A 55975-nucleotide genomic window follows, 5' to 3' on the forward strand; every position below is an offset into this window, starting at 1 on the left:
GTTGATCGCCACCGACTTGCCCGAGCCGGTGGTGCCGGCAACGAGCAGATGCGGCATACGCGCGAGGTCGGCGATGATCGGCTCGCCGCCGATGTTCTTGCCCAGGCACAGAGCCAGCTTGTGCTTGCTCTCGGCGAAATCGGCCGAGGCCAGGAGTTCGCGCAGGTAGACGGTCTCGCGGGTCTCGTTCGGCAATTCGATGCCGATGACGTTCCGGCCGGGCACGACCGCGACGCGGGCCGAGACCGCCGACATCGACCGGGCGATATCGTCGGACAGGCCGATCACGCGGCTGGACTTGGTGCCGGGGGCGGGCTCGAGCTCGTACAGGGTGACGACCGGGCCCGGCCGCACCGCCAGGATGTCGCCGCGCACGCCGAAATCCTGGACCGTCTGCTGCAGGTTGAGGGCGTTCTGCTCCAGCACGTCGGCATCGACCTCCTCGCTGCCGCCGGGGGCCGGCAGGGCGAGCAATTCCAGGGACGGCAGCTCGTAATCGGCGTTCTCGATGGACGCGATCTCTAGATGCCGGCCCGCCGGGATCAGGTGCGCCCGGGGCGAGACCATCGGCAGCGCAACCGGCGCGGCGGCGACCGGCTCGATCATGGTCGCGACGGGCGCGGCTTCGAGCTCAGCCTCGCCTTCGGCCTCGATCTCGGCCAAAGCCGGCTCGGGCTGCGCCGGCTCAGGCTGGGGCGCCAGCTTGCCCCGCAGCAGGACCGGACGCGGGGTCATCGGAATTACCACCCGCTCGACCTCGGCCTGCTCCGGGCCGGACACGGCCGGTGCCACCGGCACAGCCTCGGCCTGGACCGGAGGGAGCGCCGGTGCGGAACTCGGCTGCCCGGCGGCGCGGATCGCGGCCCGGGCCGCCATGGCGCTGAGCATCGGGGCGCGACGCGGAGCCTCGGCGGTCGGTGCCTCGGTGGTATGTGCTCCAGCCGTGGCGCTGCCCGGGCCGAAGACCAGCGACAGGCCTGCCGGCGCCGACGCCGCGGCGAAGGGCAGGAACGCGCTGCGGATCGCGGCGTCCGCGTCATCCCGCTGTACGGTCTCGGGCGCCTGCATCCGACCGTTGTCCTGCCCATCGGCGGGGCGCGGCGGCTGATCGAACCGCACGAGCCGGTCGAGCACGTAGACTGGCCGCGGCGGCTGCACGGCATCCGGGGTCATCGAGATGGCGGGCTCGATGGCGGCCGGCACCGGGGTGGCCTCGGCAGGCTGCGGCTCCAGGGCCGCCCAGGCTTCCACGGACGACCAATCGCCGCCGCCGAACCAGGGCTGGACCCCCGACCAGTCCGGCAGATCGGACCAGTCCCGAGCAGGGGCCTCGATAGCGGCCTCGATCTGCGGCAGGGCGGCCTCTTCGATGAAGGACGTCTGGGCGACCATGTCCTGGATAGCCGGCTCAAGAGCGATTGAAGCCACCGTCACCGGGGCGATCACGGCCGTCGACGCGGCCAGCTCGACGGCGGGCCGGGCCGGGCGGCGGTCCGGCGTCCGGAAGAAGCGGACGCCCGGCGGGGCGACGAAGGGCTGGCGCCAGAGCGGCACCACCTCGGCCTCGTGGGCGGGACCGGACAGGACGGAGGCGTCCAAGGCCTGCTCCGCCTGCGCGTCGGCGGTCCGGGCGCGCTCGGCCTGTTCATGCTCCGCCTGCTCGCGGGCGGTCCGCTCGGTCTCCTGAGCCAGGGCGGCGGCCTGCGCCTCTGCGCGGGCCCGCTCCAGGGCGACGCGCTCGGCCTCCAGGGCGCGCTGGCGGCGCTCCTGCAGCACCGAATCGGGCGTACGGGTGTAGCGCACGGCCGAGGCGGTCATGGCCGGATGCGGCGCGGGGACCGGGGCGTGCAAAGGGGCACCGTCCGGAGCATGTTCGGGCGCGATGGCGGCGGGCCGGCGGGGCTGACGCACCAGCACGCCCGGCGAGGAGGCGCTGCGGTCGATCCGGCTCTCGAACACCGGTGCCTCCGGCGCATCGAGGCGCGCCCGGTCGTCGAAGACCTCGTCGGGCCAGACATGCTCGGGCGTGGCAGCGCGCGGACGCATGGAACGCTCCGGCATGTCGCGCCCGACCATCGTGGCGGGCGTGGTCAGCCAGCTCGGCTCGGCCCGGCGCCCGGGGGCGCCGTGGGCCGGACGGGCGGGCAGCCCGGCGGGGGAGCCGGACAGGCGGCGGGTGAGGCTGGCGCGGAGCGCCATCAGCCGATGCGCCAGGGCTCCCAGGGAGAGACCCGAGCGGTCGCCGCCGCGCACCGGGCGGGCGGGATCACGGTGAGAGTACGGAGGCCGTCCCGATGCGCGCATGGGTTCTCGAACGATACTCGAAACAGGGATCCGCCGGTGCGCGGCGGCTGCTCCGAGTTAGGCCATTCGTCGTTAATGGAGGCTTGCCATGGGGCCATCTGGTGGAAACCATGTGGGCTGTCGGTGGGGCGGTGGGACGCTGCGGGACAGGATGCCCGTAAAGAGAGAAGCCCACCTCGAAGTGCTCAATCAGAAGCATTCCGCCTGACAAATATGACGCTTGACGTCATATTGCGTCCGGCACATTTAATCCATGGCCAAGGCGACCCCCTTCTTCAGCCGCCGGATCGTTTACGATGACGGCGTGATCCTTCAGATGAAAATCGTGGTGGTGCCGACGCCCGTACGCGGATCAGCGCACAGCCTGAAATATTCACTGTTCTACGGTCGTGCCGGTGAGCGTATCCTCGCCTACGACAACGAAGCGGGGAAGGGCGACCACGTCCATCGCGGCGACCTGCCGTCGAACTACATCGTCACCACAGTCGAGCAGCTGGTCGCGGATTTCCTCAGCGAGGTCCGCCTGCTTCGCGGAGGATCGCTATGAGCAAGGGCACCCTCATTCAGATCGGCGGTTCGGCCGAAGAGATCGGGGAGGCTTTCATCACGGCTTGGCACCGCGCCGAAGCGGGCGACCTCACGCCCGAACGGCCCGTACTCGTCTTTGAGAGCCTGAACGGCTTCAAGGCGGCCTTCTCGAACGCGCGGCTCGAGATCCTAGACGCGCTCGCGGATGCGCCGGCACCATCCATCACAGCCCTCGCCGGCCGCGTCGGGCGGCCCTACAGGCGCGTCTATGACGATGTCGCCGCGCTGGCATCGACCGGGGTCATACGCAAGACTGGGCGGCAGCTTACCTTGGCCGCAGCAGAGGCGACGGTGACGGTGAAATTCGGCGGAGCCAAAACGGGAAGCCGACGCGAAAAGCGGGCGGTCGAGCCCGTGAAATGAGGAGGCCATAGAGGGCATCCGAAGCCTCTCGGGCGTCCTCCACTGAATGCAGCCCCAAGATCGAGCCACATATGGGCTTGAGAGCCCCTCCGACGGACAGGTGCCCGTGACCCAGCCGCCTTCCCCCTCCCCCGCCGATCTCCGGGGCCTCGGACCGGCCACCTTCCGCTCCCTCTACCGCCACGGCTTCGCCCGGGTAGCGGCCTGCACGGGCCGCAGCCACCCGGCCGAGCCCGCGCGCAACGCCGACGCGGTGCTCGCCCTCGCGCAGACCTGCCACGATGCGGGTGCGGCACTGGCGGTCTTCACCGAACTCGGGCTGTCGGCCTACGCGATCGAGGATCTGCTGCTGCAGCAGACGCTGCTCGATGCCGTGGAGGAAGAAGCCGCCCGGGTGATCGCCGAATCGGCGGGCCTGCGGCCGCTGCTGCTCGTCGGCGCGCCGCTGCGCTGGCGCCACCGGATCTACAACTGCGCGCTCGCCATCCAGGGCGGCCGCCTGCTTGGCGTGATCCCCAAGACCTTCCTGCCGAACTACCGGGAGTTTTACGAGAAGCGCCATTTCGCGTCCGGCGCGGGGATCGTCGGCGAGACCATCCGGGTCGCGGGCATCGATGCGCCGTTCGGCACCGACCTGCTGTTCCTGGCCGAGGATCTGCCGGGCCTCGTGGTCGGGGTGGAGATCTGCGAGGACCTGTGGGTGCCCGAGCCCCCCGGCATGCGCGCGGCGCTGGCCGGCGCCACGGTGCTGGCGAACCTCTCGGGCAGCCCGATCACGGTCGGCCGGGCCGAGTCGCGCGCACTCCTGTCGCGGGCCGCGTCGATGCGGGGCGCCTGCGCGTATGTCTACGCCGCCGCCGGCCAGGGAGAATCGACCACCGACCTGTCGTGGGACGGCCAGACCAGCATCGACGAGCTGGGCGTGCGCCTCGCCGAGGGCCCGCGCTTCCCGCAGGAGCCGGTGGCCACGATGGCCGATATCGACCTCGACCTGATCGCCCAGGAGCGCCTCCAGGCCGGCAGCTTCGACGACGACGCGCGCCGCCACGCCCTCGCCTATCGCCGGATCCCGTTCCGGCTCGACCCGCCCGAGGCCGATCTCGGCCTGATCCGCCGGATCGAGCGCTTCCCCTTCGTGCCAGCCGACCCGTCGCGCCTCGCGCAGGATTGCTACGAAGCCTACAACATCCAGGTGGCCGGCCTCGCCCAGCGGCTTGAGGCCACCCGCACCCGCAAGGCCATCATCGGCGTCTCGGGCGGCCTCGATTCGACTCACGCGCTGATCGTGATCGCCAAGGCGTTCGACCGCTTGGGATACCCGCGCTCCGACATCATGGCCTACACGCTGCCGGGCTTCGCCACCTCGAACGCCACCAAGACCAACGCCCACGCGCTCATGAAGGCGCTCGGCTGCACGGCCGCCGAGATCGACATCCGCCCGGCCGCCAAGCAGATGCTCGCCGACATGAACCACCCCTTCGCCAGGGGCGAGGCGGTCTACGACGTGACTTTCGAGAACGTGCAGGCGGGGCTGCGCACCGATTACCTGTTCCGGTTGGCCAACAACGCGGGCGGTCTCGTGGTCGGCACCGGCGACCTCTCGGAACTGGCGCTCGGCTGGTGCACCTACGGCGTCGGCGACCAGATGAGCCACTATGCGGTCAATGCCGGCGTACCCAAGACCCTGATCCAGCATCTGATCCGCTGGGCGATCGGCAACGGCGAGGTCGGGCCCGAGGAGGCGCGCACGCTGCAGGCGGTCCTCGACACCGAGATCTCCCCCGAACTGGTGCCGATGGACCAGGACGACAGCCCGCAGAGCACGGAGGCCACGATCGGCCCCTACGCGCTGCAGGATTTCAACCTGTTCTACACGCTGCGCTACGGGTTCCGCCCCTCGAAGATCGCCTTCCTGGCGGTGCACGCCTGGGGCGACAAGGACCATGGCTTCTGGGCACCGGACTTCCCCGAAGCCAAGCGGGTCGCCTACGACCTTCCCGAGATCCGGCGCTGGCTCGGCGTGTTCCTGAACCGCTATTTCGGCTTCAGCCAGTTCAAGCGCTCGGCACTCCCGAACGGCCCGAAGGTCTCGGCCGGCGGTTCCCTGTCGCCCCGGGGCGACTGGCGCGCGCCCTCGGACGGCTCGGCGCGGATCTGGATCGACGAGCTGAACCGAAACGTCCCTGAAACTTGACCGTCACAAACTCGACCGATTGTGCCATTATGAGCACGGTCAAGCCAATTATTGCCAGTGCAGGCTCCTGCACAGGGAACAGGCGGCTTCGAGGGCGGCCAGGCGGAGGACTTCGAATGCGAAGCTACAACCTGTTCCAGCTCAAGGGCGAGGAGGGCCTCTGCTGCGCGGTGCCGGAGGCGAGCACGGTGCCGCCCTTCATCGGTGCCGGCCGGTGGGTTTTCGGCGGCAAGCTCTGTGACGGCAGCCGTCAGCCCCTCGACTTCGACGACCGGGCCGCCGACACCGCCGTGCGCTTCAACGGCTTCTATCTGTTCCAGACGGTGGACCGGCGCTTCACGGCGTGAGCGGGGACTCCGCACGCACTTTCCTCCCTGCCGGGATGTGAGACGCGCGGAACCGGCGGCTGCCGCACTGCTCCCGGACGAGAACCCGCATCCGCCCGCTCTCTATCGATATCCGGCTCTGAAATAGGTCCGGAGTCCGGTATCCCGACGAAGATTCCTTAAGAGCTGGCGTGCAGACTCTGTCGAATTGTCAGCCTTCCGGAGCCGCACGTATGTCGGAGCACCGCCGAGAGACGCGCCAGAGGGTCTTCCTCAAGGGGCGCATCGTCTTCAACAACGGGTCGTCCAGCTTCGACTGCCTCGTGCGCGACATGTCCTCGTCCGGCGCGCGCCTCGTCATGAGCGAGACCACGACGCTGCCGGAGGTGTTCGACCTCTACATCCCGCAGAAGGACCGCACCTACCGGGCGACCCTGCGCTGGCGGCGGGAGGACGGGATCGGCGTGACCTTCGAGGACGCCGCCCGGGCTGCGGCTGCTGCGGTGCCCGATCCGGTCGCGACCGATGCCTCCGTGACCCTGCTGCTGCGGCGCGTGAGCGAGCTGGAGACCGAGAACGCCGCCCTGCGCCGACTGCTCGCCAGCATGGCTCAAGGCGATTCGGCCAGCGCGGCCTGACCCTTAGCGCTGCGTTTCGAGCGCCGCGCGGATGCGCGCCGCGTGCTCGGCCAGGATCGTGTTGTCGGCCATGCCGCCCTCGTGGCGCTTCAGCGGCACGCCCTCCCGCCGCGGGATGACGTGGACGTGCAGGTGGAACATGGTCTGGCCGCCGGCCGGCTCGTTGAACTGGAACACCGTAAGCCCGTCCGCCTGGAACGCCGCCTTCACGCCGCGCGCGACGTGCTGGACGCTTGCCATCAGGGCCTCGAGCGATTTCGGGTCGGCATCGAGGAGGCCGCGGGCCGGCGCCTTGGGGATCACCAGGGTATGGCCCTCGCCCTGGGGCATCACGTCCATGAAGGCCAGCGTCTGCGCGTCCTCGTAGACGCGGTGGCAGGGGATCTCGCCGCGCAGGATCTTGGCGAAGATGTTGTCGGGGTCGTAGCGCGCGTCGGCCATGCCGCCTCCGGAAAACCTTGAGCGGCGACAGGTTGCACGGGCCGCCCAGCCGCGTCCACATGGGAACCGGCCGTGCACTGGAACGCTTGCACCGCCGCGGCTGGAGCGTGGCGGTGCCCGGTGGGCGGCGCGGATCGGGGTGCAGAGGTTTACCGGATGGCGCACGAGAGCACGGGGGCGATCTACGCGGCGGCGGGCGCCAATCTTGCCATCGCGGTGGCGAAGTTCGTCGGTGGGGCGCTGACCGGCTCGACCGCGATGCTCGCCGAGGGCGTGCATTCGGTGGTCGACACAGCCAATCAGGTGCTGCTGCTGGTGGGCATGAAGCGGTCCGAGCGGCCCGCCGACGACCGGCACCCGTTCGGCTACGGCCGCGAGATCTACTTCTACGCCTTCGTGGTCGCCCTGATGATCTTCCTCGGGGGTGGCGTCTTCGCGGTCTACGAGGGCATCGAGCGCGTTCGCCACCCCGAGCCGGACGTGGACGCCGAACTCTTCGGCTACAAGCTGCCCGGGATCTGGGTGAATGTCGGCATCCTGGGCTTCGCCATCGTGGCCGAGGGCACCTCGTTCTTCGTGGCGATGCGCCAGTTCTGGGCCGAGAAGGGCCAGCACTCGGCCGTGCGGGCGATCCGGCGCAGCAAGGATCCGACCCTGTTCACGGTTCTGGCCGAGGACACCGCGGCGCTGATCGGCCTGCTGATCGCCCTCACCGGGGTCGCCTTGAGCCATATCCTGGAAATGCCGAGCCTCGATGGCTGGGCCTCGGTGGGGATCGGCCTCGTGCTGATCGGGATGGCCGGCTTCCTGATGGTCGAGACCCATGGCCTGTTGATCGGCGAGGCCGCCGATCCCGAGGTCGTCGCTGCGATCTTCGAGCTGGCCCGCGCCGAGCCGGGCGTGCTCCACGTCAACGAGGTGCTAACTCAGCACCTCGGCCCCTCCGACATCCTAGTCAATCTCAGCATCGACATGGCCGATGACGTAAGCGCGGGCGATGTCGAGGGCCTCGTGACCCGCCTCGACCGGGCGCTGAAGCAGCGCAATCCGGACGTGACCCGGGTGTTCGTCGAGATCCAGCAGCAGGGGGATCACGGGGTGCGGCGGGCAGCGTGAGGGGGGGCTTCACGGCGGCACCCTTTCCTGGGCGCATGGAGCGAAAGCGGAATGCGACCCGGGAATCAGCATAGGAAGCGCCGCGCAAGCGGCACTGTTTGATGCCGTCAGACGCTTCGCGACGTCTCATGCTAGATCCCGGATCAGGTTCCGCTGCCGCTACACCTGTCCGGGAAAGGGGCGCCTGAACAGACCCGCCCCGAACCGCAGCCGAGGAAACCATGAAGCCAAGTGAGGCGCCTAGCGATCCGGCGACGATCAAGCAGGGGCGCCGGACCGCTACAGCGAGCGCGGACGCAGCGATTCCTCTTGCGGAGCGTGTGGCGGCAATCCGCCGAGCAGCCTTCGCGAAGGCCAAGCGGGCCCGCAGACATCTCTGACCCCCGAAGAACGCGATGCGCTCTGGGGGACATGACGCTCTTCAAGACCTCTATCAAACCTGGCTTCGTGTCGGCCGCCGCCTGAGCCAGTCTCCCCTCATTCACTCCGCCCCACCTGCTTCAGGCTCAGCGCCCAGACCCGCTCCTGCACGCCCTCGTCGCGGCTCTCGGACGAGGAGGCCTTGGGCTTCGAATGGGAGAAGTAGCGGCCTGTGACGCCATCGAGCTCGGGGGCGCTCGCTACGTGGAGCGAGGTCTGCGCGCCCTTCTCCGGCGTTGTCAGGAACGGCCGCATCAGCGACCACGCTGTACCGAACAGGCCGCCGGTGTTCCGGGCGAAGCCCGTATTGATCACCCCCGGATGCAGGGCATTGACCGTGATGCCTTCGCCGCGCAGCCGCCGGGCGAGGGCATAGGTGAACAGCACGTTGCCGAGCTTGGCCTGCGCGTAGGCCCGCATGGCCCCGTAGCGCCGTGCGCCCTCGATGTCGTCGAAATCGACATGCCCTCGGGTATGAGCCGCGGAGGCGACGTTGACGATCCGCGGCTTGCCGCCGGCCGCCGCGGACGCCTTGAGGGTGTCGAGCAGTTCGAGCGTCAGCAGCACGTAGCCCAGATGGTCGAGCGCCCAGGTGCGCTCGATCCCATCGACGGTCAGGGTGCGGTGGTCGAAGATCGCGCCGGCATTGTTCACCAGCACGTCGAGTCGGGGATCGGCGTCCCGCAGGGTCGCGGCGAGACGCCGGATCTCGGCCTGGGCCGAGAGATCGGCGATGTGCGGATCGACCACGGCGCCTGGCACCGCGGTGCGGATCTGGTCCGCGCTCGCTCGCGTCCGCGCGGCATCGCGCCCGACGATGGCGACCCGCGCGCCTAAGCGCGCGAGGCCCAAGGCCGTCTCGTAGCCGATCCCGTTGGTCGCCCCTGTGACGAGGCAGACCGTGCCGCGCATCACGCGCGCCTCAGAACACCGCCTGGCCGACCGCGAAGGCGATGACCACGATCACGATGGCGACCAGCAGGAACAGGCCGAACAGGATCCGGGCCAGCGAGCCCGCCCCCGAGGCGATGCCGGTGAAGCCGAGGCCGCCGGCAATCAGCGAGATCACGAAGCAGATGAGGGCCCATTTCAGGAGGGTCATGGCATCACTCCACACGCGCCCGACGACCGGGCTAGGTTTCGTTGCCTCAACCAATGCCAAGCGAGACCGTTCCGCGGTCCAGCCCCAGGCCGCTTATTTTCTTAAGGCCGGTCAGGCGGTCTGACTCACCGGCTGCGCCGGCACGTCGGCCCGCTCCAGCATGATCTCCGCGAGCGTGTGGTAGAGGCCGCCCCGGCAAACCGCCTTCGAGGCGGCGTCGGAGACCAATGCGGCCACCATCAGCGGGATCATCATGGCGTGGTTCTGGGTCATCTCGGTGACGATGACGAAGCTGGTGATCGGCGCCTGGAGCACGCCCGTCAAATAGGCCACCATGCCGATCAGCACGAGGGCGCCCACCGGCATATCGGGCAGCAGGCCGTGGACCGTGCCGCCGAGGCCGGCCCCGACCGCGAGCGACGGCGCGAACAACCCGCCCGGGATGCCGCTGATCGAGCTCAGCACGGTGGCGGCGAATTTCAACGGCGCGTAGGCCCAGCCGGCCGCGGCATCGCCGTGGAGGATATTCCGGGCCTCCTCGTAGCCGGTGCCGTAGGCCGTTCCGCCCGAGGCGAGGCCGCACAGGGCGACGCACAACCCGCAGGCGGCCGCGAACACCACCGGCCGAGCTCGGATCAGGCGGCCGGCGCGCCCCGGTAGCCCGCGGGCAAACAGGATCACGATCCGGCTGAACAACCCGCCCGCGAGCCCGCCGACGGCCGCGATCAGCAGCACGACCCAGCTCGCCGCGAACGGCAGCTCAGCCTGGGTGGTGCCGAAATAGGTGTAATTGCCCAGAAGCCACAGCGAGGTCAGGCCCGCCGCGACGATCCCGGCCACGATCAGGCCGGAGGAGCGTGCCTCGTAGGCCCGGCCCAATTCCTCGATCCCGAACACGATGCCGGCGAGCGGCGTATTGAAGGCCGCAGCGACGCCAGCCGCGCCCCCCGCCAGCAACAGGCCCGGCAGGCGGTCCGGCGTGAGTCGGCCGAAGGCCGCCATGATGGCGGCGCCGACCTGTACGGTCGGCCCCTCGCGGCCTGCCGAGGCGCCGCAGAACAGCCCGAGGAACAGCACCAGCACCTTGCCGAGGGCCACCCGTGGGGAGATCAGCGAGAACCGGAAGCGCGCATCCCGGGCGTGCCGGGCCGCGATCACCTGTGGGATGCCCGAGCCCTGCGAATTCGGGAACACCGTGCGGGCGAGCAGCGCCGCGAGCGCGAAGCCGGCGGGCGTCAGCACCAGCGCGATCAGCGGGGAGATCGCGATGAGCCGCCGGAATCCGTCCTGCGCGAGGTCTGCCCCTTTGGCCATCAGCACGGCAGCGAGGCCGACGCAGATGCCCCCGGCCAGGAACAGCATCCGGCCGCGCCAGAGCGGGTAGGCCTCCAGCGAGGCCGAGCGCAGGCGCATGATCGAGCGGCGGTAGCGGGAGCGCCGCGGGCGGGGGGATCCGGCCGTTTCCCGCACGTCGTCCCGTGTGTCCACCATGATCGAGTACTGCACCCGCGCCGCCGGAGCGGATGCTATACCGCACTTGATGTGGCGTGGCCCAGGTCAGTCAAGGCACGCCGGCCCCGGCATATCACCCGGGCTCGATTCGAAGGCCTTGATCGATGCGCCTGATCCGGGACCGGCCCCCTTTCAACCCTCTGCGGCGCAGAGTTTCTCTACCGCTTTCACGTACCCCTTCGCGTCGAACTTCTTCAGTGAGTTCTCGCTCTGGTAGCGGACGGTCCCGAAAACCTTGCGTCGCGCCCAGGGCCGGTCGTGCAGGCCGTAGACCCAGGCGACATTGGTGAAGGAGTTCGCGTCGCGCCCGTCGAGGAAGTAGCGGTTGTTGAGCCGAAGCGTGCGGGCGAACCCCTCCTCGGGCGAGGGGGACCAATCGAGGATCTTCTTGCCCCAGTACATCCGCAGCTGGTTGTGCATGTAGCCGGTCTCGCGCATCTCCCGCATCGCGGCGTTCCAGTAGAGGTCGTGGGTCTCGCCGGCCGCCAGTTCGGCCTCCGAATAGGCGTGCGGGCGTTCATCCTTCGCGTGCTCAGCGAGCGTCTTGCGCGCCCAGTCCGGCACGGCCTTCTCGTAGGAATCGTAGCCCTCCGTGTAGAAGACGTGGTTCATCGCGAGCTCGCGCCGGACGATCAGTTCCTCCAGATAAGCGCCGCGGTCGTCGTCGTCGCCGATCTTGGCTTCGCGCACCGCCAGGGCGATCTCGACGGGCGAGATCTGACCGAAATGCAGGTAGGGGCTCATGTGCGAGGCGGCGGCCGCCTCCGGCATGTTGCGGCCCGCGCCGTAGCCCGCGAAGCCGTCCGCCACGAACGCCTTCAGGCGCTTGCGGGCCTGCGTCTCGCCGCCGATGAAGCGCTTCACCGGCCCGACCACGCGATCGAGCGTCATGCCGGCGAGCACCGCCTCGGGGTCCGAGACGTCGATGGCACTCTTCAGCTTGAGCGTCTCGGCCGCGTGCTTGGGCTTGCGCGGCTTCAGCTCTTCGATGAACGGGTCCCAGAGCCGGTTCAGCTTCGGCCGCAGGGTCCGGGCGGCGTATTCATGCTTGTTCGAGGCTGTCTCGACCGGCACCACCACGTCGCCCTCGACCTGGACGATCCGGGTCTTCACCGCCTCGGTGATCTCCGCGTACCAGCCCTTCTGGATGGCGAGATAGCCCCGGTCGAGGACGAGGAGTGCCGCGTCCTTCGCGAGGTCGATGGCGACCTTTGCGGGCGAGGCCTTGCGCATGACGAAGCCGATCCCGCGCTTCTCCAGACCGGCCTTCGCATCCGCAAGACCCTGGAGCAGGAAGGCGTAATGCCGGGCGTTGGCCTCGGGAAAGCCGCTGGCGCCATCGAGCAGACCGAAGCAAGCGACCACCGGGAGGCCCAGGCGGTTCGCTTCCTCAATGGCCAGTTCAAGCGCCGGGTTGAACGAGGCCCGATTGGCCTGTTGCAGGAGATAGAGCACGTAAGCCCCGTCTTCGCGCGGCTCGACGTCGTTGAGAACCCGGATCCGCTCACTCTGGATCGCCATGCTCACCCTGATCCCCACTTCGCGTCATGCACCGAACACTGGCCCTGAAAGCTAGAGCGGATCGCGCCGTCGTCTCTCCGGGGCGTGAGCACGCCCGGCGATCGTCGAGCCCCGGGGAAGCAGTGGGGATGAACGACCCAAACCTGCATTGGGCCAGCGACTTACGCTGCAATCGACATAGGTTTTACGCGGGATCTCCGGGATCTACCCTCGGGAACGAGCCTGCGGCATTTTCAGCACAGGGGTCCGTGGACACGTGTGCCGTCGCACAAAAGGACAGCGGTGCTGTCCTGATGGTCTTGCAATTTTTAGCCACGGGCGCAGATTGTGCAGCGCGGGACAGCGATGGCGTCGCGGTCCTGCAGCCCTTCTTGGGCGTTTCCTCCCTAGACTTCGGGCCGCTCCTTCGGGAGTGGCCTTTTTTCTGTGCGGTGGTCCATGGGGGCCTGTCACAGAACCGTGTCTGTCCGACTGGATCCGGCCGGATCCTAACGTCATGCTGGCACCGAGCGCCGGAACAGGCGCGGGAGGACACGCCATGCGGATCTCTGCGAGGATCGTTGCCGCGCTGCCGGCGCTCGCCTGCCTGCTCGCCCTCGCGGGCCCGGCGGCGGCCACGGACCCGCCGCGGTTCCAGGTCGATCCCACTTGGCCGAAGCCGCTGCCGAACGATTGGATCCTGGGTCAGGCCGCGGGCGTCGCCGCCGACGCGCAGGACAACATCTGGGTGATCCAGCGACCGCGTACCCTCACCGACGACGAGAAGGCCGCGAGCCTCGATCCGCCCCGGACCAAATGCTGCAAGCCGGCCCCGCCGGTGCTGGAATTCGATCAGGCCGGCAACCTTCTACGGAGTTGGGGTGGCCCCGGGACTGGCTACGACTGGCCGGCCAACGAGCACGGCATCCAGATCGACGGCCAGGGTTTCGTCTGGATCGCCGGCAATGGCGATCAGGACGGGCAGCTTCTGAAGTTCACCCCCGAGGGCAAGTTCGTGCTGCAGATCGGCAAGTCCGGCCCGCAGACCGACAGCCGCGACACCAGCCGTCTCGGGAAGCCCGCCAACGTCGATTTCGATATGGCGGCCAACGAGGTCTACGTGGCGGACGGCTACTACAACCACCGCATCATCGTGTTCGACCGGGACACGGGGGCGTTCAAGCGGATGTGGGGCGCCTACGGCAAGCCGCCCACCGACGACAAGCTCGGCCCCTACGATCCGGCGGCCGCTCCGGCCCAGCAATTCGCCAACCCGGTCCACTGCGTGCGCATCGCCAAGGACGGGTTGGTCTATGTCTGTGACCGGACCAACGACCGGGTTCAGGTGTTCAGGAAGGACGGGAGCTTCGTGACGGAGTTCTTCGTGGAGAAGAACACCCGGGCCAACGGCTCGGTCTGGGAACTGGCGCTCTGGCCGGACGCGGACCAGACCTATCTCCTCAATGCCGACGGGGCCAACAACGAGGTCCGTACCCTGGAGCGCGCCACCGGCGCAGTGTTGGGTGCCTTCGGCCGCAACGGCCGCATGGCAGGCCAGTTTCACTGGATCCACAATCTCGCGGTCGATTCGCAGGGGAACGTCTTCACGACAGAGGTCGATACCGGCAAGCGGGCGCAGAAATTCGTCCCGGCGGGGGATGTCGGTCTGCCCAAACGCGTACCGTGACCCGTCGCTGAACATGATGGGGCATGCAGCTTCCCGCTTCTCGGGCCTGCCCGGTCGGGCAGGCTTGTGACGTCGCAGGATGCATCGGCCGATCGGACCGGGAGTTCTCGCGAACGATTCTCGCCTCCGAGGGCCAACGCCCTAGCTTTCCGCGTACGATCCGGCCAACCTAGTCCCGCTCGAGCGCTGGCTTTTGGCTCGTCCGATGCCGCTCATATGATCTCGGGCTGCTTCGAAGCGTGCCTCGGGGCTCCGCAAAGCGCGTCGGGTTTGCCCGTAGGCCGGACAGCCGAACCGCGACACAGGGAGAAGGACCAATATGATTCTCGTGAGCGTGATGTACCCGTCGGGCCCGAGCTTCGACATGGGCTATTACCTCGGCCATCACATGCCGCTGGTCCGGGAGCGCTGGTCCGCGCTGGGCCTGCACGACGCCAAGGTAGTCAAGGGCGCCGGGACGCCGGATGGCGGCACTGCGCCGATCCAGGTCATGGCTCTGCTGACCTTCGAATCGGTCGATGCGTTCCAGAAGGCCGTTGCCACCCATGGCACCGAAATCTTCGCCGATATCCCGAACTTCACCCAGGCGCAGGCCCAGGTTCAGATCAACGACTTTGCGGAGGGCCCGTGATCGATATCGTCAAGGCGGTGCAGGGGGCTGATCCCAGCCTCGGCACCTACGTCATCGTCCTGCGGAGCGACTCGCGAGCGCTCGACGGCTCGGAGAAGCTGTCGGCTGAGGCCCAGTCCTGGCTGGCCGCCAACGCCCCCGGCGGCCGTCTCGCGCGCGTGAAGATCCAGCTCGCGCCCTACCCGGGCGCAGGCCCGGCCGAGCGTGACGTCACCGTCATGGCCTTCGCGGAGGCACGGGAGCTCGCCGCTTTCGCGACACACTGGACCGGCGATCCGATGGAGGACGAATAAAGGCTCGGTTAACGGCGATGTTTCACGTGAAACATTTGTAAACCAGTTTACCCAAGTGGGCGTCGCACGCGGCCTCACCGACGAACGGGAACCGGCCCGTTCATGCCGGGCCAGTCGGAATAGCCGTTCGCACCTCCACCGTACCAATAGGCCTTCGGCGCCTCGGCCACGGGTGCGCCGGTGGCGAACCGCTCCACCAGATCGGGATTGGCGAGGTAGGGCCGGCCGAAGCTGAACAGGTCCGCTCGACCTTCGGCCAGTTCCTGCTCGGCGAGATCGAGGGTCAGCCCGTTATTGCCGATATAGGCGCCCTTGAAGCGGCGGCGTAGCGCCTGGAGATCGACGCCCTCCGACGCATCACGGGTCTGCTGCGTCACACCTTCGATCGCGTGGACGTAGAGAAGCCCGAACCCGTTGAGCGCGTCGAGATAGCTGCCGTAGGTGGCGTTCGGATCGGAATCGAGTGGGGTCTCGCCCGGCTGCGTCGTAGCGGGCGAGATCCGGATGCCGACGCGGCCGCCGCCGCCCCAGACCTCGGTCACGGCCTGGACCACCTCCAGGGGGAAGCGCAGACGGTTCTCGATCGAGCCGCCGTAGCGGTCGGTCCGCTGGTTGGTCGAATCGCGCACGAATTGTTCGAGCAGGTAGTTGTTGGCCGAGTGGATCTCGACGCCGTCGAACCCGGCCCGCTTGGCGTTCTCCGCGGCCCGGCGGTAATCCGCCACGATGCCGGGGATCTCGTCGGTCTCCAGGGCACGGGGCGTCACGTGGGGCTTCATCCCCTCGCGCGTAAAGGCGGTGCCCTCCGGCTTGATCGCCGAGGCCGAGACCGGAAGGTCCCCGCCGGGCTGTAGATCGGGATGCGAGATCCGGCCCGTGTGCCAGAGTTGAAGAAAGATCAGACCGTCATTGGCGTGGACAGTCCGGACAATCCGCGACCAGCTCTCCACCTGCGCGTCGGACCAGATCCCGGGGGTATAGGCGTAGCCCACGGCCTGGGACGAGATGTTGGTCGCCTCCGCGACGATAAGGCCGGCGCTCGACCGCTGACCATAATAATCGGCGGCGAATTCCGGCGGCACCCCGTCGTTGTTCGAGCGGCTGCGGGTGAGCGGCGCCATCACGACGCGGTTCTTGAGGCTCAGGCCACCGATCGTGACCGGCTGAAGGATCGGGCTGTTCGGCATGAGGGCTCGCAGAGGCTCTGACGATCGGGGGTGTGCGCCGGGCGTCGGGTGCGCGTGTCACGGTCCGACGCGGAACCGGAGCGCCCCGTCGAGCCGATAACCCCCGACGGTTGGGTCGAGGTTCCACGCAGGCCCAAGCTCAGTTCCTTCGCCGCAGGGTCGGCGGCCAGGAACTTGGCCGTACCGCGCAGGGCTTACCCGGAGAGACGGCCGCACCCGGCCTCACCCCACCGACATCTGGAGACGCGCGTTATGAAGGCACTGTGCTGGCACGGCCGAAACGACATCCGGTGCGACACAGTCCCCGACCCGAAAATCGAGGATTCCCGCGACGTGATCATCAAGGTGACGAGCTGCGCGATCTGCGGCTCGGATCTTCACCTGATGGACGGGCTGATGCCCACCATGGAGAGCGGCGACGTGCTCGGCCACGAGTTCATGGGCGAGGTCGTCGAGGTCGGTCAGGGCTTCACCAAGTTCAAGAAGGGCGATCGGATCATCGTGCCCTTCAACATCAATTGCGGTGCCTGTCGGCAGTGCAAGCTCGGCAACTACTCGGTGTGTGAGCGCTCGAACCGCAACGCCGAGATGGCGGCGGCGCAGTTCGGCTACACCACGGCCGGCCTGTTCGGCTATTCGCACCTCACCGGCGGCTACGCGGGCGGCCAAGCCGAGTATGTCCGTGTGCCGATGGCCGACGTGGCCCCGATGAAGGTGCCGGAGGGCATGGATGACGAGCAGGTCCTCTTCCTCACCGACATCCTGCCGACCGGTTGGCAAGCCGCCGAGCACTGCGAGATCCAGGGCGGCGAGACCATCGCGATCTGGGGCGCCGGCCCGGTCGGCATCTTCACCATCCAATCGGCCAAGATCATGGGCGCCGAGCGCATCATCGCGATCGAGACCGTGCCCGAGCGCATCGCGCTGGCCAGGAAGGCGGGGGCCACCGACATCATCGACTTCATGAACGAGGACGTGTTCGAGCGGATCAAGGAGATCACCAAGGGCCTGGGTGCGGACGCGGTGATCGACTGCGTCGGCATGGAGGCGAGTGCCGGCCATGGCGGCATCACCGGCGTGCTCTCGGCCGTGCAGGAGAAGCTCACCGCGACCGAGCGGCCTTACGCGCTGGCGGAGGCGATCAAGGCGGTGCGGCCCTGCGGGATCGTCTCGGTGCCGGGTGTCTATGGCGGTCCGTTGCCGATCAACATGGGCTCGATCGTCCAGAAGGGCCTGACCATGAAGAGCGGCCAGACCCACGTGAAGCGCTACCTCGAGACGCTGACCAAGCTGATCCAAGAGGGCAAGATCGACATGACCAGCCTGATCACGCACCGGTCGCACGACCTCGAAGAGGGTCCGGACCTCTACAAGACCTTCCGCGACAAGAAGGACGGCTGCGTGAAGGTGGTGTTCCACCTCTGATCCGACGGGATCGGCTTCGGTCGATCGCGAATCACGGCATGGTCCGGGCGGCGATGAACCGCTCGGACTACGCCCTCCCCGATCGCATGCCATAGCCTCCATACCGGAGGGATTTTTTGGTAAGTGGGGTGTGCTCTCGTCCTGCGACGAAGTTCGTGATTGAACCCACGTCAACCAAAAGCGCCATCGCAGGCGCCGATAGCGATCAGCGTCCGGCGCATACCTGCTCTTCTCTCGCCTATAAAGTGTGCTAATCCAAAATAAGCACTGCTTTAGGAAGAGAAGATGCTTTTCGTAAGATCTATAAAGATTCAAAACTAATAGAAACCGAGCCTCTTTGACAGTAGAAATTCGATATTTACAGGCATCGATCAATTAGAATTTCTTCATTTCGTGACCTGAGATCTTAACGAACCCCTCTGCAGAATGCGACTCTGCATTCCATGCATGGAGAGTATGGTAATATGGCTTGAGCCGATCCGGCGCTCGTGTCGAAAGAGCCGGCACCATCGAAGGGGAAATAAATTCCAATGGCCTTTGTGTTCGATCGAAGCCTCACATCCAAACTTGCGGCTTTGGATCGTTCCCAAGCCGTCATCGAGTTCGACCTCGACGGCAAGATCCTGACGGCCAACAAGAATTTTTGCGACACGCTCGGATATCCGCTCGACGAAATCCGCGGCAAGCCGCATGCCCAGCTCGTCGATCCGGCCTATCGCGACAGCGCGGCCTATCAAGAGTTCTGGGCAGCGCTACGGAGCGGCACTTTCCAGGCGGGCGAGTTCAAGCGCATCGGCAAGGACGGCCGTGAGGTCTGGCTTCAGGCAACGTACAACCCGATCCTCGGCCGCGGCGGCAAGCCGGTCCGGGTGGTCAAGTTCGCGAGCGACGTCACCGCGCAGGTGATGCGCACCATTGCGTATGAAGGCCAGATTAACGCCATCAACCGGTCGCAGGCGGTGATCGAATTCAAGAGCGACGGGACGATCCTGACCGCGAACGACAACTTCCTGGATGTGATCGGCTACCGGCTGGACGAGATCGTGGGCCGCCATCACAGCCTGTTCGTCGAACCGACGGTCCGGGACGGCGCCGAATACCGGACCTTCTGGAACCGCCTGGCCAGCGGGCAGTACGAGATGGGCGAGTTCCGGCGCCTCGCCAAGGACGGCCACATCGTCCATATCCAGGCCTCGTACAACCCGGTCTTCGACCGCGACGGGCGGCTGCTCAAGATCGTCAAATTCGCAACCGACGTCACCGCGCTGGTTCAGGACCGCGAGCGCCGGGCGGACTTGCAGCAGACGATGGTCCGGGATCTGAACGCCATTGCGGACGCCTCGTCGAACGTCTCGTATCAGGCCGGGCAGGCGGCAGAATCCTCGACGCGGGTCTCCGGCGAAATCCAGGCGGTGGCCTCGGGCGCCGAGCAGCTTGCCGCCTCGGTCGCCGAGATCAGCGGCCAGGTCACGTAGGCCTCGGAGATCTCCGGGCAGGCCGTCGATCAGGCGAAGTCCACGCAGACCGTCATCGCCGGTCTCAGCGAGGCGGCCGCGCAGATCGGCGAGGTCGTGGCGCTGATCCAGAGCATCGCGGCGCAGACCAATCTTCTGGCGCTCAATGCCACGATCGAGGCGGCGCGCGCCGGCGAAGCGGGACGCGGCTTCGCGGTGGTCGCCGCCGAGGTGAAGGAGCTGGCCAACCAGACGTCCCGGGCGACCGAGCAGATCGGGTCCCAGATTTCCGGAACACAGGAGGCCACCCGGGAGGCGGTCGGGGCGATCAGCGCGATCCAGGCGACGATCGTGCGGCTGAACGAGGTTGCCGGCGCGATCTCCACGGCCGTCGAGGAGCAATCCGCGGTGACGCGTGAGATGTCGGCGAACATGCAGACGGCTTCGCAGGGCGTCGGCGCGATCACCCAGGGCCTCGGCGGGATCGCCCAATCGGCCAGCAAGGCAGACCAAGCCACACAGACGTTGCGGACCGCCGCCCAGAGCCTCGCTTGATCCGGCCGTACAACCGTCGGTGTTGACGGTCCCGCGCCCCGCGCCGAGAAGGCGCGGGGTCCCGGAGGCAGGACCGAGGACGGGCGGGACGCGCGATGTGCAACCTCTACAGCCTGCGCACCGGCCAGGCGGATTTGCGCCGCGCCTTCGGGATCGTAGACGACCGCACCGGCAACCTGCCGCTCCTGCCGGCGATCTTCCCCGACCAGATGGCCCCGGTGGTGCGCAACGGCGCGGACGGCCGGGAGCTCGCGCTGCTGCGCTGGGGCATGCCGGGCCCGAAGGCGTTCGGCGAGCAGCCGATCACCAACGTGCGCAACGTCGCGAGCCCGCACTGGCGCCCCTGGCTCGGGCCGGCCCATCGCTGCCTCGTGCCGGCCACCGCCTTCAGCGAATACGCCGACACCAAACCGCGCAAGACACCGGTCTGGTTCGCCCTGGCGGAGGACAGGCCGCTTTTCGCCTTCGCGGGGATCTGGCGGCCCTGGACCGGCATCCGGGGGACGAAGCGTGAGAACCCGGACCGCGCCGAGGCCGAGCACACGCTGTTCGCCTTCCTGACCACCGAGGCCAACGGAATCGTCGGGCCGGTCCACCCGAAGGCGATGCCGGTCCTGCTGACCACTCCCGAGGAATGGGTGACCTGGCTCGAAGCACCGACCGCGGAGGCGCTGCGCCTCCAGCGCCCGCTGCCCGATTCGGCACTGCGGGAGGTGGCGCGCGGACCGCGCGCGGACGGGCCCGAACCGGACGCGGACGGGACCTGAACCGCGGAAAGCCCGGTCCGATCGCGGCTACTGAACCGGGCCGCCGTCCCGCGCCTGAAGCAGGCGGATGGCCTCGCCCAGAACCGCATGCAGATCCGCCGCGCCCTGCGGACTGAGGGGCAGGCCGATCCGCTGGCCGTGGATCGTGTCGAGCACGACCATGGCGAGTTCCTCGCCGATCAGCAGGTTGGGCTGCGGCAGGCAGAGCGGCAGGACGAAATCGCCCTCTGTCTCGCCGAGCACATCCACGGCGTCCGAGGGGCGGAAAGGAGGCTTCGCATCACTCATCAGGGCTCTCCCCCATGATCCCGGTCGGGCAGGCGTAGCGACCGGACCGTCAAGGTGTCGATCTCCAACGATCCGATCGCAAGCGCCCCCACGCGGGCGCGGCCGACCGAGAGGCGGCCGATCGCGAAGGCCCCGATCGCCACCGCCCCGAAGGCTGCGGCCCCGAGTGCAAGCGCGCCCAGCGCCGAGGCGCCGACCGCCCCGGCCCCGACCGCGCCGGACCCGAGAAGAGCCGCCTCCCGGGCAGGCGGCGCGACCCCGCGCGCCCGCGTCCCTTCACGCGTCTCCCGGGGCATCCTCGATGCGCTCATACGAGCCCCTCTCACGGCTGGTTGGAGAGCCCGTATAGCCGACGTTAACCCGGTTTTCACGCCGTCCGGCCGAGGCTGGAGCCTCTTCGACCGTGCATCCGCCCGGGTCGAGAGGAGGCAACCCGTGTCGCACCTGCTCCAGCCCTTGGCGATTTTCGCCTGCGGTTGCCTGCTGATCCACGCGGGCCGCGCCTATGCCCGCGCCACCACGGTCATGCTTTCGGCCACCGCCCTGACGCTGAGCGTGACGCTAGGCACCGTGCTCTGCCAGCGGATCGGTCAGTAGAGCCGCGTCCGGTAGCCCTCGGCGATCGCGGCCTCGGCTTTAGCGACGGTCGCGGTCTGTCAGGGCCAGACCCGGATCGCCACCGGGCGGCGCAGCAGGTCCCGATCCGAGGTGATGGTGCAGCCCTCCGTCCGCAGGCTGGCATAGGTCAGGAGCGCCGTGTCGCCGACATCGTCGAAGTTGCGGCCCTTCGCGTCCGGATCGAGCAGCGACGGGTAGGCGATCAGCGGTGCGGTGGCCGTGCAGGGATCGTCGTAGAGGGTCGCGCCCTCGACCAGCAGGCGGGGCTGGTCCCAGGCGATCAAGTCGCGGGAGCTGGTCCAGTAGAAGCCGGAACGTGCGAACCCCTCCCCCGCCTTGGCCATGAACACCGCGATCCAGGCGCCCGAGCCGCGGTGCCGGACCACGGCCCCGACCGGCCCCGGGAACGGCCCGACCGGCCGGCAGGTGGCGGGCTTCGGAGCGGGCCTTCCGTAGGGATCCGGGAAGGCGGCGGTGAAGCCCGTGCCGGTCCAGGCCCGCCAGCGGGTCGGATCGGCGGGATCGTCGCTGCGGAACAGGCAGACGCCCGCCTCCTGGTCGCTGCCGGGACGGGTCCAGCCGGTGGTCGAGGCCATGAAATAGCGCCAGCGCCCGTCGGCAACGATGTTCGACGGGTTGAAGAAGCCGCGGTGATGGCCCTGGTCGATCTCCTGCCGGAACGGGGCGCCGGCCACCACCACGGGCGGGCTCTTCCGCGTGAAGCTGCGGCCCCCGTCCGCAGAGGCGGCGGCCGTGATCGTATTGTACCAGCAGGCCATGTATTCCCCCGCCGGACAGCGGCCGGGATGCTCGTTGGCCTGATACTCGTGGTGCAGCAGCGCGGCCACGCGGGTGCCGTCCTCGGTCCAGGTGGCGGTGATCCACGAGCGGTCGTCGTAGGCGGCGGGGTCGGATTTCTCGCCCGAGTCGAGCACGACCGTGCAGTCGAGCTTGAGGTGGTCGAGATTCGGGCCGCGCAGTGCCCGGTTGCGGTAATGCATCCCGAAGAGCGCCACCGCGCCCGTGGCATCGCGGAACGCGCGGGCCGGGGCGTCCGGGACATCGGCGCCGTCGCAGGCATCGCGGCCCGCCTTGAAGACGATCGACGGTGGACCGACCAGGGTCAGGGCCGAGAGCGGGGGATCGGCTGCGGCGAGGGCCCGGAGCGGAAGGACCGTGAGGAGCAGCACCACCGCCGATGAGAGACGCAACGCGCCCCCTCTCCCGTGCGGGAGAGGGTTGGGGTGAGGGATGGGAACGCTCAGGATCGAACGCATGATCGATGCGCCGACAGGGCGCGCCTTGTTCGGAAAGCTCTCGTTCCTCACGCGGCTCTCTGCGAGAGCAGACCTCTCCCGCACGGGAGAGGGGACCCGCAATCTGCTCTGCAACCGTATCGCCGCCCTCGATAGGGAGTTCCAGAAGCCCACCAAGGAAGGCTGGAGAGTCCCGCGCCAGCCTCCGCCCATCCGATCCGCCAAGCCCATGGCCGCCATCCGGCTGCGTCCCGGCCGCGCCTGGACAAACAGGCTGAGATTCGCTTGAGAACCATTACAGAGTGCTTGCACTCGACTGGTCTGTCCAAGAGTCTCCCATGGTTCTCCTGATCCTCGGGCTCGTGCTGTTCCTCGGCACGCATGCCTTCTCGATGGCGCGCACCCGGCGCGCCGCGATCGTCGGCCAGATCGGCGAGGGCCGGTACAAGCTCGGCTACACCGCCCTGTCGCTGCTGGGGCTGGTGCTGATCGGGATCGGCTTCCACGATTACCGGCTCGCCGGCTACATCCCGGTCTGGGATCCGCCGGTCTGGACACGCCACCTCGCCCTGACGCTGGTCTTGCTGGCCTTCATCAGTCTCGCCGCCGCCTATCTGCCGGGCCATATCCGCGCCAAGGCCAAGCACCCGATGCTGCTCGCCGTGAAGATCTGGGCGACGGCGCATCTGCTGGCCAACGGCGATCTCGGCTCGATGTTGCTGTTCGGCGGCTTCCTGGCCTGGGCGGTGACGGCGCGGATCAGCGCCAAGCGCCGGGCGCTGGCCCCCGGTGCGGTCGTGGCCCAGCATGGAGGCCCTGCGGCCGCGCCCCATGGCTGGCGCAACGACATCCTGGCGGTGGTGATCGGCACGGCGGCGTGGTTCGTCTTCGCGCGCTACCTGCACTACCCGGTGATCGGCGTACCGGTCTGGCCGGGTCAGGCCTGATTGCGAATCCTGGGATTCCCAAGGGCTCGCCCTTGGGCAGGTTTTCAGGGCGGAGCCCTGAAGCTCGGTTCCCCAGGGCTCTGCCCTGGACCCGCGAAAGGTCTCGACCTTTCGAAACCGGGACATCTTCGTGCGCGGCGCGGACGGGCTTCGGGATAGGACCTGTCGCCAACCCGCCGCCCGTGTGTTAGGCGCGGGTCCCAATCGAGGTACGAGGTGGGGCGCCGGCATCGGCGGCCCGGGATAGAATGGCCGAGAACAACGAGTTCCTCCGCGAAGTCAACGAGGATTACCGCCGCGACCGGATCCTCCAGATCTGGAAGCGCTACAGCGGCGTGATCATCGCGCTCGCCGTGCTCCTGGTGGCGGGGGTCGCGGGCTGGCGCTACTGGCAGGCCCAGCAGCGCGCCGCCGCCGAGACGGCCTCGATCCAGTTCGACGAGGCCAACCGCCTTGCCAAGGAGGGCAAGGTCGCGGATGCCGACAAGGCGTTCGACGCCCTGGAGGCACAGGCTCCGGCGGGCTACCGGGTGCTGGCCCGCTTCCGTGCGGCGGCCGAGACGGGCAAGCGCGACGCGGCTGCCGGCGCAGCCGAGTTCGACAAGCTCGCCGACGATACCGGCCTCGGCGACGGCCTGCGCGACCTCGCCCGCCTGCGCGCCGCCCTGCTGCGCCTCGACGGACCGAACCCGGATCCGGCGCTTGCCAACCTCCAGGGTCTGGCCGCCGGCACGCCGTTCCGCCACACCGCCCGCGAGATGCTGGGGCTCTCCGCCTTGAAGAAAGGCGACTACGAGGAGGCCGGCCGCTGGTTCGACCAGATCGTGGCCGATCCCGACACCCCGCGGAACCTGCGCGACCGGATCGAGGTCTACGCAGCGATCGTGGCGGGCGGTCCCGTCACGGTGACCGAGGCCAAGCCCGAGCCCGCCGCACCGCCCCCGCCGATCACCCGCTGATTTCTGCGAACTTTTCGAGACCTATCATGGATATGCCGACCGTCGCGATCGTCGGGAGGCCGAACGTCGGCAAGTCGACCCTGTTCAACCGCCTCGTGGGCAAGAAGCTCGCGCTGGTCGACGACCGCCCGGGCGTGACCCGCGATCGGCGTGAGGGCGACGTCACCTTCGGCGGCCTCCAGTTCCGGGTAATCGACACCGCGGGACTCGAGGAGGCGGACGAGAAGACCCTCACGGGCCGGATGCGGATGCAGACGGAGGCGGCGATCCTGGCCGCCGACGTGGTGCTGTTCGTAATCGACGCCCGCGCCGGCGTGCTGCCGGCCGACCAGCCCTTCGCTGAATTGGTGCGGCGCTCCGGCTGCCCGGTGATCCTGATCGCCAACAAGGCCGAGGGTGGCACCGGTCTCGCCGGGGCCTACGAGGCCTTCACCCTCGGGCTGGGGGATCCGATCCCGTTCTCGGCCGAGCATGGCGAGGGGTTGGGCGAGCTGCACGATGCGCTCACGGGTGCCCTGCCCAAGCGCGATGACGATGAGGAGGACGAGGACGCCCCCGGCGGCCGGTCCCTGAAGGTTGCCATCGTGGGCCGCCCCAATGCCGGCAAATCCACGCTGATCAACCACATGCTTGGCGAGGAGCGGCTGCTCGTGGGCCCCGAGGCTGGCATCACCCGCGATTCCATCTCGCTGGACTGGGAGTGGCGTGGTCGGCGGATCAAGCTGCACGACACGGCCGGGATGCGCCGCCGCGCCCGGATCGACGACAAGCTCGAGAAGCTCGCGGTCTCGGACGGGTTGCGTGCCGTGCGCTTCGCCGAGGTGGTGGTGGTGCTGCTCGATGCCACGATCCCGTTCGAGAAACAGGATCTCACCATCGTCGACCTCGTCGAGAGCGAGGGCCGGGCCGTGGTGATCGGCCTCAACAAGTGGGATCTGGTGGCCGACCAGCCGGGCCTACTCAAGCAGCTGCGCGAGGATTGCACCCGCCTGCTGCCGCAGGTGCGCGGCGTCTCGGTGGTGCCGCTCTCCGGGCTGGCCGGCGACGGGATCGACAAGCTGATGCAGGCGGTGGTGGATGCCGCCGAGGTCTGGGACAAGCGGATCTCGACCTCGCGCATCAACGACTGGCTGAGCGAGGCGACCTCGCGCAACCCGCCTCCGGCGGTCTCGGGCCGGCGGATCAAGATCCGCTACGCGACCCAGGTGAAGAGCCGGCCGCCGCATTTCGCGCTGTTCGGCAACCAGCTGAATGCGCTGCCGAAATCCTACACCCGCTACCTCGTGAACGGCCTACGCGAGGCGTTCGAGCTGCCGGGCACGCCAATCCGACTGTCGCTCAGAACCTCGCAGAACCCGTTCGACAAGGGGTAATCCCGCCTTCAGGCGACCCAGGTTTCTGCAAAAGCCTCCTCAGCGAATCGTGTCGGCGATCCAGTCCACCGCCGCCGCCAGCGCGGCGCGCTCGTCCTTCCCATTGGAAAGCGCAGCCTCGTAGGCGGCGATCTGCCCGTCCGCGCTCGTCCCCTCTGCGACGATCGCCCGGGCACGGGCGACATCGGGGACGCAGCCGAGGGCCTCGGCATCCTCCTCCACCAGGGCAAGGACGGCCTCCAGCGCCTCCGCGAACGGCACGGCCTCACCTCGCGTCTCATCGATCAGCGTCGCCTGCACGCCGCTGTGCTGAGCGCGCCAGAGGTTCTCCGAGGCCAGCGCCCGCGAGACGCTGTCGAGCCCCGCATGAAGGTCCGGCCGGCGGACGCACAGGCGCACGAGGCAGCGGAACAGGGCGGCGAGGCACAGGGAATCGTCGAGCCGCGTGCAGGCATCGGCGATGCGCAGCTCCAGGGTCGGAAACTTGATCGAGGGCCGCAGGGACCACCAGAGAAAACTGGCATCCGCGATGGCGCCCGAGCGGGTCATGATATCCACGAACCGTGCATGGGCGGCGGCATCGACGAAGAGTTCGGGCAGGCCGGTGCGGGGCAATTCGCCGAACACGCTGAGCCGGTAGGCCCGCAAGCCCGTCGCCTCCCCCTGCCAGAATGGCGAGGAGGCCGAGAGCGCGAGCAGCAGCGGCTGGAATGGCAGCAGACGGTTCATCAGGTCGACGCGGGCCTCCGGGTCCGGCACCTCGACATGGACATGCATGCCGCAGATCAGCGCCCGCCGGGCCGCGATGCCGACATCCGACAGGATGCCCTGGTAGCGCTCCCCATCGGTGGCGGTCTGGCGAGCCCAATGCGCCAGGGGATGGGTGCCGCAGGCGAGCAGCCGCAGACCTTTCTCCGCCGCGATGCCGGCGAGCTGCTCCCGCTGACCGCCGAGATTGTCCCGGGCTGCGGCCGCATCGGTGAGCGGTGGCGTGCACACCTCGACCTGCGCGGCCACCAGCTCGCGCCCGGTCTCGGGCAGCTCGGCCTTCACCCGCGCGTGGAAGGCCGCAAGATCGCCGCGCGGCGTGCCGCGGGTCTCGGCATCGGCGAGGAAATACTCCTCCTCGATGCCGAACCGGTAGCTGTGGGCGCTCATCGTGGTCTCCGCAAACGCGACGCGTGCGCCAACGCGCCGGCTCACGGGAAGGTGCCGCTCACGGCGTCCGCAGCGTTCCGCCTACGAGCCAAGCCGGATCGAACCAGCGGTCGGCCTCGCCGTCATAGGGAAGCCGCGTGATGTCCCAGTTCTGGATGTACTGGGCGTAGACGTTCCACACCGCGATGCCGCCACCCACGAAGATCCGCCGGCCCGGATAGCGCTTGAGCACGGCTTCCGGATCCTCGTGGCTGCGGATCACGTCGATGGTGCGGTCCTTGAAGGCGAATTCGGGAACCGAGGCCACGGTCTTGGGTCCGGCGATCAGCACGTGCCCCATGGTCAGCGCGAAGAAGCGTGTCACGTCCTCTACGAACAGCGGATCGGTGTTGCCCTCCCAGGGCAGGTGGCCGTTGAGGCCGAGCTGGCCGCGCAGGCCGATCGCACAGATGCAGCGGACGTCGATCATCACAAATCCTAAACTCAGCGAGCTCCGCCCGCCACCCGCCGGGGCCGCGGGCCCCGGACCGCTTTACTCGGGCGCGCGAAACCGCATCACCCGGTCGGTGGGGAAGTCGTAGAGTGCGCCGGTCTCGGTCCAGTCCGGGCTGGCGAGGCGCACGAAATGGGGCGCGAGGTCCTCAGGCGTCCGCAGCGTCTCGGGATCCTCGCCGGGCATCGCCGAGCGGCGCATCCCCGTGCGCAGGGGGCCCGGATTGAGCAGCATTGCCTTGATGGCCGTGCTCTCGTTCTCGGCCGCGTAGGTGCGCACCAGGGCCTCCAGCGCCGCCTTCGAGACCGAGTACGGCCCCCAATAGGGCCGGCACTTGGAGGCCGCCCCCGAGGAGACGAAGATCGCCCGCCCGGCCTCCGACATGCGCAGCAGCGGATCGAGCGAGCGGATCAGGCGCCAATTGGCGGTGACGTTCACATCCATCACCTGCCCCCAGATCTTCGGGGTGATGTGGCCGATCGGCATGAGCGCGCCGAGGATGCCGGCATTGGCGATCAGGATGTCGAGGCGCTTCCAGCGCTCGTTGATCGCCGCACCGAGGCGGTCGATCGCCTCGTAATCGGTGAGGTCGAAGGGGACCAGCGTGGCGCTGGAGCCGGCGGCGCGGATCGCGTCGTCCAGTTCTTCCAGGGCGCCGACGGTACGGGCCACCGCGACGACATGCGCGCCGGCCCCGGCCAGCGCCAGTGCGGCGGCCCGCCCGATACCGCGGGATGCGCCGGTGACGACCGCGACGCGGCCTTCCAGGGATCTCTGAGACTTAGCCATGCGCCGGACCTAGCGCATTCCGACCCCAAGGGTCGAGGAATCGGTTTCAAAAGGTCTTGGACCTTTTGCGGGTGCAGGGCAGAGCCCTGAGAAGACCCAGGGGCGCCGCCCCTGGACCCCGCCAAAGGGCATGGCCCTTTGGGAACCCGGGACTGATCAGTCCGCCTCGGCCAGCATGGCGAAGCGCTTCGGGCCGGCGATGGAGAGATCGGTCAGGCCGGTCGGGTATTCGCCCGTGAAGCAATGGTCGGTGTATTGTGGGCAGGCCGCATTCCGCGACTCTTCGCCCATCGCCCGGTAGAGGCCGGGGATCGACAGGAAGGCCAGAGAGTCGGCGCCGATATACTTGCGCATGGCCTCGAGATCGTGGGTCGCGGCGAGGAGCTTCTCACGCTCGGGCGTGTCGATCCCGTAGAAATCCGGATACGTGATCGGCGGCGAGGCGATCCGGAAATGCACCTCCGCGGCGCCGGCCTCGCGCATCATCCGGACGATCTTCACCGAGGTGGTGCCGCGCACGAGGCTGTCGTCCACCAGCACGATGCTCTTGCCCTCGATCGCCGCGCGGTTGGCCGAGTGCTTCATCCGCACGCCGAGTTCGCGCACCGACTGGGTCGGCTGGATGAAGGTTCGGCCGACATAATGGTTGCGGATGATCCCCATCTCGAACGGAAGGCCGGTCTCCTGCGCGAAGCCGAGAGCCGCCGGCACGCCGGAATCGGGAACCGGAACCACGACATCCGCGGGGACGGAAGCCTCGCGGGCGAGTTCCCGGCCGATCGCCTTGCGCACCTCGTAGACGCTCTTGCCGTTCACCACGGAATCCGGCCGGGCGAAGTAAATGTACTCGAAGATGCAGGGCCGCATCGGCACCGCATCGGCGAAGCGGATCGACTCGACCTCCTCCTCGGAGATCACCACGATCTCGCCGTTCTCGATGTCGCGCACGAACCGGGCGCCGATGATGTCGAGCGCGCAGGTCTCGGAGGCCAGCATGTAGCGGCCGTCGAGTTCGCCCAGCACCAGTGGGCGGATGCCCATCGGGTCGCGGGCACCGATCAGCTTCTTGTTGGTCAGCGCCACGATCGCGTAGGCGCCCTCGATCGCCTGCAGGGCGTCGATGAAGCGCTCGATGATCCGCGGCTTCCGCGAGCGGGCCGCGAGGTGCAGGATCACCTCGGTGTCGGAGGTCGACTGCGTGATCGCGCCGTCGCGCACGAGGTCGCGGCGGATCGAGAGGGCGTTGGTCAGGTTGCCGTTATGGGCGACCGCGAGCCCGCCGCTGGCAAGTTCGGCAAACAGCGGCTGCACGTTGCGCAGGATCGTTCCGCCGGTGGTCGAGTAGCGCACGTGGCCGATGGCGGCACGGCCCTTCAGGCGGGCGATGGTCTCGCCGTCCGAGAAGGAGTCGCCCACGAGGCCCGGCCGTCGCTCGGAATGGAACACCGACCCGTCGAACGAGACGATGCCGGCCGCTTCCTGGCCCCTGTGCTGCAGGGCATGCAGCCCGAGTGCCACGATGGCCGAAGCCTCCGGGTGCCCGAAGATGCCGAAGACGCCACATTCCTCGCGGAGCGTGTCGCCGTCGAGATCGAAATCGGCCTGGGGCGAGGCGGCCTGGGAATGGGCGGCGTGTGACATGCTGCTGTCGATCACTCACAGGTCCCGGCGGCGACGGGCCGGCGCGCCGGTCGTCGCGGATGCAATCCGTACGCTACCGCACCCGCTATCTAGGCGTTCGACGAGGAGCGGCCTACAGCGAATACCGCAGATCAGCGTCGCGTCGGGGTCGGCGCGGTCTCGGTGCGGCGCTGAGGCGCCGGATCGGTCTCGGCGGGGGCGTCAGCCGCCTCGTTCTGCGGCGTGACGGCCTTGGGCTTCTTGAACTGCTTCAGAAAGCCTTCGGGATTCTCGGGCAGCTGCGCCACCAGGGCGTCGCCCGACTTTTCCAGCATCGGGCGCGAACGCGCCTGCGCGGCCCAGTCCGGCACCTTGCCCTGGACCAGCCAGGACAGGAACACCCAGCCGATCACGCAGATCAGGAAGCCGCGGGCCGCCCCGAACAGGAAACCGAGCGAGCGATCGACCGCGCCGATGCGCGAGTCGAGCACCACGTCGGAAATCTTCACCGTGATGAGCGAAACCACGATCAGCGTGCCGAGGAAGATCGCCGCGATCGAGGCGACCAGCGCCACCGTGTCGCTGCTCACATGCTGCTTCACGGTGGGAAGCAGCATTGGATAGAGCGTCCAGGCGACTGCAGCCGCCGCCACCCAGGCGACGATCGCCAGCACCTCGCGCGTGACGCCGCGCACGGCCGCCAGCAGCGCGGAAACCGCGACAATGCCGAGCACGACGAGATCCAGGACGGTAAACGGCATCGTTAAGCTTCTAGGGACCCGAGGGGATGCCGCGTAGGCCGTGCGGCTTCCCCGGACCGCGGTGGATTTATACCAAGCCCGGCCTCGGCCGTCACCCTGGCGCACCCGTCTCATCCGGGGCCTGTGCCGTCCATGCATCAGCGGGGGGCTTCGGCCTTGCCCAATCCTGCATGCAAGCCTGCCCACAGGTGGCTCGGCTCCACGCAGAACCCGCCCCGGTGCTATGGGTCCGGCTTGTGCTTCCGGAATCCCGGTGGCGAGCGAAGGAGACGGTCTGCGTGGCCGAGGCCAGACCAGCGACGGAGATCGGCGCACACGGCGCCCGGCTGACGATCGACCTCGGGGCGATCGCGGCGAACTGGCGTTCGCTCGCCGCCCGCGGCCCGGGATCCGCCTGCGCCGCCGTGGTGAAGGCGGACGCCTATGGCTGCGGCATCGGCCGTGTCGGGCCGGCCCTGTGGGCGGCCGGATGCCGGACCTTCTTCGTCGCGCACCTGTCCGAAGGGCTCGCAGCCCGCGCCGCCCTGCCGGAGGCCGAGATCTACATCCTGAACGGTCTGCCCCCAGGGGCCGCCGCGGCCTTCGCGGCGTACGGGCTTCGCCCCGTGCTGGGCAGCATCGAGGAGGTGTCGGAATGGGCAGCCCTTTCGGCCGGCCGCCCGCCTGCCGCGCTCCACGTCGATACCGGCATGAACCGGCTGGGCCTGCCGGTACCGGACGCACTCGATCTCGCAGGCGACGCACGGATCGCCGCCGCCGGGATCGATTTGATTCTCAGCCACTTCGTCAGCGCCGAGAAGCCGGAGGATCCGGTCAACGCCCGGCAGATCGCCGATTTCGCCCGCGTCCGGGCGGCCTATCCCGGGATCCGGGCCTCCCTGGCGAATTCATCGGGTGTCTTCCTCGACGGGGCCCAACATGACCTCCTGCGGCCGGGCTATGCCCTGTTTGGCGGCAATCCGAGACCGGGATCCGCGAACCCGATGCGCCCGGTGGTGCGGCTGGAGGCGCTGATCGCGCAGGTCCGCGACGTCGAGACGGGTGCGACCGCGGGCTATAACGGTCGCTGGACTGCGCCCCGGCCGAGCCGGCTCGCCACGCTCTCGCTCGGCTACGCCGATGGGTTTCCGCGGGCGATCAGCGGGCGCGGGCAGGCGCTGGTTGGCGGCGTACCCTGCCCGATCCTCGGCCTGGTCTCGATGGACCTGATCGTCCTGGACGTCACCGAGGCCCCCGCCGCGAAGCGCGGTGCTGGAGCCGTGTTGATCGGCGACAGCCTGGATATCGACGCGGTCGGCCGCTCCGCCGGCACGATCGGCTACGAGATCCTGACCGGGCTGGGTTCTCGTTATGTTCGAACCTATGTAGACTGAGTCGATTCTCCCCTGGACCGCCGGTCGCCCGGCGCTCGGACGCGCATGGCCAAGATCCACCAGACCTTCGTGTGCCAGTCCTGCGGGGCGGTCTACAACCGCTGGCGCGGGCGCTGCGAGGCCTGCAACGGCTGGAATACGATCGTCGAGGAGGCGCCCTCCGCCCCCGGCCAGTCGGGTCCCGTCGCGACCCGGCCGTCGCGTAACCGCGGCCGGGTGTTCCCGCTGGAGGGCCTAACCGGCGAGGCCAAGGAGGCGCCGCGCATCCCCTCGGGAATCGGCGAGCTCGACCGGGTGACCGGCGGCGGCTTCGTGCGCGGCTCGGTGATCCTGCTCGGCGGGGATCCCGGCATCGGCAAGTCGACCCTGCTGATGCAGGCCTCCGCCGCCATGGCGGGGACGGGCGAGCGGGTCGCCTACATCTCGGGCGAGGAGGCGGTGGGGCAGGTGCGCCTGCGGGCCGAGCGGCTGGGGCTGAGTTCCCGCCCGGTGGACCTCGCCGCCGAGACCAATGTCGAGGACATCGTCGAGACCCTGAGCCAGGGCCGGCCGCCGGCTTTGGCGATCATCGACTCGATCCAGACCATGTGGACCGAGACGGTGGAATCGGCCCCCGGCACGGTCACGCAGGTGCGCTCGTCCGCCCAGGCGCTGATCCGCTTCGCCAAGACCACCGGCACGGCGGTGATCCTCGTGGGGCACGTCACCAAGGACGGGCAGATCGCCGGCCCCCGGGTGGTGGAGCATATGGTCGACGCGGTCGCCTCGTTCGAGGGCGACCAGGGCCACCATTTCCGCATCCTGCGCGCGGTGAAGAACCGGTTCGGGCCGACCGACGAGATCGGCGTGTTCGAGATGACCGATGCGGGGCTGGCCGAGGTGCCGAACCCCTCGGCCCTGTTTCTGGCGGGGCGCGACCATCAGGCGGCCGGCACCGCGGTCTTTGCCGGGATGGAGGGCACGCGGCCGCTGCTGGTGGAGATCCAGGCCCTGGTCGCCCCCTCCTCGCTCGGCATGCCGCGGCGCGCGGTGGTGGGCTGGGATCCGAACCGGCTGTCGATGGTGCTGGCGGTGCTGGAGGCCCATGGCGGCATCCGGCTCGGCACGCACGACGTCTATTTGAATGTCGCCGGCGGCCTGCGCATCACCGAGCCGGCGGCCGATCTCGCGGTGGCGGCCGCCCTGGTCTCGTCGCTGTCCGGGGCCGTGCTGCCGTCAGAGACGGTGTATTTCGGCGAGATCGGCCTGTCGGGGGCGATCCGGCCAGTGGCGCAGGCCGGATCCCGGCTGAAGGAGGCCCAGAAACTCGGCTTCGCCAAGGCTCTGATCCCGCAGGGCCGCGGAGAGGGCGAGAAGGCGCTGTCCGTCGAGACGCTGCGCCACATCGCCGATCTGGTGGCGGGGATCAGCGCGGGGGCACCGCGCAGAGCGTCCGGTGGCCGAGGACGAGCGCCGTCGCGCTACGCCGACGAGGAGATCTAGGCGCGCCGGGTAAGTCGGTGCTCAATGGCAACCGCACGAGCCCGAACCGCAGCCCCCGCCGTCCTTGGCGGGCGCTTGGCGCGCCGTGTCGCGGTCGAGACCGCGCTCGGCGAGTTCGGTCAGGTAGGTGCTCCAGCGCGCCTCGTACTCGCGGCCCAACGCATGCAGGTAGCCCCAGCCGTAGATGCCGGTGTCGTGCATGTCGTCGAAGCCGAGCTTGACTGCGTAGTTGCCGATCGGCTGCACCGCCAGGATGGCGACGGAGCGCTTGCCGCCGATCACCTTGCGCTCCAGCGGCGAGTGCCCCTGCACCTCGGCCGAGGGGCTCGACACCCGCAGGTACTCGGCCGGCAGGGCGTAGCGCGCCCCGTCCTCGAAGGCGACGTTGAGACTCCGCCGGTCGGCCGACAGGCGGATCTCGGTCGGCCACAGATCCTCGCTCACGGGTGACACTCCTCACGCAATCGGGGGCTGCGGCCAGCCGTATGCTTGCCCGCAACCCTTTGTGGCATCATATGCCAGACAATGCTCGATGACAGCTCCCTGACGCCGCAGACGATCGCGGCCGGCGCGCCCGCCGGGCCGGCGCCCCTGATCGACCCGTTCCAGCGGGCGATCTCCTATCTGCGCATCTCGGTGACTGATCGCTGCGACCTGCGCTGCGCCTACTGCATGTCCGAGCACATGGAGTTCCTGCCCAAGCGCGATCTGCTGACCCTGGAAGAGCTGGATCGGCTCTGCGGCGTGTTCATCGCCCGCGGGGTGCGCAAGCTGCGGATCACCGGCGGCGAGCCGCTGGTGCGCCGGGACATCATGCATCTGTTCCGCCGCCTCGCGCGTCACCTCGATTCGGGGGCACTGGAGGAGCTGACGCTCACCACCAACGGCACGCAGCTCACCCGCTACGCCGACGAGCTGGCGAGCCTCGGGGTGCGCCGGATCAACGTCTCGCTCGACACGCTCGACCCGCAGAAGTTTCGCGATATCACCCGCCGGGGCGACCTTAAGGTGGTGCTCGACGGCATCGCGGCGGCCCGGGCGGCCGGGATGAAGGTCAAGATCAACGCGGTGGCGCTCCGCGACCTCAACGCCGACGAGATCCCCGACATGATCGCCTGGGCCCACGGCCTCGGCATGGACATGACGTTGATCGAGGTGATGCCGCTCGGCGAGATCGAGGCGGACCGGACCGATCAGTTCCTGCCCCTGTCGGTCGCCCGGCAGCGCCTGGAGACCCGCTACACGCTCACCCCCCTGCCCGACCGGACCGGCGGGCCGGCCCGCTACGTCCGGGTCGAGGAGACGGGCGGCCGCCTCGGCTTCATCACGCCGTTGACCCATAATTTCTGTGAGAGCTGCAACCGGGTCCGCCTGACCTGCACCGGCCAGCTCTACCTGTGCCTGGGCCAGGAGGATTCGGCCGACCTCCGGGCGGTGCTGCGCGCCTCGCAAGATGATGCCGTTCTTGCGGCGGCTGTGGTCGAGGCGATCACCCGCAAGCCCAAGGGGCACGATTTCGTCATCGAGCGCCAGCGTCCGGCCGCCGTGCCGCGGCACATGAGCGTCACGGGGGGCTGAGCGCTCCGGTCCTGCCGACGGCCCGAACTATGCGAGGGCGGCCCTCGTCTGGCGAAGCTCTGGCTCCCAGGCTAGGTGTGTGCGGCGCACGCGCCGCGCGGGATCAGCGCACGACAACCGGGAGCCGCACTTGGCCACGATCATCCCCGTCGCTTCCTTCGACTGCGTCGTGTTCGGCGCGACCGGCGATCTGACCGCACGAAAGCTTCTGCCGGCCCTGTTCTACCGCTTCCGCGATGGCCAGATCCCGGAGACCAGCCGGATCATCGGCGCCTCGCGCTCGGAGCTGTCGCGTGACGCCTTCCACGAGCACGCCCGCGACGCCCTCAAGCGCTTCGTGCCGGCCTCCGATCTGAACGAGGACATGCTTCAGCGCTTCCTCGACCACGTCGACTACGTGGCGGTCGACGGCGCTGGCGACAGTGGCTGGGACGACCTCGTGGCCAAGCTCGACGAGCGGCCCGACCAGGTGCGGCCCTACTACCTCGCCACCTCCCCCGACCTCTACGGCTCGATCTGCCGCAACCTCGCGGCCCACGGGCTGGTCGGCGAGAAGTCCCGTGTCGTGCTGGAGAAGCCGATCGGCAAAGATCTGAAATCCGCCAAGGCGATCAACGACGCGGTCGGCGAGGTCTTCCCCGAATCGCAGATCTTCCGGATCGATCATTACCTCGGCAAGGAGACGGTCCAGAACCTGCTCTCCCTGCGCTTCGCCAACACGATCTTCGAGCGGCTCTGGACCTCGGACGTGATCGACCACGTCCAGATCACGGTCGCCGAGACTGTCGGCGTCGAGGGCCGGGCCGGCTACTACGACACCTCGGGCGCCATGCGCGACATGCTGCAGAACCACATCCTGCAGCTGCTCTGCCTCACCGCGATGGAGAGCCCGCTCAACCTGGAAGCCAATTCGGTCCGCGACGAGAAGCTGAAGGTGCTGCGCGCCCTCAAGCCGATCACCACCCACGACATCCAGACCGTGACCGTTCGCGGGCAGTACGTGGCGGGCGCGGTGGACGGCAAGCCGGTGGAGGGTTACCTCACCGAGCTCGGCCATGAGAGCCGGACCGAGACCTTCGTGGCCATGAAGGTCGAGATCCAGTCGGGGCGCTGGGCGGGGGTGCCGTTCTACCTGCGCACCGGCAAGCGCCTGCCCCGGAAACTCTCCGAGATCGTGGTGCAATTCCGTGCCTCGCCGTTCTCGATCTTCCCCGAGGAGGCCTTCGGCCGCGAGCCGAACCGCCTGGTGATCCGCCTGCAACCGCAGGAGGGCATGAAGCTCGAGGTGATGACCAAGGATCCGGGGCCCGGCGGCCTGCGCCTGCGCCCGACCGACCTCGACATCTCCTTCGAGGAAACGTTCAAGCAGCGCTACCCCGACGCCTACGAGCGCCTGCTGATGGACGTGGTCCGCGGCAACGCCACCCTGTTCATGCGCCGCGATGAGGTCGAGGCGGCCTGGGCCTGGGCGGACGGCGTGCTCAAGGTCTGGGCCGACCGGCCCGAGGCACCCCGGCCCTATCCGGCCGGCAGTTGGGGGCCGACCGCCGCCATCGCGCTGATCGAGCGCGATGGCCGGACGTGGCACGAGGAGCTGCGCTGACGCGCTGTCCCCGGCTTACGGCCAAGCTGCCATCATACCGTCAAGACGGAGATGAACTCTGCCGGTGCCGCCGGTCACCGCCCCGCCAGAGGGCGGAAGCCGCCACGCACAAGGGATCATCGCATGCTCGACACCTATCGGGACGCGGCCGCCCTCGCTGAGCGCCGTCTGGAGCGCTCGGTCGCCGCCACCCTGCGCATCATCGCGGCCGCCCATGACGAGCGGCAGGCCCCGCCGATCTCCGCGGCCCGGCGCCGCCTGAGCGAGGTCTACGGCGCCACCCGCCTCGCCCGCCGTCGGGAGCAGGCGCAGCGCACGGCGTAACATCGCCGCCGAAACCCCAGAGATTCCAAAGGGCGAGCTCTTTGGCGGGGTCTCGGGGCGGAGCCCTGAGATGAGGACCGGGGCTCTGCCCTGGACCCGCCAAAGGTCTCGACCTTTCGAAACCACGACCCGCCTGAGGCACGATCCGCCTAGACGGCGGCGTCCCAGGTCTCGCTGAGCGGCACCCCGCCGCGGACGAGGCGGGCTCGGAGCACGACATCGCCGGCTGGCATCGGCTCCGGCGGGCGCCACTCCGCATAGATCCGCCAACCGCCGGTCTGCGGTACGAAGTTGGAGACCGGCTCGTGCATCGTGCCGGCACTGGCCGAGACCTCCGCGATCACCGACTCGTCCGGCCCTGCAGGCAGGCCCGGCCCCGCGAAATCGATCACGCAGAGCCGTCGCTCCGGGCGCGGCGGCGTCAGGGGACGCAGGCGCTCCGCCGAGCCGAATCGCGTCGAGGTCACCCGGGCCAGCGCCGTCTCGGGGATCGCCGGCACCGGCTCGGCCCCCACGGTGGTCAACCCGTAGGCGAGGTGCAGAGCCGTCCCCGGCTGCGCCGGCGCGTCCGGCACGAACGCCGCCACGATGTTGTCCATGTATTCCTCGACCGAGGGGATCTCGTAGAGCTGCACCGCGCCGGCCGCGAAAGCGCCCCCAGCGGGATCGGGATTCACCCACAGGCCGGGCCGCGACTCCTGGCGAGCCTCCACGTCAAGATAGGCGGCAAAGTTCCGCTCGCGCTGCAGCAGCCCGAACCCCACGAGCGGCTTCGACGCGAAGGCTGAGATCTGCGGCTGCCGACGCCCGTTGACCAGTGGCCGCCACAGCCGGTCGCTCCCTGCGGCGACGCAGAGCCCGTCGGAATCGTGCACCTGCGGGCGGAAATCATCGAATGGCTTGGCGCCCCGGGCGCCGGGCCCGTTCTCGCCGTGCAGGAACATGCTGGTGAGCGGCGCGAGACCCAGCTTGGCGAGCGGAACCCGCGGATGCAGCGCAGCGGTAACGTCGATCCGCGCCGGATCACCGGGGCTGATGACGAAACGGTAGGCACCGGCCACGCTCGGACTGTCGAGGAGCGAGAGCACCGTCAGGCTGTGGGCCCCGGGTTCGGGCTCGCAGAGCCAATGGGCGACGAAATCCGGAAATTCCTCGCCCTCCGGCGCGCCCGTGCCGATGGCGAGGCCCCGCGCCGAGAGCCCGTATTCCTGGTTGCCGGCGCGCAGGCGGAAATACGAGGCGCCGAGGAACACCAGAAACTCCTCCTGAAACCCCTTCGGGCGCCAGGCGGGCGTATCGGGGAAGGCGTAGTGCAGGCGGAAGCCCGCGAAGCCGAGATCGGGCGCGAAGCTCTGGCCGGCGAGCTGCCGGCCCAGATCGAACAGCCGACTCTCGTAGGCGATCGGGCGGGCGGGCCCGTCGAGGGGCTGAAAGGAGAGGTCCACGCGCTTCCGCTGCAGGAAGCCGCGGTGGAAGAGCTGCGCGCTGAACAGCGGGCCGAGGCGCAGACTCTCGGCGGCCCGGAACGTGATGGCCCGGTAGCCGTCGTAATCGAGTCCAGCGAGGGCGGCCGGGAGGTCCTCGGGCGGTGCCGCGTAGGGCGCGGCGGCCCGGCGCGCGGCCTCCTCGGAGAGCGCTTCGAAGGTCATCCGGCCCAGCTGCGTCCCCCCCGAGCGTACGCCCTGCGACGGAAGCGCCGGGCCGGCCCACGTTCTGGACCCATTCAGCTCGGCTACGCTAGGTAGAACTGTGCCGGCAGCCGCGGTCAGGACAGTTCGAAGAACGCGGCGCCGGGAGGGGGGATCGATCCGTTCGGCGTCCGGCTGCCCATGCAGCCCGGTCGGCTCCGTGTCCTTGCCCTGCATATCGGTGTCCATGGTCATCGGCTCCCGGCCTCAAGCGGCGGGGTCGCCGGCAGCCTTCCACGGTCGAGTTCCTCGCGCCATGTCGTCACGCGCCATCCCTCCTCGCGCCACATCCTCGGGGGTCGCCGCCTCCATCGAGCCGATGCATCGGAACGCGTGTCCGGCCAAGCCCGATCCGTCGGAATCGGTTCTTCCCCGCGAGATCTGGAGCGGCAAGCGCCCGGCGCGGGCTCTGCGCACCCGGCGCCTCGCCCTCGCTGTCCCGACCCTCGTCACGGCGGGGGGTATCGCGTGGCTCGCCGCGCTCGCCTATCCGGCGGGTGTCAGCCCGCTGGCCTGGTCAGTGCTCGGGCTGTTCAGCGTCTTGATGGGATGGCAGGCGTTCACGGCCTGTCAATACGCCTACGGGCTCGTCGCTACCCTGCTGGGGGACCGGGCGAAGTCGGAACTGGAACGCCGATCCGAGCTGCGGACCGCCGAGCTGGTGGACGTCGTGCCCGCGGCGGCGGGCCGCACGGCCGCCGTGATGGCGATCCACGCCGAGGATGCCGTGGCGGTCTTCGCCCGCCTGCGGGTGATGGCGCGCTCGCTTGCCGAGGCGGGAACCGGGGATATCGACATCTTCGTCCTGTCCGACACCCGAGACGGCGCCATCGCCGCCGTGGAGGAGCACGAATACGCGCGGATCCAGGCCTGGGCATCCAGCGACCCGGCCCTGCCGCGGATCCGCTACCGACGCCGGACGGAGAATGTCGGCCGCAAGGCTGGCAACATCGGCGAGTTCTTCCGCACCTATGGCGTCGAGTACGCCTTCATGATCGTCCTCGACGCCGACAGCCTCATGACCGGCACCGCCATGGGCCGCCTCGTGCGTCTGATGCACGAGAGCCCCCGCACCGGCCTGATCCAGACCGTGTCGTACGCAGCGGGCCGGGATACGCTGTTCGCTCGCATTCAGCAATTCGCCGTGCGCCTCTACGCGCCGCTGGCGCTGCGCTGCCTGGAGACCTGGCAGGGGCCGGAGGGCAGCTACTGGGGCCACAACGCGATCCTGCGGATCGAGGCGTTCGCGGAGCACGCTCAGCTTCCCCGGCTGCCCGGTCGGGAGCCGCTCGGCGGCGAGATCCTGTGCCACGACATCGTCGAGGGGGCGCTGATGGTGCGCGCCGGCTGGGAGGTGCGGCTGCTGCCCGAGATGGGCGGCACCTGGGAGGAGATGCCCACCAACCTCGTCGACCTGCTCGGCCGTGAGCGCCGCTGGTGCCAGGGCAATCTTCAGCACCTGCGGGTGCTGCCCTGGGCGGGGCTGCATGCCGCCAGCCGCTGGCACTTCCTGGTCGGGATCGTCTCCTATGGGATGCTGCCCCTGTGGATCGCCTTCCTCGGGCTCGCCGCCTGGCAGGCCGCCCGGACCGGCGATCTCGGCCTCCTGGCCTACGGGCTGAGCGGGACCGGAGCCGCCGCCCACGCGCTCGCCGCCCTTAGCGTCACCGTGCTAGCCCTGCCGAAGCTCCTGAGCCTCGGCCACGTCCTCGCGTCCCCTGAGCGCCGGGCCGCCTTCGGCGGGACCCGGTCGCTGCTGGCGAGCGCCGCCCTGGAACAGGCCGCCTGGGTCGTCCTCTGGCCGGTCCTCACCCTGTTCACCGCCGGCGCCGTGGTGGCGACCTTCTTCGGCCGGGTGGTGCGCTGGGAGACACAGGATCGCGACGACCGGCAGGTCTCCTGGGGCGAGGCGTTCCGGCTCCAGGCCGACGCCGTGGTTGTCGGCACGCTGATCGCCGCCGCACTGGTTTTCGTCGGCAATGCGTGGCTTGCCCTGTGGCTGGCGCCGCTGGCCCTGGCTCTGTTGACCAGCCCGGCCCAGAGCGTCTGGACCAGCCGGGCCGATCTCGGCCGCCTCGCCCGGGCCCGTGGCCTGTTCCTCAACGCCGACGACACCGCGCAGGCGCCGGAACTCGCCGAACTCGCCCAGATCCGCGGCCTGCCCGCGCCCCACGGGACGATCCACGGCGCGCACCATGCCCCGGTCCGGCCGGTGCCGCGGGAGCCCGCGATCTGGCTCGCCGCCGACGAGGCCTGACCAGGGACGCGGCCTCCATCATCCGGGGCGATACGGCCAAGCTGCCACAGTGTTGCCATCGAGTCACGGGTGGTCGGAACCAGACTGAGAAGCCGGTTTCAGACTTGGCTTTGGGGCGCGAGCGTTTACCCCTTGGCGACGATCGGCACGGCATCGTGCCGCGGTATTCGCCGCGTTCCCGCCAGAGTCCGCGCCTGCCCCGAGAGGCTTTGATGCGTCGTATTGTTCCCGCCCTGATCGGGCTTCTGGGCGCGGCCGCTTGCGCCGCCCCAGCTTTGTCCTACGAGATCGACCCGCTGACCCGCCAGCCGCTGAACGACGCGCTCTCCGTGCGCGTCCGCCCGCAGGCCGTCGAGACCGTCGCGGTGCCGGTGGCCAACGCCTCCCTCAACCCCGCCGACCCGCTGAGCGCCGACGCGGCGGTCCCGCAAATGTCGGCGATCCCACGCGAAACCGTGGCATATAACGGCCCGTATGGCGCCGGCACGATCGTGGTCTCGACCGCCGAGCGGCGGCTATACTACGTGCTGGGTGGCGGTCAGGCCCTGCGCTACGGCGTCGGTGTCGGCCGTCCGGGCTTCACCTGGGGCGGCGTGCAGACCATCACGATGAAGCGCGAATGGCCGGATTGGCGTCCGCCGTCGACCATGCTGAAGCGCCGGCCCGACCTGCCGCGCTACATGAAGGGCGGTCTCGAGAACCCGCTCGGTGCCCGCGCCATGTATCTCGGCGGCTCGATCTACCGGATCCACGGCTCGAACGAGCCGGAGACCATCGGCACCGCCGTCTCCTCGGGCTGCATCCGCATGACCAACGACGACGTGACCGACCTCTACACCCACGCCAAGGTCGGCACGAAGGTCGTCGTCCAGCGCTGATTTTTTTCAAGACGTCTTGGGGAGGGCCGGCCGCGAGGTCGGCCCTTTCGCGTTCAGGCGGCCGTAAGGGTGACCAGGGCGTCCGGGCGCTTCACCTCGATCTCGATGAACGCGATCGGGTGCTCGGATCCGTTCATGACATCGTGCCGGATGCCGGCCGGGCGCATGTAGGACTGGCCGGCCGCGAGCGCCGTCTCGCTGACCGCGGCGCCGTCGTGGACGCGCAGGATCCCGTCCACCAGCATCACCACGAAATACGGCCAGCCATGCTCGTGCCAGCCCGTCACCGCACCCGGCGGGAAGTCCCAGCGGGTGATCCGCACGGTGGGATCGTCCTGCTGGACGGTGGGCGTCGCAGGGATGGTGCAGGCAAAGGCCATGGCGGCTCCGGGATGACGGGCAAGCGGATGCCGCCCGCGGCGCCGCGATGCAAGCCTTCGGCCGCCCCGCCCGGTGGAAGCGCCGCGCCGGCCGAACCGGGATCAGTTCACGCGGGCCGCAGGTTCCGGCTGCCGACGCTCCACCTTCTTGATCGGCTGAAGTTCGCCCACCGGAGCCGGCTTCGCGAGGGCGGGCACGGCGGTTTTCCGGGCCGGGGGACTGACGACCGCGGGCGGTGAAGCTACGGCAGTGGCCGGCGGAATCGCCCCCGTGGCGGCGGGCTCAGGAGCCGGCGTGTCGAGCTTGTAGATGTCGTCGCGAAAGTGCGCCTTCCCGTCCGGGGTTGCGTAGCCCGTCAGGTACACGAACGACACCGGCACGGGCTTCGGCAGCTTGATGTCGCGGCGCTCACCATCGGCGATGCCGGTCTCGATCTCGATCGGCCCCCAGGTGCTGCCCGGCCCGTTCGGCCCAACCGTGCCCTGCAGCAGCCAGCCGACCAGCTCCTTCACCTGACCGACCCGGACGCAGCCGTGGCTGTGGAAGCGTACGCTCGCGGCGAACAGCGATTTCGCCGGGGTGTCGTGCATGTAGACGGCAAAACGGTTCGGCATGTCGATCCGCACCTGGCCGAGCGAATTGTCGAAGCCGGAATCCTGGCGCAGCGTGTAGTTGACCGCTTTCTCGCCCGCCCAGTCGATCCGGGTCGGGTCGACATCGCCAGTCAGCCCGAGGATGCGGATATGGTTCTTTGCGAGATAGCCTGGATTCTTCCGCATCTGCGGGATGATCTCGTTCTTCACCACCGAAGCCGGCACGGTCCAGGTCGGGTTGAAGTTGATGTCGGTGATCCGGGTCTCCACCGGCGGCGTCGCCTTGTCGGGCGAGCCGACGACGGCGACGTAGCGGCGCACGACCGTGCCGTTCTCCACCGCCTCGACGGCGGCCGAGGGGATGTTGACCACGACGTAGCGCTCGCCGAACGGGAATTTCGATCCCATCAGCCGGGCCGCCGACGCCGCGAGCTGCTTCTGGCGCACAGTCGCGGGCACGTTGAGCGCGTTGATGGTGAGACGGCCCAGGATGCCGCTGTCGGGCAGCCCATGGCGGCCCTGGAAGGCCGCGATCGCCGCGACGAGCGGCGGGTCGAAGCGGTCGCTCGGGGGCGCGTCCGCCGGCAGGTCGCCGGTCAGCGTCAGGTGGTGGCGCAAAGCCGGGATTGCCGGGCTGCGCTCGCCGGGCTTCAGGCGCGCGAGATCCTCGGGCATCCGCTCCCAGCCGCCGGCCTCCGCGAAGGCCGCGTAGCGCTCGGCGGCGCGGAGCGTGTCGAGGAAGGTGCGCGCCGTCAGCGTCGGGCTCGGGTCGGCCGAGACCTTGGCGTAGACCAGGGGGGCCGGCTCGCGCGACCGCTTGGCGGCCTCCTGCGGCTTACCCTGAGCGGACTTCATATCCGGCGCCGCGGCCTCGACGGGTTTGGATTCGCCGGATCCGGACGCGTTGGGCTTGAGCTCGGTGCCCTTCGTCTCCGCGGCCTTGGTCTCCGGAGCCCTGACCTCCAGCCCCTTCGCGGCCGCGCCCTCTGGCGCGACCGTGGGCGTAGAGGCCGGGATGGCGGGTGGCGGAACGGGGGCCGGGATCGGGCTTGCCGGTGCCGCGGCCGCCGGAATGCCCTGTGCCCGAGCATCGACAGTGGCGCCGAGCAGCGTCAGCAGCGACAGGCCGGCGCCGAGCGCGGCCCCCGGGCGGGCATGACGGCGGGAACGGACCAAGCCCATACGCAACACTCCCGACGGCGCCCAATTCGGCGCGGACCGGCGGCATCATGGAGCGGCGTGGTTACCAATCCCCTCCCGTCCAAACAGCAGACCCGAGAGCAGATTCACCATTCTGAGACGTCTTTCCAAGTACCGCGGCGTCTACGGATGTCGGCGCGACAGAAAATACCGCACGCTGCTCGGCTAAGACTTATCGCTGCCGGGAAATAAGAGCCGCCCAGTCATGCCGGAATCCAGGACGCAGATCCCCGCAGCGATGCCCTACCTGCCGCAGCTCGACGGGGTGCGGGCGCTCGCCATCCTGATCGTGTTCGCGGCCCATTGCGGCTACAGCCACGTCGTCCCCGGTGGGTTCGGGGTCACGGTCTTCTTCTTCCTCAGCGGCTACCTGATCACCACCCTGCTGCGGATCGAGCAGGCGCAGGCCGGCGCGGTCTCGCTCCCCGCCTTCTACCTGCGGCGATCCTTGCGCATCCTGCCGCCGATGTATCTCACCCTGCTCGCCGCAGGCGGGCTCTACGCGCTGGGGCTGCTCGACTGGATGCCGATCGAGCCGGCAGCGATCCTGGGCCAGGCGACGTTCCTGACAAACTATCCCGGCCTGTTCGGCACCGAGGCGGTGCTGCCCGTGCCGCTCTGGAGCCTCGCCATCGAAGAGCACTTTTACCTGGTTTTCCCGCTGGCATACGTGCTGTGGCTGGGGCGCCTGCACCCGCGCCGGGCCGCGCTCGCCTGCCTGGGGATCTGCGCGGCGGTGCTGGCGATCCGCTGCCTGAACGTCTGGCGGCTTTCCGATTACAGCCTGAACTATTCCTGGACCCATACCCGCATCGACGCGATCCTGTTCGGCTGCTGCCTCGCCCTGTGGAACAACCCGGTGATCCCGGCCGACGCGGCATGGCGGCCGAAGGCGTGGCACGTGGGCTTAAGCCTCGCGGTGATCCTCGGCACCCTGGCGGTGCGGAACGACGCCTTCCGCGAGACCCTGCGCTACACCCTCCAGAGCGCGGCCCTGTTCGTGCCCTTCGCCTATCTGCTGCAGGGCGAGGGACCCGCGGTGCGGCTGCTGGCCAGCCGGCCGATGCGCCAGCTCGGGCTGTGGTCCTACAGCTTCTACCTCGCCCACATGGCCGTGGTGGCGCTGGTGCTGCACCTGAAGCCGAGCCTACACGGCCTGTCGCTGATGCTCGTGGCCTTCCCGCCGACGCTGCTCTGGTGCTGGGGGATGTACACACTCGTCGAGCGCCCCTGCGCGCGGCTGCGCCGACGGCTTCTCGCGGACCGGCCGCCCCAGCCGATCCTCGCCGAGGGGGGACGTCAGGCCGGGGTCACGCCCGCCTGAGCCGCTCCCGCGCGCCACTGTGGTCCGGTGCCGCCGCGAACGCTGCTTTCATCGCATACCAGAGGGGCTTGCGCCGGAACTGCGCGTCCAACGGCAGGGCGCGCTGGGGCAGGCTGTCCGGCCGCTTGCGGTAGGGATGGTCGTTCAACCACGTGTCCGGGTCGTAGATGTCCCAGGTCACGACATCGAGCAGAGCCGGCTCGTCCAGAGCCACGTCGAGGTAGCGTCTTGCGTAGTCGGCTACCATCCGGTCGCGGATGGGCACGTCGGACGGGAAGGCCCGGTCGTCGATGTCGAGTTCGGTGATCGCGATGCCGAGGCCCATCTGGCCGATCTCGCGCAGGAAGCGCCGGAGCTGGCCCTGGTCGATCGGGATCGTGCTGGTGAGATGCGATTGCAGCCCGAAGCGCCGGATCGGCACGCCGCGCGCCCGCATCGCTTCCAGCCGGCGCAGGACCTTGGTGCGCTTGGCCTCCATCCAGGGCGCGCCCTGCTCGACCGCATCCTCGTTCCACGTGCCGGCGGCGGCCGGGTCGGTCTCATGCAGGATCCGGAAGGCGAGATCGACGTAGCCAGGGCCGATCGAGGCGAGCCAGGGCGAGTCGCGCAGGCCCCCGCCGCGGTCGGGATCGGCCTCGTTGCCCAGAATCTCGTTGACCACGTCCCAGGCGACGATCTGCCCGCGGTAATGGCCCGCCACGGTCTCGATCCAGCGCCGCATGAAGTCTTCGCCCTGCGCGGCGCTCGCCCGTCCGAGCAGCGGGCCCACCCAGGGCGGCAGCGCCGCGTGCCAGACGAGCGTATGGCCGCGCATCTTTTGGCCGTTCGCGCGGGCGAAGCGCAGGATCGCATCACCCCGGGCGAAGTCGGTCTTGCCTGGAGCGGGCAGCACCTCCTCCATCTTCATCTCGGTGCCGCAGACCAGGAGGCCGCATTCCCGTGCCACCGCCTGCCGGTAGGCGGGCGTGGACTCGAAGCGGTGGAACGGCACCTCGCAGCCGTAGAGCAGGCCTTTCGCGGCGGCGGCGGCCTGAAGGCTGTCGCTCGACCAGGATGGGCGGCCGAGCGGCCCGAACCCGGCGGGCGCGGCCCCCCGCGCGGCCGGCGCGAGCCCCGCGCAGGCCATTCCGGCGAGAAGGGAGCGGCGGCTCGGAACGATCGGCATGCCGCCTCCTCGGGTTCGGTGGGATCACCGGTATGAGAGCATGCGGTGGCGGAGGTTACGATCCGCTGAGTCTGCGGGCGGGCCTCCGTCCGATCCGGCGCGCCAACTCGCCTTCATCCGGGCTCGCCCCATCTGAAGGGCGCCATCCAGCCGAGGATCCGTCATGAGCCAGCACCCCGCCATCAGCCCCGGCCGCAGCGCCGTCGTCACGGGTGCTGCGAGCGGCATCGGGCTCGCCGCCGCGCAGGCCTTCGCGCGGGCGGGCATGAATGTCTGGCTCGCCGACCTGCCGGGGCCGGCGCTCGATGCCGCCCGAGCGGCCGTGGCCGAACTCGCCGCCGTCGAGGTCCGCGCGGTGCCGACCGACGTTTCCGACCGGAGCGCCGTGGAGGCCCTGGCGGCCGCCGTCGCGCGGGGTGGGCCGCCCGCGATCGTCATGCTGAACGCCGGGATCGAGGCCGGCGGCACGCTGTTCTCCGATGCCGACACCTGGGCGCGGATCCTTGGCACCAACCTCTGGGGCGTGGTCAACGGCATCCACGCCTTCGCGCCCGGCATGATCGAGGGGGGCAAGCCCGGCGCCGTGATCGTGACCGGCTCGAAGCAGGGCATCACCACGCCGCCCGGCAACGCGCCCTACAACGTCTCGAAGGCCGGGGTGAAGGCGGTCACCGAGGCACTTGCGCACGAGCTTCGCAACCGCGAGGGCTGCCACACCACCGCGCACCTGCTGATCCCGGGCTTCGTCTATACGGGGCTGACCAAGGCCCGCGGCATCGCCGAGAAGCCGGCCGGTGCCTGGGCGCCGGAGGAGACGGTGGCGTTCCTGCTGGAGCGACTGGCGGCGGGGGATTTCTACATCCTCTGTCCCGACAACGAGACCACCCGGGCGCAGGACGAAAAGCGGATCGCCTGGGCGGCGGGCGACATCATCGAGAACCGGCCGGCGCTCTCGCGCTGGCATCCGGATCACGCTGAGGCGTTCAAGCGGTCCATGGAGGAATAGATGGCCCGCAGGGCCGGCCCACCCGCACGCGTCAAGGAGACGATCTTCGGCCCGCCGGCCACGACGACGCGGGCGGCCTTCATCCGCTTCGGCAACGCCGTGCACTGGCAGGCCTATTTCGCGGATGCCGGCCTCGGGCCGGTCATGGGGCAAGTCCGGGACGATGAGCGGGCGCTCCTCGAAGCCGCGCTCCAACAACTGAAGAAGGCCGAGCACCGCCTCGTCGCGGCGTTCATCACAGAGCTGACGGATGGCACCGTGACCTTCGCCGAGGCGAAGGCGATCTAGTGGGAGACGGAAAACGACACGATGCGGATCGCGTGGGACGACCCGGACGCGTTCCTGCGCTTCCTCCTCACCGTGCGGGATCGGATCGATCCCCACGTCTGGCCGGCCAGACCGCCCCGGTTCCGACCGGACCCGACGACGCGCCAGGGACGAAGGCAGCGTGGTGGATCTGGCTGACGCGCGCCCAATCGAACGGGATCTTGCCAAGCTGAGCGCCGGCCTAACCTCCGGTCGGTGATCCCACCGCCAGCGGCAACTGCACCTTCACCAAGCCCGGATCCTCCGGATCGCGCCCCTGCGTGAAGCCGAGGCGGCGGCAGACCGCCAGCATCGGCCGGTTCTCGGCCAGCACCGAGCCCTCGACATGGCCGATCCCTTCGGAGCGCGCCCAGTCGATCATCAGGCGCATCAGCGCGAAGGCGAGCCCCGTGCCCCGGGCATCGCGCCCCACCGCGATGGCGTATTCGCCGCTCTCGTGGTTGGCGTCGGCGTGGAGCCGCACGGCGCCGAGCATGCGCTCGCCCCCTTGCGCGTCCACCTCGGTCGCCACGAACGCGATGGCGCGGGCATAATCGAGCTGCGTCAGGCGGGCCAGGAAGGCGTGGCTGAAGGCGCGCACCGGTCCGAAGAAGCGCAGGCGCAGATCCTCCGGATCGAGCCCCTGGAAGAAGGTCAGGAACAGTCCCTCGTCCTCCGGGCGCACGGGCCGCACGCGGATGGTCCGGTCCTTGAGATTAAGGGTCCGCACCCATTCCGCCGGGTAGGGCCGGATCGCGAAGCGTGGATGGCCCCGCCCATGCCGGCCCCGCTCCGAGCGGCCGATCCGCACCCTTGCATCGAGGGCGAGCACCCCGGTCTCGTCGGCGAGCAGTGGGTTGATGTCGAGCTCGCGGACCTGCGGCAGGTCGGTGGCGAGCTGGGACAGCTTCACCAGCGTCAGCGCGATCGCCGACATGTCGGCGGCCGGCACGTCGCGGTAGGCTTCGAGGCGCCGGGCGACCCGGGTGCGGCCGATCAGGTCGCGGGCGAGGATCAGGTCGAGCGGCGGCAGGCCGAGGGCCCGGTCGTCGATCACCTCGACGGCCGTGCCGCCCCGCCCGAACACCACCACGGGGCCGAACACGGGATCCTCCGCGAGGCCTGCGATCAGCTCCCGGCGCTGGCCCCGGCGCACCATGGGCTGCACCGCGAAGCCGGTGACGCGCGCATCCGGGCGCTCGCGCCGGGCCCTTATCAGGATGCTGCGCGCCGCCTCGCGGACATCGGCCTCGCTGGTCAGATCGAGGTGGACCCCGCCGATATCGGATTTGTGCACGATGTCGGGGGAGACGACCTTGAGCGCCACCGTGCCGCCGGCCGCGATGATCGGCCAGGCCGCCGCCGCCGCGGCGTCCTTGTCGGGGGCCAGCGTGATCGGCACGATCGGGATCCCGTAGGCTTCGAGCAGGCCGTTCACCGCGATCGGATCGAGCCACGCCGCTCCGTGGCGCAGGGCGCCCGCGATGATCGAGCGGGCCCGGGCCGTGTCGGGGGAGAAGTCGCGCGGCAGCGAGTCCGGCGTGCGCATCAGGTCGTCCTGCGCCTCGCGGTAGCGGACGAGGTGCAGGAAGCCTTCGATCGCTTCGGAATCCGTCGAGAAATGCGGGAGCCCCGCGCGTGCAAACGCTTCCCGCGCCGCCTCGGCATCGCCCAGGGAGACAGCGAAAAGCGGCTTCTTGCGCGTCTGGCCGGCGCGGACGCGCTTGACCGTTTCGGCGATCGCGTTCGCGACCTCGCCTGCATCCGAGCGCACGGTGGGGACGTGGATCGCCAGCACGGCGTCGCTGACGCGATCCGTGAGGATCGGCTCCAGGGCGGCCGCGAAGGCTGGTCCCGCCGCGTCGATGCCGAGGTCGAGGGGATTGCCGGCCGGGCGCCCTTCCGCCTCGGCGGCATCGGCCATAGTGCCTGCGCGCTCGATCAGCCTGTCGGCAGCCAGCAGGCCGATGCCGCGGCCATTCGACAGGATCGCGAGCCGGTCGCCGGGGAACGGGCGCTGGCGCCCCAGGGTCTCGACGGCGGAGAACATTTCGTCGAGATCCTGCACCGCCAACAGACCGGCCCGCCGGAAGGCCGCGGTGTAGACCGCGTCCGGCCGAGCGAGCGCGCCCGTATGAGTCTCGGGGGCGCGGGTGTCGGGCCGGTGCCGCCCGGCGCGCAGGACCACGACGGGCTTGGCGCGGGCCGCCGCGCGGGCCGCCGACATGAACCGTCGGGCATCCGCGACCCGGTCGAGGCAGAGCAGGATCGCGCGGGTGCGGTAATCGGCGGCGAAATGGTCAAGACAATCGGCTACGCCGATGTCGAGCACGCTGCCCAGCGAGAGCACCGCCGAGAAGCCCGTCCCGTGGCGGGCGCCCCACTCGACGATTGCGGCCGCGACCGTGCCGGATTGCGAGACGAGGGCGAGGTCGCCTGCGGCGGGGGCGTGGGCGAACAGGCTGGCGTTGAGCTTGGCGCCCGGCACGGCGAGGCCGGCGCTGTCGGGTCCGAGCAGGCGCAGGCCGTGCGCGCGGGCGATCCGATGCGCGGTCGGTCCCGGATCGTCCGGGCCGGACCCGAGCCGGGCCGTCAGGATCACGGCGGCACCGGCGCCGGACGCCGCTGCCTGCGCGACGACCTCGGGTACCCGCGGCGGCGGCACGGCGATCAGGACGAGGTCCGGGACGGTGGGCAGATCCGCGATCTGTGGGACGCAGGGCAGGCCGTCCACGAAGTCGTGATCGGGCTGCACCGGCAGGATCGCGCCGGGGAAGCCAGACGCCCGCAAGCCGTCCAGCACGCTACGCGCCACCGAGCCCGCGCGCGCCACGGCGCCGACCAGGGCGATCGCACGGGGCGCCAGCAGCTTGTCGAACCGGTAGGTGCTCACGGGGCTGCCGTCACGGAATCCAATCCCGCGGGCCAGTCGTACCGGCGTGCATGGGGTGTCCCTCGCTCACGTCGGGATCGGGCACGATCCGGAAGGCCCAGGGTCCGACCCTATCGCTTTACCACATGGCGCGGTTGGCCGCGCGGGCAACGTCCAGCGGTTCCGGCCCTGTCACAGTGCGATGAGCCGCTGCCCGGAGGGCTTGCAGATACCCTTCAGATCAAATATCCGGCGCCCTTTGTCCTCGCCAAGACGCCAGCTATGGCCATCTGTAATTTGTTCTTGCCATGAAATTCACATCACAATAGTAACTACGCCACATCTGCCTGTATCGGGCGGCCCGGAAACAGATTCCGATCATCCTGCCGAGTGACGGGCAGAGCCCGGGATCGCCAGGAGGTTTCAAGGAATGGATTCCACGGTCGAAGGGCAGCCGGACTTCCTCACGCTCTCGGTCGACATTGTGTCGGCCTTCGTGAGCAACAACCCGGTCACCCCACCGGAACTGCCGGCGCTGATCGTCAAGGTTCACGCAGTCCTGCACGAGCTGAGCCAGCCCACCTCCGCGCCGGCCGAGGATCTGCGGCCCGCCGTCTCGGTCCGGCGCTCGGTCCAGCCTGACTTCATCGTCTGCCTGGAGGACGGGAAGAAGTTCAAATCCCTCAAGCGCCACCTGCGCACGCACTACAATCTGACCCCGGACGAATATCGCCAGAAATGGGGTCTGCCCGCCGATTATCCGATGGTCGCGCCGAGTTACGCCGCGGCCCGGTCGAGTCTCGCCAAGAGCATGGGCCTCGGCCACCAGCGCCGGAAGGGTTGAGGACGCGTCCGCGTCCACAGGTTTTCAGCCGCGGTTAGGCATCGGGCAAGGGGCGCTTGCGAGGGTCACGAGACCCGTCCGCGCCCCTTGAGACCCGATGCAAGGTAAGCCCAATCCTGTCGCGCGCCTGTTCTGGACGGCCGTGATCGGCGGTCCGTTCGCGCTCTGGTATGGTCCGCCCGCCCTGGCGGCCACGGGGCTCGCGCTGCTGGGCGTGTGGCTGCGCCATCTCGGCCGGCCGCGCCGGTTCCGCGCCCAGGTGCGCCGCATCGCCCGGGCCCACGGGGAGACGCTGGCCCTGCGGCGGCGGCAGGAAAGCTTTCGCGACGCCTACGGCAACTGGATCGAGGACGGCTGGCTGCGCGAGCGCGAGTACTTCCTCGACCGCACGGTGCTGCCCCAGATCGGCCCGCGTTACGCCGACCTCGCCATGACCGAGCGGGATCGGATGCTGGCGATCGTCGAGGCCGAGGCGGCGTCCATCGATCTACCCGAGGATGAAGACGCACCGGCGGACGGGCTCGACTACGAGCGCTACTGCGCCGAGCGCCTCGTCCGGGCGGGATGGCGGGCGCACCGGACCCCGGCGAGCGGCGATCAGGGCGCCGACATCGTGGCGGTTCGCAATGGTCTGCGCCTCGTCATCCAGTGCAAGCGCCTGGCCAAGCCCGTGGGCAATGCCGCCGTGCAGGAGGCGGCCGCGGCCCAGCGCTACTGGGCAGGCGACCGCGCCGCCGTCGTCTCGAATGCCGGCTTCACGCCGGCGGCCCGCCGGCTCGCGGCGGCGACCGGGGTGCTGCTGCTGCACCATGACGGGCTCGACGCCATCGACCTCGCGCAAGTGTGATGTAGATGTGATCAGGGCCGGCCAGACCGGGGGCGGATCGCCCCCGGATCGACCTAAAGCGGCCGCGCCTCTTGCGCGCCCGACGCCTTGCTCAGAGCACCTTCAGCAGCGCCTCGGCCCCCGAGGCCTCGGCCTTGGAGGGCGTCTCCTCGACGTTCAGGATCTTCACGACCCCGTCCTCGACGAGCATGGAGTAGCGCTTCGAGCGGATGCCGAGACCGAAGCCCGTACCGTCCATCTCCAGGCCGAGTGCCTTGGCGAAATCGGCATTGCCGTCGGCCAGGAATTCCAGACCCTCGGCGCCGCTCGCCTTCGCCCACGCGTCGAGCACGAACACGTCGTTGACGCTCGTGACCGCGATGGCGTCGACGCCGCGGCCGAGGATCTCATCCTTGTGGGTGACGAAGCCCGGCAGGTGGTTGCGGTGGCAGCTCGGCGTGAAGGCGCCCGGGACGCCGATCACCACCACGCGGCGGCCCTTGAACACGTCGTCGGTGGTGCGGGCAATCGGGCCCTCCGGGCCGCTCACCCGGAACGTGGCCTGGGGCAGATGGTCGCCGACCTGGATCATCGCGGGTCCCTCGTTGCTGCGCATATGCGTTTGCGCGCCTGACCTAGCGTGGTCGGTGGGACCTGTCGAGCAATCCGCCTCCTGACGTGCAGGATGTCCAAGGGCCAATCAGCGATCCGTGACCGGCGCCGCGGGACGCTGGCTGTCCGCCCGCTTCAGTCGATATCGCAGGACGCACGATTTCCGCGGAGGATCCGTCGATTTGGCTCCAGCTTGCGGCTGTCGCTGCATTCCCCGTCGGCGGACCGCTCGTCGGCTTCGGCGCCTTCTGGTTCGCGAGGCGGGGGGCCTGACACGGAGAGGTTCGGAGCTACCTGCCGCGGATTTGTGTCTGTCAGGCCCCAAGGAGCTTGATGAAGGCGGCGCCGGCCCCGAACAGGGCAGCCCCGGCCGTCATACCGGAGAGGGCAACCTGCCAAGGCGCCATGCTGCGGTCGCGCCCGAGCTTGGCAGCTTCGGCTGAGAGCTTGGCCTACTCCGCAGCCATCTTGGAAGCTTCGGCCGTCATCTTGAACTGCTCGGCGGCGAGCTTCGACTGCTCGGCAGCCAATTTTGATTGCTCTGCGATGAGCTTGTGCTGTTCGGCAACAAATTTGTGCGGCTCTTCGTGAGCCCGCTCAATCCGCGCGCGCTGCTCCTCGATATCGAACGTGGTTAGGGAGGCGGAACCCGCCATGATCGTCGAGCCTCGATTGCCGCCGAACCGAGTGCGACTCGGACCAGCAAAGCCATCTTGCGGCCTAAAGAGAGATGCGAACAAGCTGGGTGGAAGCTTGCTGCGTCTCTTTTGCCCGCTGGACAATGGGAGGGCGCGGCGTAGCATGGCGCCATGGCGTCTCCTCCGCATCGCAAACCGGATCCTTCGCCTTCGGCTCCCCAGCGGGAGTCCGGCTCAGCCTCTACGGACGCCGGAAACGCGGCGCCGCGGCAGACATCGCTCTCCGGTCCGGACTTTCTCGACGGGCAGTTCCTCGTGGCGATGCCCGGCATGGCCGATGAGCGCTTCGCCCGCTCGGTGATCTATGTCTGCGCCCATTCCGCAGACGGGGCGATGGGCATCATCGTCAACAAGGCGGCCACCGACATCAGCATGCCGGATCTGCTGGTCCAGCTCGACGTGGCCCCCGAGGCGGACGCGATTCGCCTGCGCGAGCGGGTCGGGCACATGCCGGTCCTGATGGGCGGGCCCGTGGAAGGGCGGCGCGGCTTCGTGCTGCACACCGACGACTTCCACATCCAGCAATCGACGCTGATCATCGACGACGGCATCTGCCTGACCGCCACCGTCGAGATCCTGCGCGCCATCGCGAGCGGCGAAGGCCCGGCCAGCGCCGTGCTGGCTCTGGGCTATGCCGGCTGGCAGGCGGGCCAGCTCGAGAGCGAGATCATGGCCAACGGCTGGCTCAATTGCCCGGCCGATCCCGCGCTGATCTTCAACACGGATCTCGACGCCAAGTACGAGCGTGCCCTGCGCGCCAACGGCATCGATCCCGCCATGCTGTCCATGACCGCCGGGCGGGCCTGACCGACTCCGAGTGCCGGCTATTCCGGAACGGCGTCGCCGCCGCCGGCTGCATCGGGGTTCAGGCCCTCCACCGCTGGCTTCGGCCGGGGCCGGCTACGCGGGACCGCCGCCGCGGTGGGTACCGCGGTATTGGCGCCGAGGCGGGTCGCGAGGGCGAGCGCCCGGTTCTCGGTGAACCGCAGGTGGCAGAAGCCGTGCGTGCCCTCGCGGGCGTAGCTCCGGCAGAACTGCTCCCGATCCGCCGAGAAGGCGGCCTGCTCGGTCACGATCGGCCGCACGTCCTCGCGCCGGGCGCGCTGGGTCATCAGCTTGTAATTGTCGCGCACCGCTTTGTCGGCCGCGCCACGGGCGGTGTCGAACTCGCCGGCCCGTGAAAGCAGCGTGGCGGGGGCCGGCCCCCACAGGCCCGTGGGGGTCGTGGCGCAATCCGCGGCCGAGAAGGTGCAGACCGGGCCGGAGCCCAGCGTCGAGACGAGGATACCGCCCTCGGTCACGTCGAGGCGCAGCGGACACTCCGCCCCGGCCGCCTCGTAGCGCGGCACCCCTTCGGGCTTGCCTTCGGAACTCAGCGTGACGGGACTGCCCGCACCGAGCGGCACCGTGCAGGATTCCGTCGGCTGCGAGATCTTGGTCCCCGGGAGCGTGATCCGGGCCGTGACGGCGGTGCCCGTCCGCTCCAGCTTCAGCGATCCGGACATTCCGTTGAGCTGGAGGTCCTGCCCGATCACGCCCTCCTCCGAGGGCGCCTTGAGCACCACCGGACGGGCCGGCGCCGGGGGCGCTCGAGGCGCCTCGGGGGCCGGGGCTTGGCCGGGCTCACCGCCGCCGCCCGGTAGCGGGGCCGGAGGCGCCTCGGGCAGGCCCCGGGGCGGCACCGGAGGCCGTTCGGGCTTGATGCCGAACAGGCGTTCGAAGAAGTTCTGCGCCTGCGCCGGTGGGGCAGCGAGCAGGGCGGGAGCCGCGACGGCGAGCGCCAGGACGGGGAGCAGGGAGCTGCGGGTCGGGCGCATCGGACTCTACGACGAGGACACGAAGTGGTGGGGCCACACGCAACCCCTTGTCGAAGTGTTAACACGCCGTCGATGGCGCGGACGTGGCAGCGAAGCAACAAAATCCAATCACGCCATCCGGAGCAACGGCGGTCGCGGGCGCGATTATCAAGACCTCACAATCTGTTATCGCGGACATACGGGCCCGACCCGGTCGCGCAGGCTTCGCCTTGCGAGCCCGTCCGGGGGTTCTTATATCGCCCTCGACGCGGGATTGCGCGCTGGGTTTCAGCCGTTCACGGCCCTTGATCCGGCCCGGGTCCCATACTCACATCACCTTCGGACACCGCCATGGGCCGAGCTGCTTCGGGGCTCGGCGGTCTGCTTGAACGCGACACAAAGAG

At 69.3% G+C, this 55975-nt stretch carries 52 protein-coding genes and 1 pseudogene; 29 read left to right on the forward strand and 24 right to left on the reverse strand.

What is annotated here, in order from left to right; translation table 11 throughout:
• On the reverse strand, positions 1-2304 hold a 2304-nt coding region (locus MKK84_RS09420; protein ID WP_279599439.1), incomplete at its 3' end, for a DNA translocase FtsK.
• A gap of 253 nt (positions 2305-2557) precedes the next feature.
• On the opposite strand from MKK84_RS09420, the gene MKK84_RS09425 reads away from it, so the two are divergent.
• The 5 genes from MKK84_RS09425 (at position 2558) to MKK84_RS09445 (ending at position 6413) form a co-directional block, all read left to right on the forward strand.
• Entirely contained in the window at positions 2558-2851 is a 294-nt protein-coding gene (locus tag MKK84_RS09425) for a DUF6516 family protein (protein ID WP_243919070.1), read from the forward strand.
• Positions 2848-3255, forward strand: coding sequence for a hypothetical protein (locus MKK84_RS09430; protein ID WP_243919071.1), 408 nt, complete (start codon positions 2848-2850; stop codon positions 3253-3255). Before MKK84_RS09425 ends, MKK84_RS09430 begins: the two co-directional genes overlap by 4 nt.
• A 106-nt stretch (positions 3256-3361) precedes the next feature.
• Complete coding sequence (locus MKK84_RS09435; protein WP_243919073.1) at positions 3362-5449, forward strand: NAD(+) synthase; 2088 nt, start codon at positions 3362-3364, stop codon at positions 5447-5449.
• Between the two features lie 116 nt (positions 5450-5565).
• On the forward strand, positions 5566-5796 hold the full coding sequence (locus MKK84_RS09440; protein ID WP_243919075.1) for a hypothetical protein: 231 nt from the start codon (positions 5566-5568) through the stop codon (positions 5794-5796).
• Positions 5797-6008: 212 nt separating this feature from the next.
• Entirely contained in the window at positions 6009-6413 is a 405-nt protein-coding gene (locus tag MKK84_RS09445) for a PilZ domain-containing protein (RefSeq protein WP_243919077.1), read from the forward strand.
• Positions 6414-6416: 3 nt separating this feature from the next.
• Here MKK84_RS09445 and MKK84_RS09450 read toward each other — a convergent pair whose 3' ends face one another.
• Entirely contained in the window at positions 6417-6854 is a 438-nt protein-coding gene (locus MKK84_RS09450) for an HIT family protein (RefSeq protein WP_243919079.1), read from the reverse strand.
• Between the two features lie 156 nt (positions 6855-7010).
• Between MKK84_RS09450 and MKK84_RS09455 the strand changes: the two genes are divergently transcribed.
• Positions 7011-7970, forward strand: coding sequence for a cation diffusion facilitator family transporter (locus tag MKK84_RS09455; protein ID WP_243919082.1), 960 nt, complete (start codon positions 7011-7013; stop codon positions 7968-7970).
• Between the two features lie 477 nt (positions 7971-8447).
• Here MKK84_RS09455 and MKK84_RS09460 read toward each other — a convergent pair whose 3' ends face one another.
• The 4 genes from MKK84_RS09460 to MKK84_RS09475 form a co-directional block, all read right to left on the reverse strand.
• A complete protein-coding gene (locus MKK84_RS09460) occupies positions 8448-9302 on the reverse strand; it encodes an SDR family oxidoreductase (protein WP_243919280.1) in 855 nt (284 codons plus the stop codon).
• 10 nt (positions 9303-9312) lie between these two features.
• Positions 9313-9492, reverse strand: a complete 180-nt coding sequence (locus tag MKK84_RS09465) for a DUF1328 domain-containing protein (RefSeq protein WP_007566531.1) — start codon at positions 9490-9492, stop codon at positions 9313-9315.
• A 111-nt stretch (positions 9493-9603) separates the two neighbouring features.
• Positions 9604-10983, reverse strand: coding sequence for a chloride channel protein (locus MKK84_RS09470; RefSeq protein ID WP_243919083.1), 1380 nt, complete (start codon positions 10981-10983; stop codon positions 9604-9606).
• Between the two features lie 153 nt (positions 10984-11136).
• Positions 11137-12525, reverse strand: coding sequence for a deoxyribodipyrimidine photo-lyase (locus MKK84_RS09475; protein ID WP_243919084.1), 1389 nt, complete (start codon positions 12523-12525; stop codon positions 11137-11139).
• A 538-nt stretch (positions 12526-13063) separates the two neighbouring features.
• Here MKK84_RS09475 and MKK84_RS09480 point away from each other — a divergent pair.
• The 3 genes from MKK84_RS09480 to MKK84_RS09490 all read left to right on the forward strand — a co-directional run bounded on the left by MKK84_RS09480 (position 13064) and on the right by MKK84_RS09490 (position 15115).
• Positions 13064-14191, forward strand: a complete 1128-nt coding sequence (locus MKK84_RS09480; RefSeq protein ID WP_243919085.1) for a hypothetical protein — start codon at positions 13064-13066, stop codon at positions 14189-14191.
• 319 nt (positions 14192-14510) lie between these two features.
• Positions 14511-14822 carry an EthD family reductase gene (locus MKK84_RS09485; protein WP_243919086.1) on the forward strand — a complete coding sequence of 104 codons (312 nt, stop codon included), beginning with the start codon at positions 14511-14513 and terminating at the stop codon, positions 14820-14822.
• Positions 14819-15115, forward strand: a complete 297-nt coding sequence (locus MKK84_RS09490) for a hypothetical protein (RefSeq protein ID WP_243919087.1) — start codon at positions 14819-14821, stop codon at positions 15113-15115. Before MKK84_RS09485 ends, MKK84_RS09490 begins: the two co-directional genes overlap by 4 nt.
• Positions 15116-15189: 74 nt before the next feature.
• Here MKK84_RS09490 and MKK84_RS09495 read toward each other — a convergent pair whose 3' ends face one another.
• Entirely contained in the window at positions 15190-16302 is a 1113-nt protein-coding gene (locus MKK84_RS09495; protein ID WP_243919088.1) for an alkene reductase, read from the reverse strand.
• Between the two features lie 252 nt (positions 16303-16554).
• On the opposite strand from MKK84_RS09495, the gene MKK84_RS09500 reads away from it, so the two are divergent.
• From MKK84_RS09500 to MKK84_RS09510, 3 genes and pseudogenes are all read left to right on the forward strand, one after another.
• Positions 16555-17727 carry a zinc-dependent alcohol dehydrogenase gene (locus MKK84_RS09500; RefSeq protein WP_243919090.1) on the forward strand — a complete coding sequence of 391 codons (1173 nt, stop codon included), beginning with the start codon at positions 16555-16557 and terminating at the stop codon, positions 17725-17727.
• A 530-nt stretch (positions 17728-18257) separates the two neighbouring features.
• Positions 18258-19736, forward strand: a pseudogene (locus tag MKK84_RS09505) (PAS domain S-box protein).
• 95 nt (positions 19737-19831) lie between these two features.
• Positions 19832-20503 carry an SOS response-associated peptidase gene (locus tag MKK84_RS09510; protein WP_243919092.1) on the forward strand — a complete coding sequence of 224 codons (672 nt, stop codon included), beginning with the start codon at positions 19832-19834 and terminating at the stop codon, positions 20501-20503.
• Between the two features lie 27 nt (positions 20504-20530).
• On the opposite strand, the gene MKK84_RS09515 is transcribed toward MKK84_RS09510, so the two are convergent.
• Positions 20531-20791 (reverse strand): hypothetical protein, encoded by a 261-nt coding sequence (locus MKK84_RS09515; protein ID WP_243919093.1) that lies wholly within the window; start codon positions 20789-20791, stop codon positions 20531-20533.
• On the reverse strand, positions 20791-21102 hold the full coding sequence (locus tag MKK84_RS09520; RefSeq protein WP_243919095.1) for a hypothetical protein: 312 nt from the start codon (positions 21100-21102) through the stop codon (positions 20791-20793). Before MKK84_RS09520 ends, MKK84_RS09515 begins: the two co-directional genes overlap by 1 nt.
• Positions 21103-21226: 124 nt before the next feature.
• On the opposite strand from MKK84_RS09520, the gene MKK84_RS09525 reads away from it, so the two are divergent.
• A complete protein-coding gene (locus MKK84_RS09525) occupies positions 21227-21388 on the forward strand; it encodes a hypothetical protein (RefSeq protein ID WP_243919097.1) in 162 nt (53 codons plus the stop codon).
• Positions 21389-21447: 59 nt separating this feature from the next.
• Here the strand turns inward: MKK84_RS09525 and MKK84_RS09530 are convergent, their stop codons facing one another.
• Positions 21448-22620, reverse strand: coding sequence for a hypothetical protein (locus MKK84_RS09530; RefSeq protein WP_243919099.1), 1173 nt, complete (start codon positions 22618-22620; stop codon positions 21448-21450).
• Between the two features lie 383 nt (positions 22621-23003).
• Here MKK84_RS09530 and MKK84_RS09535 point away from each other — a divergent pair, with 383 nt between their 5' ends.
• The 3 genes from MKK84_RS09535 (at position 23004) to der (ending at position 25944) form a co-directional block, all read left to right on the forward strand.
• Entirely contained in the window at positions 23004-23612 is a 609-nt protein-coding gene (locus MKK84_RS09535) for an NnrU family protein (RefSeq protein ID WP_243919101.1), read from the forward strand.
• A 248-nt stretch (positions 23613-23860) separates the two neighbouring features.
• Positions 23861-24571, forward strand: a complete 711-nt coding sequence (locus MKK84_RS09540; protein ID WP_243919102.1) for a tetratricopeptide repeat protein — start codon at positions 23861-23863, stop codon at positions 24569-24571.
• Positions 24572-24597: 26 nt separating this feature from the next.
• Positions 24598-25944, forward strand: a complete 1347-nt coding sequence (der, locus tag MKK84_RS09545) for a ribosome biogenesis GTPase Der (protein WP_243919103.1) — start codon at positions 24598-24600, stop codon at positions 25942-25944.
• A gap of 39 nt (positions 25945-25983) precedes the next feature.
• Here der and MKK84_RS09550 read toward each other — a convergent pair whose 3' ends face one another.
• The 5 genes from MKK84_RS09550 to MKK84_RS09570 all read right to left on the reverse strand — a co-directional run bounded on the left by MKK84_RS09550 (position 25984) and on the right by MKK84_RS09570 (position 30765).
• On the reverse strand, positions 25984-27102 hold the full coding sequence (locus MKK84_RS09550) for a carboxylate-amine ligase (protein ID WP_243919104.1): 1119 nt from the start codon (positions 27100-27102) through the stop codon (positions 25984-25986).
• 58 nt (positions 27103-27160) lie between these two features.
• Complete coding sequence (locus MKK84_RS09555) at positions 27161-27571, reverse strand: dihydrofolate reductase (protein WP_243919105.1); 411 nt, start codon at positions 27569-27571, stop codon at positions 27161-27163.
• Between the two features lie 63 nt (positions 27572-27634).
• On the reverse strand, positions 27635-28384 hold the full coding sequence (locus MKK84_RS09560; protein WP_243919106.1) for an SDR family NAD(P)-dependent oxidoreductase: 750 nt from the start codon (positions 28382-28384) through the stop codon (positions 27635-27637).
• A gap of 156 nt (positions 28385-28540) precedes the next feature.
• Positions 28541-30025: an amidophosphoribosyltransferase gene (gene purF / locus MKK84_RS09565; RefSeq protein ID WP_243919281.1), complete on the reverse strand. Its 1485-nt coding sequence runs from the start codon at positions 30023-30025 to the stop codon at positions 28541-28543.
• A 131-nt stretch (positions 30026-30156) separates the two neighbouring features.
• The gene (locus MKK84_RS09570; RefSeq protein WP_243919107.1) at positions 30157-30765 is read right to left on the reverse strand and encodes a CvpA family protein; all 609 of its coding nucleotides are present in this window, start codon (positions 30763-30765) and stop codon (positions 30157-30159) included.
• Positions 30766-31043: 278 nt separating this feature from the next.
• Between MKK84_RS09570 and alr the strand changes: the two genes are divergently transcribed.
• Together alr and radA are read left to right on the forward strand one after the other, a co-directional pair.
• Positions 31044-32138, forward strand: coding sequence for an alanine racemase (gene alr / locus MKK84_RS09575; protein WP_243919109.1), 1095 nt, complete (start codon positions 31044-31046; stop codon positions 32136-32138).
• A gap of 45 nt (positions 32139-32183) precedes the next feature.
• Complete coding sequence (radA, locus tag MKK84_RS09580; RefSeq protein ID WP_243919111.1) at positions 32184-33620, forward strand: DNA repair protein RadA; 1437 nt, start codon at positions 32184-32186, stop codon at positions 33618-33620.
• A gap of 21 nt (positions 33621-33641) precedes the next feature.
• Here the strand turns inward: radA and MKK84_RS09585 are convergent, their stop codons facing one another.
• Positions 33642-34064, reverse strand: coding sequence for a gamma-butyrobetaine hydroxylase-like domain-containing protein (locus tag MKK84_RS09585; RefSeq protein ID WP_243919113.1), 423 nt, complete (start codon positions 34062-34064; stop codon positions 33642-33644).
• An 81-nt stretch (positions 34065-34145) separates the two neighbouring features.
• Here MKK84_RS09585 and moaA point away from each other — a divergent pair, with 81 nt between their 5' ends.
• The 3 genes from moaA to MKK84_RS09600 all read left to right on the forward strand — a co-directional run bounded on the left by moaA (position 34146) and on the right by MKK84_RS09600 (position 37125).
• The gene (moaA, locus tag MKK84_RS09590) at positions 34146-35198 is read left to right on the forward strand and encodes a GTP 3',8-cyclase MoaA (RefSeq protein WP_243919115.1); all 1053 of its coding nucleotides are present in this window, start codon (positions 34146-34148) and stop codon (positions 35196-35198) included.
• A 130-nt stretch (positions 35199-35328) separates the two neighbouring features.
• Positions 35329-36801: a glucose-6-phosphate dehydrogenase gene (gene zwf / locus MKK84_RS09595; protein WP_243919118.1), complete on the forward strand. Its 1473-nt coding sequence runs from the start codon at positions 35329-35331 to the stop codon at positions 36799-36801.
• A 123-nt stretch (positions 36802-36924) separates the two neighbouring features.
• Positions 36925-37125, forward strand: a complete 201-nt coding sequence (locus MKK84_RS09600; protein WP_243919120.1) for a hypothetical protein — start codon at positions 36925-36927, stop codon at positions 37123-37125.
• Positions 37126-37274: 149 nt separating this feature from the next.
• Here MKK84_RS09600 and MKK84_RS09605 read toward each other — a convergent pair whose 3' ends face one another.
• Positions 37275-38774, reverse strand: a complete 1500-nt coding sequence (locus MKK84_RS09605) for a glucan biosynthesis protein (protein WP_243919283.1) — start codon at positions 38772-38774, stop codon at positions 37275-37277.
• Positions 38775-39069: 295 nt separating this feature from the next.
• Here MKK84_RS09605 and mdoH point away from each other — a divergent pair, with 295 nt between their 5' ends.
• Both mdoH and MKK84_RS09615 read left to right on the forward strand, forming a co-directional pair.
• Positions 39070-41070: a glucans biosynthesis glucosyltransferase MdoH gene (mdoH, locus tag MKK84_RS09610; protein ID WP_279599441.1), complete on the forward strand. Its 2001-nt coding sequence runs from the start codon at positions 39070-39072 to the stop codon at positions 41068-41070.
• 212 nt (positions 41071-41282) lie between these two features.
• Positions 41283-41948: a L,D-transpeptidase gene (locus MKK84_RS09615; RefSeq protein WP_243919124.1), complete on the forward strand. Its 666-nt coding sequence runs from the start codon at positions 41283-41285 to the stop codon at positions 41946-41948.
• Positions 41949-42001: 53 nt separating this feature from the next.
• Here the strand turns inward: MKK84_RS09615 and MKK84_RS09620 are convergent, their stop codons facing one another.
• Both MKK84_RS09620 and MKK84_RS09625 read right to left on the reverse strand, forming a co-directional pair.
• Complete coding sequence (locus tag MKK84_RS09620; RefSeq protein WP_243919126.1) at positions 42002-42328, reverse strand: cupin domain-containing protein; 327 nt, start codon at positions 42326-42328, stop codon at positions 42002-42004.
• 102 nt (positions 42329-42430) lie between these two features.
• On the reverse strand, positions 42431-44104 hold the full coding sequence (locus tag MKK84_RS09625) for a L,D-transpeptidase family protein (RefSeq protein WP_243919128.1): 1674 nt from the start codon (positions 44102-44104) through the stop codon (positions 42431-42433).
• A 223-nt stretch (positions 44105-44327) separates the two neighbouring features.
• Between MKK84_RS09625 and MKK84_RS09630 the strand changes: the two genes are divergently transcribed.
• Positions 44328-45446, forward strand: coding sequence for an acyltransferase family protein (locus MKK84_RS09630; RefSeq protein ID WP_243919131.1), 1119 nt, complete (start codon positions 44328-44330; stop codon positions 45444-45446).
• Here the strand turns inward: MKK84_RS09630 and MKK84_RS09635 are convergent.
• On the reverse strand, positions 45433-46611 hold the full coding sequence (locus MKK84_RS09635; protein ID WP_243919132.1) for an endo-1,4-beta-xylanase: 1179 nt from the start codon (positions 46609-46611) through the stop codon (positions 45433-45435). The genes MKK84_RS09630 and MKK84_RS09635 overlap by 14 nt on opposite strands.
• A gap of 163 nt (positions 46612-46774) precedes the next feature.
• On the opposite strand from MKK84_RS09635, the gene MKK84_RS09640 reads away from it, so the two are divergent.
• Complete coding sequence (locus tag MKK84_RS09640) at positions 46775-47617, forward strand: SDR family NAD(P)-dependent oxidoreductase (RefSeq protein WP_243919134.1); 843 nt, start codon at positions 46775-46777, stop codon at positions 47615-47617.
• Entirely contained in the window at positions 47618-47905 is a 288-nt protein-coding gene (locus MKK84_RS09645) for a hypothetical protein (protein ID WP_243919136.1), read from the forward strand.
• 220 nt (positions 47906-48125) lie between these two features.
• Here MKK84_RS09645 and MKK84_RS09650 read toward each other — a convergent pair whose 3' ends face one another.
• A complete protein-coding gene (locus tag MKK84_RS09650; protein WP_243919138.1) occupies positions 48126-50816 on the reverse strand; it encodes a bifunctional acetate--CoA ligase family protein/GNAT family N-acetyltransferase in 2691 nt (896 codons plus the stop codon).
• A gap of 409 nt (positions 50817-51225) precedes the next feature.
• Between MKK84_RS09650 and MKK84_RS09655 the strand changes: the two genes are divergently transcribed.
• Both MKK84_RS09655 and MKK84_RS09660 read left to right on the forward strand, forming a co-directional pair.
• Complete coding sequence (locus MKK84_RS09655; protein ID WP_243919140.1) at positions 51226-51639, forward strand: MucR family transcriptional regulator; 414 nt, start codon at positions 51226-51228, stop codon at positions 51637-51639.
• 97 nt (positions 51640-51736) lie between these two features.
• Positions 51737-52486: a restriction endonuclease gene (locus tag MKK84_RS09660; protein WP_243919142.1), complete on the forward strand. Its 750-nt coding sequence runs from the start codon at positions 51737-51739 to the stop codon at positions 52484-52486.
• Between the two features lie 91 nt (positions 52487-52577).
• Here MKK84_RS09660 and MKK84_RS09665 read toward each other — a convergent pair whose 3' ends face one another.
• Positions 52578-53057 (reverse strand): peroxiredoxin, encoded by a 480-nt coding sequence (locus MKK84_RS09665; protein WP_243919143.1) that lies wholly within the window; start codon positions 53055-53057, stop codon positions 52578-52580.
• A 472-nt stretch (positions 53058-53529) separates the two neighbouring features.
• On the reverse strand, positions 53530-53733 hold the full coding sequence (locus MKK84_RS09670) for a hypothetical protein (protein WP_243919144.1): 204 nt from the start codon (positions 53731-53733) through the stop codon (positions 53530-53532).
• Positions 53734-53886: 153 nt separating this feature from the next.
• Here MKK84_RS09670 and MKK84_RS09675 point away from each other — a divergent pair, with 153 nt between their 5' ends.
• Complete coding sequence (locus tag MKK84_RS09675) at positions 53887-54582, forward strand: YqgE/AlgH family protein (protein ID WP_267357699.1); 696 nt, start codon at positions 53887-53889, stop codon at positions 54580-54582.
• 17 nt (positions 54583-54599) lie between these two features.
• On the opposite strand, the gene MKK84_RS09680 is transcribed toward MKK84_RS09675, so the two are convergent.
• Positions 54600-55592, reverse strand: a complete 993-nt coding sequence (locus MKK84_RS09680) for a hypothetical protein (RefSeq protein ID WP_243919145.1) — start codon at positions 55590-55592, stop codon at positions 54600-54602.
• Between the last annotated feature and the right edge of the window lie 383 nt (positions 55593-55975).

The organism is Methylobacterium sp. E-065, assembly GCF_022829605.1.
Lineage (GTDB): Bacteria > Pseudomonadota > Alphaproteobacteria > Rhizobiales > Beijerinckiaceae > Methylobacterium.

What these genes read in the sequence shown, in the direction of transcription:
- MKK84_RS09425 (WP_243919070.1), top strand. Translation starts at nt 2,558, where the DNA reads ATGGCCAAGGCGACCCCCTTCTTCAGCCGCCGGATCGTTTACGATGAC.
- MKK84_RS09430 (WP_243919071.1), top strand. Translation starts at nt 2,848, where the DNA reads ATGAGCAAGGGCACCCTCATTCAGATCGGCGGTTCGGCCGAAGAGATC.
- MKK84_RS09440 (WP_243919075.1), top strand. Translation starts at nt 5,566, where the DNA reads ATGCGAAGCTACAACCTGTTCCAGCTCAAGGGCGAGGAGGGCCTCTGC.
- MKK84_RS09445 (WP_243919077.1), top strand. Translation starts at nt 6,009, where the DNA reads ATGTCGGAGCACCGCCGAGAGACGCGCCAGAGGGTCTTCCTCAAGGGG.
- MKK84_RS09450 (WP_243919079.1), bottom strand. Translation starts at nt 6,854, where the DNA reads ATGGCCGACGCGCGCTACGACCCCGACAACATCTTCGCCAAGATCCTG.
- MKK84_RS09455 (WP_243919082.1), top strand. Translation starts at nt 7,011, where the DNA reads ATGGCGCACGAGAGCACGGGGGCGATCTACGCGGCGGCGGGCGCCAAT.
- MKK84_RS09460 (WP_243919280.1), bottom strand. Translation starts at nt 9,302, where the DNA reads ATGCGCGGCACGGTCTGCCTCGTCACAGGGGCGACCAACGGGATCGGC.
- MKK84_RS09465 (WP_007566531.1), bottom strand. Translation starts at nt 9,492, where the DNA reads ATGACCCTCCTGAAATGGGCCCTCATCTGCTTCGTGATCTCGCTGATT.
- MKK84_RS09470 (WP_243919083.1), bottom strand. Translation starts at nt 10,983, where the DNA reads ATGGTGGACACACGGGACGACGTGCGGGAAACGGCCGGATCCCCCCGC.
- MKK84_RS09475 (WP_243919084.1), bottom strand. Translation starts at nt 12,525, where the DNA reads ATGGCGATCCAGAGTGAGCGGATCCGGGTTCTCAACGACGTCGAGCCG.
- MKK84_RS09480 (WP_243919085.1), top strand. Translation starts at nt 13,064, where the DNA reads ATGCGGATCTCTGCGAGGATCGTTGCCGCGCTGCCGGCGCTCGCCTGC.
- MKK84_RS09485 (WP_243919086.1), top strand. Translation starts at nt 14,511, where the DNA reads ATGATTCTCGTGAGCGTGATGTACCCGTCGGGCCCGAGCTTCGACATG.
- MKK84_RS09495 (WP_243919088.1), bottom strand. Translation starts at nt 16,302, where the DNA reads ATGCCGAACAGCCCGATCCTTCAGCCGGTCACGATCGGTGGCCTGAGC.
- MKK84_RS09500 (WP_243919090.1), top strand. Translation starts at nt 16,555, where the DNA reads ATGAAGGCACTGTGCTGGCACGGCCGAAACGACATCCGGTGCGACACA.
- MKK84_RS09510 (WP_243919092.1), top strand. Translation starts at nt 19,832, where the DNA reads ATGTGCAACCTCTACAGCCTGCGCACCGGCCAGGCGGATTTGCGCCGC.
- MKK84_RS09515 (WP_243919093.1), bottom strand. Translation starts at nt 20,791, where the DNA reads ATGAGTGATGCGAAGCCTCCTTTCCGCCCCTCGGACGCCGTGGATGTG.
- MKK84_RS09520 (WP_243919095.1), bottom strand. Translation starts at nt 21,102, where the DNA reads ATGAGCGCATCGAGGATGCCCCGGGAGACGCGTGAAGGGACGCGGGCG.
- MKK84_RS09535 (WP_243919101.1), top strand. Translation starts at nt 23,004, where the DNA reads ATGGTTCTCCTGATCCTCGGGCTCGTGCTGTTCCTCGGCACGCATGCC.
- MKK84_RS09540 (WP_243919102.1), top strand. Translation starts at nt 23,861, where the DNA reads ATGGCCGAGAACAACGAGTTCCTCCGCGAAGTCAACGAGGATTACCGC.
- der (WP_243919103.1), top strand. Translation starts at nt 24,598, where the DNA reads ATGGATATGCCGACCGTCGCGATCGTCGGGAGGCCGAACGTCGGCAAG.
- MKK84_RS09550 (WP_243919104.1), bottom strand. Translation starts at nt 27,102, where the DNA reads ATGAGCGCCCACAGCTACCGGTTCGGCATCGAGGAGGAGTATTTCCTC.
- MKK84_RS09555 (WP_243919105.1), bottom strand. Translation starts at nt 27,571, where the DNA reads ATGATCGACGTCCGCTGCATCTGTGCGATCGGCCTGCGCGGCCAGCTC.
- MKK84_RS09560 (WP_243919106.1), bottom strand. Translation starts at nt 28,384, where the DNA reads ATGGCTAAGTCTCAGAGATCCCTGGAAGGCCGCGTCGCGGTCGTCACC.
- purF (WP_243919281.1), bottom strand. Translation starts at nt 30,025, where the DNA reads ATGTCACACGCCGCCCATTCCCAGGCCGCCTCGCCCCAGGCCGATTTC.
- MKK84_RS09570 (WP_243919107.1), bottom strand. Translation starts at nt 30,765, where the DNA reads ATGCCGTTTACCGTCCTGGATCTCGTCGTGCTCGGCATTGTCGCGGTT.
- radA (WP_243919111.1), top strand. Translation starts at nt 32,184, where the DNA reads ATGGCCAAGATCCACCAGACCTTCGTGTGCCAGTCCTGCGGGGCGGTC.
- moaA (WP_243919115.1), top strand. Translation starts at nt 34,146, where the DNA reads ATGCTCGATGACAGCTCCCTGACGCCGCAGACGATCGCGGCCGGCGCG.
- MKK84_RS09600 (WP_243919120.1), top strand. Translation starts at nt 36,925, where the DNA reads ATGCTCGACACCTATCGGGACGCGGCCGCCCTCGCTGAGCGCCGTCTG.
- MKK84_RS09605 (WP_243919283.1), bottom strand. Translation starts at nt 38,774, where the DNA reads ATGACCTTCGAAGCGCTCTCCGAGGAGGCCGCGCGCCGGGCCGCCGCG.
- mdoH (WP_279599441.1), top strand. Translation starts at nt 39,070, where the DNA reads ATGTCGTCACGCGCCATCCCTCCTCGCGCCACATCCTCGGGGGTCGCC.
- MKK84_RS09615 (WP_243919124.1), top strand. Translation starts at nt 41,283, where the DNA reads ATGCGTCGTATTGTTCCCGCCCTGATCGGGCTTCTGGGCGCGGCCGCT.
- MKK84_RS09620 (WP_243919126.1), bottom strand. Translation starts at nt 42,328, where the DNA reads ATGGCCTTTGCCTGCACCATCCCTGCGACGCCCACCGTCCAGCAGGAC.
- MKK84_RS09625 (WP_243919128.1), bottom strand. Translation starts at nt 44,104, where the DNA reads ATGGGCTTGGTCCGTTCCCGCCGTCATGCCCGCCCGGGGGCCGCGCTC.
- MKK84_RS09630 (WP_243919131.1), top strand. Translation starts at nt 44,328, where the DNA reads ATGCCGGAATCCAGGACGCAGATCCCCGCAGCGATGCCCTACCTGCCG.
- MKK84_RS09635 (WP_243919132.1), bottom strand. Translation starts at nt 46,611, where the DNA reads ATGCCGATCGTTCCGAGCCGCCGCTCCCTTCTCGCCGGAATGGCCTGC.
- MKK84_RS09640 (WP_243919134.1), top strand. Translation starts at nt 46,775, where the DNA reads ATGAGCCAGCACCCCGCCATCAGCCCCGGCCGCAGCGCCGTCGTCACG.
- MKK84_RS09645 (WP_243919136.1), top strand. Translation starts at nt 47,618, where the DNA reads ATGGCCCGCAGGGCCGGCCCACCCGCACGCGTCAAGGAGACGATCTTC.
- MKK84_RS09655 (WP_243919140.1), top strand. Translation starts at nt 51,226, where the DNA reads ATGGATTCCACGGTCGAAGGGCAGCCGGACTTCCTCACGCTCTCGGTC.
- MKK84_RS09660 (WP_243919142.1), top strand. Translation starts at nt 51,737, where the DNA reads ATGCAAGGTAAGCCCAATCCTGTCGCGCGCCTGTTCTGGACGGCCGTG.
- MKK84_RS09665 (WP_243919143.1), bottom strand. Translation starts at nt 53,057, where the DNA reads ATGATCCAGGTCGGCGACCATCTGCCCCAGGCCACGTTCCGGGTGAGC.
- MKK84_RS09670 (WP_243919144.1), bottom strand. Translation starts at nt 53,733, where the DNA reads ATGGCGGGTTCCGCCTCCCTAACCACGTTCGATATCGAGGAGCAGCGC.
- MKK84_RS09675 (WP_267357699.1), top strand. Translation starts at nt 53,887, where the DNA reads ATGGCGTCTCCTCCGCATCGCAAACCGGATCCTTCGCCTTCGGCTCCC.
- MKK84_RS09680 (WP_243919145.1), bottom strand. Translation starts at nt 55,592, where the DNA reads ATGCGCCCGACCCGCAGCTCCCTGCTCCCCGTCCTGGCGCTCGCCGTC.